Source organism: Microbacterium lacus (genome assembly GCF_002812805.1).
Taxonomy (GTDB): domain Bacteria; phylum Actinomycetota; class Actinomycetes; order Actinomycetales; family Microbacteriaceae; genus Microbacterium; species Microbacterium lacus_A.
In genome coordinates, this window is the sequence record NZ_NMUM01000023.1 from 56,479 (window position 1) to 111,872 (window position 55,394).

General features: G+C 68.0%; 57 protein-coding genes and 2 tRNA genes (2 of these 59 only partly in view). 41 read left to right on the plus strand and 18 right to left on the minus strand.

All coding sequences use genetic code 11. From position 1 onward, the window contains the following. The 12 genes from CGU34_RS08030 to CGU34_RS08085 form a co-directional block, all read left to right on the plus strand. Nucleotides 1-264: the 3' portion of an SDR family NAD(P)-dependent oxidoreductase gene (locus tag CGU34_RS08030; RefSeq protein WP_036297015.1), read on the plus strand. The gene continues 501 nt to the left of window position 1, outside the view; the window shows 264 of its 765 coding nt (coding positions 502-765); its start codon lies off the left edge, out of view; it ends in the stop codon at nt 262-264. Between the two features lie 82 nt (nt 265-346). Continuing rightward, entirely contained in the window at nt 347-1,324 is a 978-nt protein-coding gene (dapA, locus tag CGU34_RS08035) for a 4-hydroxy-tetrahydrodipicolinate synthase (protein WP_036297018.1), read from the plus strand. 164 nt (nt 1,325-1,488) lie between these two features. After that, complete coding sequence (locus tag CGU34_RS08040) at nt 1,489-3,165, plus strand: ribonuclease J (protein WP_100813814.1); 1,677 nt, start codon at nt 1,489-1,491, stop codon at nt 3,163-3,165. A gap of 30 nt (nt 3,166-3,195) precedes the next feature. Next, nucleotides 3,196-3,690 (plus strand): GNAT family N-acetyltransferase, encoded by a 495-nt coding sequence (locus CGU34_RS08045; RefSeq protein WP_100813815.1) that lies wholly within the window; start codon nt 3,196-3,198, stop codon nt 3,688-3,690. Nucleotides 3,691-3,767: 77 nt separating this feature from the next. After that, on the plus strand, nt 3,768-6,548 hold the full coding sequence (locus CGU34_RS08050) for an FtsK/SpoIIIE family DNA translocase (protein WP_100813816.1): 2,781 nt from the start codon (nt 3,768-3,770) through the stop codon (nt 6,546-6,548). Next, the gene (gene pgsA, locus CGU34_RS08055; RefSeq protein ID WP_036297030.1) at nt 6,548-7,123 is read left to right on the plus strand and encodes a CDP-diacylglycerol--glycerol-3-phosphate 3-phosphatidyltransferase; all 576 of its coding nucleotides are present in this window, start codon (nt 6,548-6,550) and stop codon (nt 7,121-7,123) included. The genes CGU34_RS08050 and pgsA overlap by 1 nt, the downstream gene beginning before the upstream one ends. After that, nucleotides 7,120-7,656: a CinA family protein gene (locus tag CGU34_RS08060; RefSeq protein WP_051513183.1), complete on the plus strand. Its 537-nt coding sequence runs from the start codon at nt 7,120-7,122 to the stop codon at nt 7,654-7,656. Before pgsA ends, CGU34_RS08060 begins: the two co-directional genes overlap by 4 nt. 140 nt (nt 7,657-7,796) lie before the next feature. Next, a complete protein-coding gene (locus CGU34_RS08065; protein WP_036297033.1) occupies nt 7,797-8,105 on the plus strand; it encodes a helix-turn-helix domain-containing protein in 309 nt (102 codons plus the stop codon). A 6-nt stretch (nt 8,106-8,111) separates the two neighbouring features. Further along, on the plus strand, nt 8,112-8,336 hold the full coding sequence (locus CGU34_RS08070; RefSeq protein ID WP_036297035.1) for a DUF3046 domain-containing protein: 225 nt from the start codon (nt 8,112-8,114) through the stop codon (nt 8,334-8,336). Between the two features lie 65 nt (nt 8,337-8,401). Next, nucleotides 8,402-8,475 (plus strand) — tRNA-Met (locus CGU34_RS08075). Nucleotides 8,476-8,568: 93 nt separating this feature from the next. Next, nucleotides 8,569-9,114, plus strand: a complete 546-nt coding sequence (locus tag CGU34_RS08080; protein WP_051513185.1) for a DUF6328 family protein — start codon at nt 8,569-8,571, stop codon at nt 9,112-9,114. Continuing rightward, nucleotides 9,114-9,917 carry a carbon-nitrogen hydrolase family protein gene (locus tag CGU34_RS08085; protein ID WP_036297037.1) on the plus strand — a complete coding sequence of 268 codons (804 nt, stop codon included), beginning with the start codon at nt 9,114-9,116 and terminating at the stop codon, nt 9,915-9,917. Before CGU34_RS08080 ends, CGU34_RS08085 begins: the two co-directional genes overlap by 1 nt. Before the next feature lies 1 nt (nt 9,918). Here CGU34_RS08085 and CGU34_RS08090 read toward each other — a convergent pair whose 3' ends face one another. The 4 genes from CGU34_RS08090 to CGU34_RS08105 form a co-directional block, all read right to left on the minus strand. Beyond that, nucleotides 9,919-10,377 (minus strand): PIN domain-containing protein, encoded by a 459-nt coding sequence (locus CGU34_RS08090; protein WP_081766200.1) that lies wholly within the window; start codon nt 10,375-10,377, stop codon nt 9,919-9,921. A 23-nt stretch (nt 10,378-10,400) separates the two neighbouring features. Next, entirely contained in the window at nt 10,401-10,607 is a 207-nt protein-coding gene (locus CGU34_RS08095) for a type II toxin-antitoxin system VapB family antitoxin (RefSeq protein WP_036297041.1), read from the minus strand. Between the two features lie 46 nt (nt 10,608-10,653). Then, nucleotides 10,654-11,175 (minus strand): DUF1877 family protein, encoded by a 522-nt coding sequence (locus CGU34_RS08100; RefSeq protein WP_036297043.1) that lies wholly within the window; start codon nt 11,173-11,175, stop codon nt 10,654-10,656. Nucleotides 11,176-11,306: 131 nt separating this feature from the next. Continuing rightward, nucleotides 11,307-12,509 (minus strand): aminotransferase class I/II-fold pyridoxal phosphate-dependent enzyme, encoded by a 1,203-nt coding sequence (locus CGU34_RS08105; protein WP_036297045.1) that lies wholly within the window; start codon nt 12,507-12,509, stop codon nt 11,307-11,309. 144 nt (nt 12,510-12,653) lie between these two features. Here CGU34_RS08105 and CGU34_RS08110 point away from each other — a divergent pair, with 144 nt between their 5' ends. From CGU34_RS08110 to CGU34_RS08120, 3 genes are all read left to right on the plus strand, one after another. Continuing rightward, nucleotides 12,654-14,276 (plus strand): S1C family serine protease, encoded by a 1,623-nt coding sequence (locus tag CGU34_RS08110; RefSeq protein ID WP_036297047.1) that lies wholly within the window; start codon nt 12,654-12,656, stop codon nt 14,274-14,276. 123 nt (nt 14,277-14,399) lie between these two features. Further along, nucleotides 14,400-15,674: a CDP-glycerol glycerophosphotransferase family protein gene (locus tag CGU34_RS08115; RefSeq protein WP_036297049.1), complete on the plus strand. Its 1,275-nt coding sequence runs from the start codon at nt 14,400-14,402 to the stop codon at nt 15,672-15,674. Continuing rightward, nucleotides 15,671-17,137, plus strand: coding sequence for a CDP-glycerol glycerophosphotransferase family protein (locus CGU34_RS08120; RefSeq protein ID WP_036297051.1), 1,467 nt, complete (start codon nt 15,671-15,673; stop codon nt 17,135-17,137). Before CGU34_RS08115 ends, CGU34_RS08120 begins: the two co-directional genes overlap by 4 nt. A gap of 29 nt (nt 17,138-17,166) precedes the next feature. Here CGU34_RS08120 and CGU34_RS08125 read toward each other — a convergent pair whose 3' ends face one another. After that, the gene (locus CGU34_RS08125; RefSeq protein ID WP_051513191.1) at nt 17,167-18,192 is read right to left on the minus strand and encodes a glycosyltransferase; all 1,026 of its coding nucleotides are present in this window, start codon (nt 18,190-18,192) and stop codon (nt 17,167-17,169) included. A gap of 144 nt (nt 18,193-18,336) precedes the next feature. Between CGU34_RS08125 and CGU34_RS08130 the strand changes: the two genes are divergently transcribed. After that, complete coding sequence (locus CGU34_RS08130; protein ID WP_036297053.1) at nt 18,337-19,608, plus strand: CDP-glycerol glycerophosphotransferase family protein; 1,272 nt, start codon at nt 18,337-18,339, stop codon at nt 19,606-19,608. 38 nt (nt 19,609-19,646) lie between these two features. Here the strand turns inward: CGU34_RS08130 and CGU34_RS08135 are convergent, their stop codons facing one another. The 3 genes from CGU34_RS08135 to CGU34_RS08145 form a co-directional block, all read right to left on the minus strand. Further along, nucleotides 19,647-20,015 (minus strand): hypothetical protein, encoded by a 369-nt coding sequence (locus CGU34_RS08135; protein WP_036297095.1) that lies wholly within the window; start codon nt 20,013-20,015, stop codon nt 19,647-19,649. Nucleotides 20,016-20,125: 110 nt separating this feature from the next. Beyond that, complete coding sequence (locus CGU34_RS08140; protein ID WP_036297055.1) at nt 20,126-21,148, minus strand: hypothetical protein; 1,023 nt, start codon at nt 21,146-21,148, stop codon at nt 20,126-20,128. A gap of 49 nt (nt 21,149-21,197) precedes the next feature. Next, entirely contained in the window at nt 21,198-21,890 is a 693-nt protein-coding gene (locus CGU34_RS08145) for an NTP transferase domain-containing protein (protein ID WP_036297058.1), read from the minus strand. Nucleotides 21,891-22,505: 615 nt separating this feature from the next. On the opposite strand from CGU34_RS08145, the gene CGU34_RS08150 reads away from it, so the two are divergent. The 3 genes from CGU34_RS08150 to CGU34_RS08160 are packed head-to-tail and all read left to right on the plus strand — an operon-like array spanning nt 22,506 to nt 25,575. Beyond that, entirely contained in the window at nt 22,506-23,741 is a 1,236-nt protein-coding gene (locus CGU34_RS08150) for an ABC transporter ATP-binding protein (protein WP_232711602.1), read from the plus strand. Further along, nucleotides 23,717-25,267, plus strand: a complete 1,551-nt coding sequence (locus CGU34_RS08155; protein ID WP_036297060.1) for a hypothetical protein — start codon at nt 23,717-23,719, stop codon at nt 25,265-25,267. The genes CGU34_RS08150 and CGU34_RS08155 overlap by 25 nt, the downstream gene beginning before the upstream one ends. 41 nt (nt 25,268-25,308) lie before the next feature. Next, nucleotides 25,309-25,575 carry a DUF3039 domain-containing protein gene (locus CGU34_RS08160; RefSeq protein WP_036297062.1) on the plus strand — a complete coding sequence of 89 codons (267 nt, stop codon included), beginning with the start codon at nt 25,309-25,311 and terminating at the stop codon, nt 25,573-25,575. Between the two features lie 37 nt (nt 25,576-25,612). On the opposite strand, the gene CGU34_RS08165 is transcribed toward CGU34_RS08160, so the two are convergent. After that, nucleotides 25,613-26,953, minus strand: coding sequence for a nicotinate phosphoribosyltransferase (locus CGU34_RS08165; RefSeq protein ID WP_036297064.1), 1,341 nt, complete (start codon nt 26,951-26,953; stop codon nt 25,613-25,615). Nucleotides 26,954-27,007: 54 nt separating this feature from the next. Here CGU34_RS08165 and murI point away from each other — a divergent pair, with 54 nt between their 5' ends. From murI to CGU34_RS08185, 4 genes are all read left to right on the plus strand, one after another. Continuing rightward, nucleotides 27,008-27,829, plus strand: coding sequence for a glutamate racemase (gene murI / locus CGU34_RS08170; RefSeq protein WP_100813817.1), 822 nt, complete (start codon nt 27,008-27,010; stop codon nt 27,827-27,829). A gap of 81 nt (nt 27,830-27,910) precedes the next feature. After that, nucleotides 27,911-28,666 carry a ribonuclease PH gene (gene rph, locus CGU34_RS08175; protein WP_100813942.1) on the plus strand — a complete coding sequence of 252 codons (756 nt, stop codon included), beginning with the start codon at nt 27,911-27,913 and terminating at the stop codon, nt 28,664-28,666. A gap of 3 nt (nt 28,667-28,669) precedes the next feature. After that, nucleotides 28,670-29,290 carry an RdgB/HAM1 family non-canonical purine NTP pyrophosphatase gene (gene rdgB, locus CGU34_RS08180; protein ID WP_100813818.1) on the plus strand — a complete coding sequence of 207 codons (621 nt, stop codon included), beginning with the start codon at nt 28,670-28,672 and terminating at the stop codon, nt 29,288-29,290. Between the two features lie 98 nt (nt 29,291-29,388). Next, nucleotides 29,389-30,312 (plus strand): cation diffusion facilitator family transporter, encoded by a 924-nt coding sequence (locus tag CGU34_RS08185; protein ID WP_100813819.1) that lies wholly within the window; start codon nt 29,389-29,391, stop codon nt 30,310-30,312. 82 nt (nt 30,313-30,394) lie between these two features. Here the strand turns inward: CGU34_RS08185 and CGU34_RS08190 are convergent, their stop codons facing one another. After that, on the minus strand, nt 30,395-32,962 hold the full coding sequence (locus CGU34_RS08190) for an ATP-dependent DNA ligase (protein ID WP_036297072.1): 2,568 nt from the start codon (nt 32,960-32,962) through the stop codon (nt 30,395-30,397). A 106-nt stretch (nt 32,963-33,068) separates the two neighbouring features. Between CGU34_RS08190 and ku the strand changes: the two genes are divergently transcribed. Then, the gene (gene ku / locus CGU34_RS08195) at nt 33,069-33,956 is read left to right on the plus strand and encodes a non-homologous end joining protein Ku (RefSeq protein WP_036297074.1); all 888 of its coding nucleotides are present in this window, start codon (nt 33,069-33,071) and stop codon (nt 33,954-33,956) included. A gap of 111 nt (nt 33,957-34,067) precedes the next feature. Here the strand turns inward: ku and CGU34_RS08200 are convergent, their stop codons facing one another. Beyond that, nucleotides 34,068-34,862 carry a DedA family protein gene (locus tag CGU34_RS08200; protein WP_036297076.1) on the minus strand — a complete coding sequence of 265 codons (795 nt, stop codon included), beginning with the start codon at nt 34,860-34,862 and terminating at the stop codon, nt 34,068-34,070. Between the two features lie 64 nt (nt 34,863-34,926). After that, nucleotides 34,927-35,008: transfer RNA gene (locus CGU34_RS08205), tRNA-Leu, on the minus strand. A 106-nt stretch (nt 35,009-35,114) separates the two neighbouring features. Here CGU34_RS08205 and CGU34_RS08210 point away from each other — a divergent pair. The 10 genes from CGU34_RS08210 (at nt 35,115) to CGU34_RS08255 (ending at nt 41,960) form a co-directional block, all read left to right on the plus strand. Next, nucleotides 35,115-35,486, plus strand: a complete 372-nt coding sequence (locus tag CGU34_RS08210) for a PadR family transcriptional regulator (RefSeq protein WP_036297078.1) — start codon at nt 35,115-35,117, stop codon at nt 35,484-35,486. Between the two features lies 1 nt (nt 35,487). Next, nucleotides 35,488-36,837 carry a permease prefix domain 1-containing protein gene (locus CGU34_RS08215; RefSeq protein ID WP_036297080.1) on the plus strand — a complete coding sequence of 450 codons (1,350 nt, stop codon included), beginning with the start codon at nt 35,488-35,490 and terminating at the stop codon, nt 36,835-36,837. Nucleotides 36,838-36,893: 56 nt separating this feature from the next. After that, a complete protein-coding gene (locus CGU34_RS08220) occupies nt 36,894-37,331 on the plus strand; it encodes a hypothetical protein (RefSeq protein WP_051513190.1) in 438 nt (145 codons plus the stop codon). A 113-nt stretch (nt 37,332-37,444) separates the two neighbouring features. Further along, the gene (locus CGU34_RS08225) at nt 37,445-38,593 is read left to right on the plus strand and encodes a CpaF family protein (RefSeq protein ID WP_036297102.1); all 1,149 of its coding nucleotides are present in this window, start codon (nt 37,445-37,447) and stop codon (nt 38,591-38,593) included. Continuing rightward, nucleotides 38,590-39,447 (plus strand): type II secretion system F family protein, encoded by an 858-nt coding sequence (locus CGU34_RS08230; RefSeq protein ID WP_100813820.1) that lies wholly within the window; start codon nt 38,590-38,592, stop codon nt 39,445-39,447. The genes CGU34_RS08225 and CGU34_RS08230 overlap by 4 nt, the downstream gene beginning before the upstream one ends. Next, a complete protein-coding gene (locus CGU34_RS08235; RefSeq protein WP_100813943.1) occupies nt 39,444-40,400 on the plus strand; it encodes a type II secretion system F family protein in 957 nt (318 codons plus the stop codon). The genes CGU34_RS08230 and CGU34_RS08235 overlap by 4 nt, the downstream gene beginning before the upstream one ends. Nucleotides 40,401-40,421: 21 nt before the next feature. After that, nucleotides 40,422-40,631 (plus strand): hypothetical protein, encoded by a 210-nt coding sequence (locus CGU34_RS08240; protein WP_036300177.1) that lies wholly within the window; start codon nt 40,422-40,424, stop codon nt 40,629-40,631. Between the two features lie 6 nt (nt 40,632-40,637). After that, nucleotides 40,638-41,048 carry a TadE/TadG family type IV pilus assembly protein gene (locus CGU34_RS08245; RefSeq protein WP_051513764.1) on the plus strand — a complete coding sequence of 137 codons (411 nt, stop codon included), beginning with the start codon at nt 40,638-40,640 and terminating at the stop codon, nt 41,046-41,048. Between the two features lie 4 nt (nt 41,049-41,052). Continuing rightward, nucleotides 41,053-41,514: a hypothetical protein gene (locus CGU34_RS08250; protein ID WP_036300179.1), complete on the plus strand. Its 462-nt coding sequence runs from the start codon at nt 41,053-41,055 to the stop codon at nt 41,512-41,514. Beyond that, the gene (locus CGU34_RS08255; protein ID WP_051513766.1) at nt 41,511-41,960 is read left to right on the plus strand and encodes a pilus assembly protein TadG-related protein; all 450 of its coding nucleotides are present in this window, start codon (nt 41,511-41,513) and stop codon (nt 41,958-41,960) included. Before CGU34_RS08250 ends, CGU34_RS08255 begins: the two co-directional genes overlap by 4 nt. Nucleotides 41,961-42,126: 166 nt before the next feature. Here the strand turns inward: CGU34_RS08255 and CGU34_RS08260 are convergent, their stop codons facing one another. After that, nucleotides 42,127-43,503: an MFS transporter gene (locus CGU34_RS08260; protein ID WP_440344736.1), complete on the minus strand. Its 1,377-nt coding sequence runs from the start codon at nt 43,501-43,503 to the stop codon at nt 42,127-42,129. Between the two features lie 20 nt (nt 43,504-43,523). Between CGU34_RS08260 and prfB the strand changes: the two genes are divergently transcribed. The 4 genes from prfB to smpB all read left to right on the plus strand — a co-directional run bounded on the left by prfB (nt 43,524) and on the right by smpB (nt 47,466). Beyond that, the gene (gene prfB / locus CGU34_RS08265) at nt 43,524-44,633 is read left to right on the plus strand and encodes a peptide chain release factor 2 (RefSeq protein WP_036295128.1); all 1,110 of its coding nucleotides are present in this window, start codon (nt 43,524-43,526) and stop codon (nt 44,631-44,633) included. An 82-nt stretch (nt 44,634-44,715) separates the two neighbouring features. Then, complete coding sequence (gene ftsE, locus CGU34_RS08270; protein ID WP_100813821.1) at nt 44,716-45,990, plus strand: cell division ATP-binding protein FtsE; 1,275 nt, start codon at nt 44,716-44,718, stop codon at nt 45,988-45,990. Further along, nucleotides 45,987-46,901 carry a permease-like cell division protein FtsX gene (gene ftsX, locus CGU34_RS08275; protein ID WP_036294516.1) on the plus strand — a complete coding sequence of 305 codons (915 nt, stop codon included), beginning with the start codon at nt 45,987-45,989 and terminating at the stop codon, nt 46,899-46,901. Before ftsE ends, ftsX begins: the two co-directional genes overlap by 4 nt. Before the next feature lie 88 nt (nt 46,902-46,989). Then, on the plus strand, nt 46,990-47,466 hold the full coding sequence (gene smpB, locus CGU34_RS08280) for an SsrA-binding protein SmpB (RefSeq protein WP_036294512.1): 477 nt from the start codon (nt 46,990-46,992) through the stop codon (nt 47,464-47,466). Between the two features lie 9 nt (nt 47,467-47,475). Here the strand turns inward: smpB and CGU34_RS08285 are convergent, their stop codons facing one another. From CGU34_RS08285 to CGU34_RS08305, 5 genes are all read right to left on the minus strand, one after another. Continuing rightward, nucleotides 47,476-48,936 (minus strand): MFS transporter, encoded by a 1,461-nt coding sequence (locus CGU34_RS08285; protein ID WP_036294509.1) that lies wholly within the window; start codon nt 48,934-48,936, stop codon nt 47,476-47,478. Between the two features lie 25 nt (nt 48,937-48,961). Next, a complete protein-coding gene (locus CGU34_RS08290) occupies nt 48,962-50,317 on the minus strand; it encodes a M20/M25/M40 family metallo-hydrolase (RefSeq protein WP_036294505.1) in 1,356 nt (451 codons plus the stop codon). Between the two features lie 176 nt (nt 50,318-50,493). Continuing rightward, nucleotides 50,494-51,144 carry an SIMPL domain-containing protein gene (locus CGU34_RS08295; RefSeq protein ID WP_036294502.1) on the minus strand — a complete coding sequence of 217 codons (651 nt, stop codon included), beginning with the start codon at nt 51,142-51,144 and terminating at the stop codon, nt 50,494-50,496. Nucleotides 51,145-51,456: 312 nt separating this feature from the next. Beyond that, nucleotides 51,457-52,812 carry an HNH endonuclease signature motif containing protein gene (locus CGU34_RS08300; RefSeq protein ID WP_157811259.1) on the minus strand — a complete coding sequence of 452 codons (1,356 nt, stop codon included), beginning with the start codon at nt 52,810-52,812 and terminating at the stop codon, nt 51,457-51,459. Nucleotides 52,813-52,964: 152 nt separating this feature from the next. Further along, nucleotides 52,965-53,591, minus strand: coding sequence for a hypothetical protein (locus CGU34_RS08305; RefSeq protein ID WP_051514267.1), 627 nt, complete (start codon nt 53,589-53,591; stop codon nt 52,965-52,967). A 230-nt stretch (nt 53,592-53,821) separates the two neighbouring features. Between CGU34_RS08305 and CGU34_RS08310 the strand changes: the two genes are divergently transcribed. The 3 genes in view from CGU34_RS08310 to CGU34_RS08320 are tightly spaced (at most 34 nt apart) and all read left to right on the plus strand, a layout consistent with a single transcriptional unit that may run on beyond the window. After that, the gene (locus CGU34_RS08310; RefSeq protein ID WP_100813946.1) at nt 53,822-54,643 is read left to right on the plus strand and encodes a DUF4397 domain-containing protein; all 822 of its coding nucleotides are present in this window, start codon (nt 53,822-53,824) and stop codon (nt 54,641-54,643) included. A 34-nt stretch (nt 54,644-54,677) separates the two neighbouring features. Continuing rightward, nucleotides 54,678-55,310, plus strand: coding sequence for a class F sortase (locus CGU34_RS08315; RefSeq protein WP_100813823.1), 633 nt, complete (start codon nt 54,678-54,680; stop codon nt 55,308-55,310). Beyond that, a protein-coding gene (locus CGU34_RS08320; RefSeq protein ID WP_332870611.1) for an RNA polymerase sigma factor crosses the window boundary here: on the plus strand, nt 55,307-55,394 show its 5' end (the start). The gene runs 521 nt beyond the window's last position; only the first 88 of its 609 coding nucleotides appear in the window; it begins with the start codon at nt 55,307-55,309; the stop codon falls past the right edge of the window. The genes CGU34_RS08315 and CGU34_RS08320 overlap by 4 nt, the downstream gene beginning before the upstream one ends.

Consider the following 55,394-nt stretch of genomic DNA (forward strand, 5'->3'; position numbering starts at 1 on the left):
GCACCCCGCGGGGTGACCGTCACGGCAGTCTGCCCGGGCTTCACGCATACGGGCTTCCACGAGCGCATGGGTCTCGCGCCCGGCAATGAGGGCGTGCCCGCCGCGCTCTGGCTCGACGCATCCGACGTCGTCTCGGAATCCCTCCGGGATATCGCCCGCGGCAAGGCCGTGTCGGTTCCGTCTCTGCGGTACAAGGCGCTCGTGGCGCTGACCCGTCTGGTGCCGCCGTCGTTCGCTGCACGGGTGGGGGAGAGTGGCCGCTGAGCGATCGCTGTGACCCCGGGAGTCTCCGCGGTCGTCACACGAGTGAGGTTGCACGACACCGCGGCCCGATAGCCTAGGAACCATGACTCACACCGCCAATCCCTTCGGTCAGGTGCTGGTCGCGCTCGTCACCCCCATGACGGCCGACGGCGAGGTCGATTGGCCCGCTGTCGAGAAGCACATCGACGACGTCATCACGGCGGGTGCGGATGGAATCGTCGTGACGGGTACGACCGGTGAGACGAGCACGTTGACGGATGCTGAGAAGCTCCGTCTGGTCGAGGTCGGCAAGGACGTCTCGGCCGGACGCGCCAAGATCATCACGGGCGGCGGCTCGAACGAGACGGCCCACGCGATCGGGCTGTACAAGGCGAGCGAAAAGGCCGGCGCCGACGGCATCATGATCGTCACGCCGTACTACAACAAGCCGACTCAAGCAGGCATCCTCACGCACTTCCGCCTCGTTGCGGACGCCACGGACCTGCCGGTCATTCTCTACGACATCCCGGGGCGCACCGGGGTCGAGATCAAGTACGAGACGATTCTGCGTCTCGCCAAACACCCGAACATCCTCGCCGTCAAGGATGCCAAGGGCGACTTCAGCGAGGTCAGCCGCGTGCTCAACCAGACCGATCTGATGTACTTCTCGGGCGACGACGCCAACGTGCTGCCGCACCTGGCGATCGGGGCTTCTGGCCTGATCGGTGTCACGGCGAACATCACCGCGACGCCGTACCGCACGATCGTGGATGCCGTGAACCGCGGCGACCTCGCAGCGGCCACCGCGGCGCACAAGCAGCTCGAGCCCCTGGTTCGCGCGGTGATGACGCACGTGCCGGGCACCGTCGCCGCGAAGTACATCCTGCACGGCCTCGGTCGGATCGGCAGCCCACGGGTGCGCCTGCCGCTCGTTGGCCCGGAAGAGTGGGAAGCCGCCGCGATCGAGGACGAGCTCGCCCTCGTTCGCGAGGTCGCGGGTGCCGACTTCTCGAACTTCCGTCCTGACCGCAACGCGGCCGCAGGCGGCGCTCTCCCGAAGATCCACGGCACGACCCGCTGATCCCGCCCCCGCGCCCAGCGCACGGGAAACGGACCATCGCCCGAACGGGCGCCAAAAGACCACAGCCCGAACCCGGGCCAAAAACCACAGCCGCGGACCCCTCACCGGGCCGCGCACACCACAACAACACACGAGCGGGAGCCGCGAGGCTCCCTGGAGGCAGCATGCCCACGAACGTCTACGATCCGCCCGCCCTCGAACAGGGCACCCTGCGCGTCTTCCCCCTCGGCGGACTCGGCGAGATCGGTCGCAACATGACCGTCTTCGAGTACGAGGGCAAGCTCCTCATCGTCGACTGCGGTGTGTTGTTCCCCGAAGAGCACCAGCCGGGTGTCGACCTGATCCTGCCGGACTTCGAGCCGATCAAGTCCCGTCTCGACGACATCGTCGGCCTCGTTCTGACCCACGGTCACGAAGACCACATCGGCGCGGTTCCGTACCTGTTGAAGCTCAAGGGCGACATCCCCATCATCGGCTCCGGGCTGACGCTTGCGCTGATCGAAGCGAAGCTCAAAGAGCACCGCATCCGCCCGTACAGCCTCACCGTGCGCGAGGGCCAGCACGAGAAGGTCGGCACGTTCGACCTCGAGTTCATCGCAGTCAACCACTCGATCCCGGACGCGCTCGCCGTCGCGATTCGCACGCCCGCGGGCCTCGTGCTCGCCACGGGTGACTTCAAGATGGACCAGCTGCCGCTCGACGGCCGCCTGACCGACCTGCGCGCCTTCGCGCGTCTGGGCGAAGAGGGCGTCGATCTGTTCCTCGTCGATTCGACGAACGCGGATGTCCCGGGCTTCACGCCGCTCGAAAGCTCGATCGGTCCGGTGCTCGATCAGGTGATCGGCAAGGCCCAGCGTCGCGTCGTCGTCGCAAGCTTCTCCAGTCACGTCCACCGTGTGCAGCAGGTGCTGGATGCAGCGGCCGCACATGGCCGTCGCGTCGCGTTCCTCGGACGCAGCATGGTGCGCAACATGACGATCGCGTCCGACCTCGGCTACCTGCGGGTGCCCGAGGGTGTGCTGATCGACTACAAGAAGGCGCGCGACCTGCCCGACGACAAGATCGTCTACATGTCGACGGGCTCACAGGGCGAGCCGATGGCCGTGCTCAGCCGCATGGCGAACCTCGACCACGAGATCGAGCCCGGCCCGGGCGACACCGTGATTCTTGCGTCGAGCCTGATCCCGGGCAACGAGAACGCCGTGTACCGCGTGATCGACGGGCTCACCAAGCTCGGCGCCAATGTCGTCCACAAGGGCAATGCGAAGGTGCACGTCTCGGGCCACGCAGCCGCGGGTGAGCTGCTCTACTGCTACAACATCCTGCAGCCGAAGAACGTGCTGCCGATCCACGGCGAGTACCGGCACCTGACCGCCAACGCCCGCATCGCGCATGACAGCGGCGTGCCGGTCGAGCGGACGTTCCTCGCCGAGAACGGCACCGTCATCGATCTGCGTGACGGGGTCGCATCCGTGGTCGGACAGCTCGACATCGGGTTCGTCTACGTCGACGGATCGACGGTGGGCGAGATCACGGATGCCGACCTCAAGGATCGCCGCATCCTCGGCGAAGAGGGCTTCATCTCGGTCATCGTCGTCGTTGACGCCGCGACCGGCAAGATCATCACGGGCCCCGAGATCCACGCGCGGGGCTTCGCGGAAGACGACAAGGTGTTCGACAGCGTCAAGCCGAAGATCGCCGCGGCGCTCGCGGATGCCGCGCAGTCGGGTGTCCGCGACACTCACGCCCTGTCGCAGATCGTGCGCCGCACGATCGGGCGCTGGGTCAGCCAGTCGCTCCGCCGCCGGCCGATGATCGTGCCGCTCGTCATCGAGGCGTAACAGGGGGCGCTGCGCCGCTACACTCGCCGCATGCCCGCCTCGTTCACCACGCGTCCCGCCGCCCAGGCAGATGGCGGGTTCTTGGCGGACATGGTCGTCGAAGCCGTCAATTGGCGTGCGGGCGGTGCGCGTCCACGGCATCAGATTCTGTCCACGCCCGAGCACGGCCGGTTCGTCGCGGGGTGGATGCGTCCGAGCGACGCCGGATTCGTCGCACTAGACCCGCAGGGATCACCCATCGGCGCCGCCTGGTACCGGATGCTTCCGCGCACCGACCCCGCTTTCGCCCATGTCGGTACGGGGGTTCCCGAGATGATCATCGGCGTGCGGCCGATCTGGCGCGCGCACGGGGTGGGGCGGGCGCTGCTGAAGCAGCTGACGGCGCACGCGGCGCAGACCGGGTTCGCTCGACTCAGCCTGAACGTCGAGCGCGGCAACTTCGCCGCGGTGTTCTACCGCTCTGAGGGCTTCGCCGTGACACAACCCGGAGTCGGTCGAGACACCATGGTCAAGCGCCTGCGGTGACCCCGGGGCTGAGACCGGGGTGAGGTCGAGCCGCGTCGCTGCGGCCGAACGTCGCACGTCAGTCGTACCGTGGGGGAATGGCCAGGAGCACCAGCCCGACCAAGAGCGGCCGCACGCCCGCTAAGGGCACCACGACGCGCGCGCGAAAGCCCGCGCCCGCACCCAAACGGTACGACGACGAGCCCGAACGGCCGCCCATCATCGCGCGCGCCTGGATGGGCGTCGCTCACGGTGTCGGCGGGCTGTTCCGCGCGTTCGGACCCGAGACACTCGAGAAGGATCAGCGCCGCGACGGCTTCCCGTTCCTGCTTGTGCTGCTGGCCATTGCCGGCGGCGTCATCGAATGGTTCTTCATCGGCAACGACGTCGCGCGCTCGATCTCCGATTACAGCTTCGGCGGCATGCTCGGGCGACTCGCCTTCGTTCTGCCGGTACTCGTGCTGATCCTGGCGGGCTGGCTCTTCCGCCACCCCTCGAGCGTGCACGACAACGGACGCATCGGCATCGGCTTCGGGATGCTGGTGCTGACAGGCGCGGGCTTCTGCCATCTCGCCGGCGATCGCCCCGTCCCGAGTGAGGGTCTGCCCGTGCTCAGCCGCTCGGGCGGATTGTTCGGCTGGATGGTCGCCGAACCCCTCGCCCTCGCACTGACCCCGATCGGCGCCTGGATCGTGTTGGTGCTCGTTGCGCTTTTGAGCGTCCTCATCATTACCAAGACCCCGCCGAACCGCATCGGTGCACGGCTGGGGGATCTGTACGCGTGGATGTTCGGAGAGCACGCCCGACCCGAGGCCGACACCGCGACCACGGGCAAGCCCGAGGTCGCCGCCGAGGCCGAAGATCCGAGCACCCCGTGGTGGCGTCGCAACAAGACCGGCCGCGAGGAAGACCCCGAGGGGGGCCTGAGTTCGCAGGACCTCACGGAGTTGCTGACGCCGGGCTCGACGCACGGCGGTTTCGAACAGGCCATCGCCACGGCTCCGCCCGTCCCACCCGCCCCGGTGTTCTCGCCGGACGCGCTGACGGAAGTCATCGACCCGAATCTGCTCGCCGATGCGGAACGCGCCGCTGCGGCCGCGCGGCAGCAGGGTACATCGATCCACCGCACATCCATTCACGACGACGCGACCGAGTCCGTCGATGACGGCGTGCTGCCCGGATTGTCCGGCCTGGGAACGGACGGCGCCCTCGCCGGCAACCGCCCCGCAAACCCGTATCGTCTGCCGTCGGTCAGCGCGCTCGCCGCGGGCACGCCCGCCAAGGCGCGCTCGGCCGCGAACGACGAGGTCGTGCGCTCACTGACCGAGGTGTTGCGCCAGTTCGGCGTGGATGCTCGGGTCACGGGCTTCTCGCGCGGTCCGACAGTGACTCAGTACGAGATCGAACTCGGCCCGGGTGTCAAGGTCGAGCGCATCACGGCACTGACGAACAACATCGCGTACGCCGTCGCATCCAACGAGGTCCGCATCCTCGCCCCGATTCCTGGCAAGAGCGCGATCGGTGTCGAGATCCCGAACGCCGACCGCGAGATCGTGACGCTCGGCGATGTGCTTCGCTCGGGAAATGCGCAGCAGTCCACGCATCCCATGACCATCGGTGTGGGCAAGGACGTCGGCGGCGGGTTCGTTGTCGCCAACCTGGCGAAGATGCCCCACCTGCTCGTGGCCGGTTCGACCGGTTCGGGTAAGTCGAGCTTCGTGAACTCCATGATCACGAGCTTGCTGATGCGCGCGAAGCCCTCCGAGGTTCGCATGGTGCTGATCGACCCGAAGCGCGTCGAGCTGACGTCGTACGCGGGCGTGCCCCACCTGATCACGCCCATCATCACGAACCCCAAGAAGGCCGCCGAGGCGCTGCAGTGGGTCGTGAAAGAGATGGACATGCGGTACGACGACCTCGCGTCGTTCGGGTTCCGCCACATCGACGACTTCAACAAGGCCGTCGTCGCGAACGAGATCCAGCTGCCCGCGGGCAGCGAACGTGTGCTGAAGCCCTACCCGTACCTGCTCGTGGTGGTCGATGAGCTCGCCGACCTGATGATGGTCGCCCCGCGCGACGTCGAGGACTCGATCGTCCGCATCACCCAGCTCGCGCGAGCATCCGGTATCCACCTGGTGCTCGCGACCCAGCGCCCGAGCGTTGACGTCGTCACGGGTCTGATCAAAGCCAACGTTCCGTCGCGTCTCGCCTTCGCCGTGACGAGCGTGACCGACTCCCGCGTCATCCTCGACCAGCCCGGCGCCGATCGCCTGATCGGCCAGGGAGACGGATTGTTCCTGCCGATGGGCGCCTCGAAGGCGATCCGTGTGCAGGGCGCGTGGGTGAGCGAGCGTGAGATCGAGACGGTCGTGGCGTACGTGACCGGACAGGCGCGTCCGGAGTACCGCTCGGATGTCGCGGCCGTGGCCGAGAAGAAAGAGATCGACGCCGACATTGGTGACGACCTCGAGTTGCTGCTTGCGGCGGCCGAACTGATCGTCTCGACCCAGTTCGGATCGACGTCGATGCTGCAGCGCAAGCTCCGCGTCGGGTTCGCCAAGGCCGGACGCCTGATGGACCTGCTCGAAGCGCGTGAGATCGTCGGTCCCTCTGAAGGCTCGAAGGCTCGTGACGTTCTGGTGACCGCCGAACAACTCCCCGAGGTCCTGGGCATGCTCCGCGGCGACGTGGCCCCGGCCGCGCCTGTTGCGCCTGCTGCCCCCGCCGCGGCTCCGGCCCCGGCCGTCGGGTACGAGGCGGACTCGCGCTACGGCACCGACGCGGTCGCCGACTCTCTCGCTGCCCAGTACGACGGCCTGCCGGTCGTCGACGCTGAAGACAGCGACGAGGATGCCTGGGGCCTGACGGGGCGCGACTGATGGCCGTTCCTCGGCAGCTCCCCAACGCGATCACGATCGCGCGGATTCTTTGCGCCCCCGTCTTCCTGTGGATGCTGCTCGCCGACGGCGGCGCCGATGGCGCACTGCGTTGGTGGGCGGCGGTGCTGTTCATCGTCGCGATCGCGACCGACGGGATCGACGGCTACATCGCTCGGCGCTACAAGATCGTCACCGACCTCGGCAAGCTCCTCGACCCGATCGCCGACAAGGTGCTGACGGGATTCGCCTTCATCGGTCTGTCGATCCTGCTCGAGTTGCCGTGGTGGATCACGATCATCGTGCTGATCCGCGAGGTCGGCATCACGGTGCACCGCCTCCTCGTCGCGAGTGACCATGTCGTCGCGGCCGCGTGGATGGGCAAGCTCAAGACCGTCGCCCAGGCCGTCGCCCTGTCGCTCGCGTTGCTCCCGCTGTCATCGGTGGTGGGGGAATGGATCATCTGGGTCAATATCGTGACGATGTGGATCGCTGTCATCCTGACCATCGCGAGCGGGATCGACTACGTCGTGACCGAGATCCGCGGCGCACGCCGTTCCCGCACCGACCGAACATGACCGAAGAGGGGCGGTCCGCGGGGGAGTGGCGGCCTTACGCATCCACCGGCGACGCCGCACAGGATGCCGCCGTCGCCTTGGAGCGACTGCGTGCGCGCGGCTGGACGCTCGGCATCGCCGAGTCGCTCACCGGAGGCATGCTCGCGGCAGCGCTGATCTCCGTTCCCGGGGCCTCCGCCACGGTGCGGGGCGCGATCGTGGCCTACGCCACCCCGCTCAAGCATTCGCTGCTCGGCGTGGATGCGGCGCTCCTCGCCGAGCATGGCGCAGTGCACCCCGAGGTGGCGCGCCAGATGGCCGACGGTGTGCGCCGCGCGGTGGCGATCGACGGCCGGCCGGCCGAAGTCGGCATCGCGACGACGGGCATCGCGGGTCCCGACTCTCCCGACGGACAACCCGTGGGTACGGTTCATATCGGGATGAGCACACCCGACGATTCCCGCGTCCTCACGCTGCAACTGAATGGCGATCGGGCAACCATCCGGTCGGAAAGCGTCGGCTTTGCCCTCGGCGCCCTGTTGAGCATCGTCTGAGGGAATACCACGTGTTTCGTCTCCGTTACATTCGGTGATTCCCAGCCTCTGCAAAGCGGGGGGCATTAGATTGGCACCATTCGGTGCTGTAATGTGGCCCACCCGGTGGGGCACAGCGAGGACAGTGAGGAGGGGGCATCATGATCCTGGTTCGTCAAGAGATCGGGGACGTCCTTCGGGACTTCCGTCTGCAGAAGGGTCAAACCCTCCGTCAGGTCGCCGGCAAGGCAAGCGTCGCGCTCGGCTACCTCAGCGAGGTTGAGCGTGGTCAGAAAGAAGCCTCGAGCGAGATCCTCGCTTCTGTGGCCGAGGCACTCGACGTGCCCATTTCGACGATCATGCGCGAAGTCGGCGATCGCATTTCTGTGATGGAAGGCCTCCAGACCTTCCCGGATGTCGTTCCCGACGACCTCGTCGCGTCGGTCGACGCCGAGCTGTCGCTGCGCTGACCCCGGATGCGTCGAAGCGAATTCGAGCGCGCCGTCGAGGATGAGTTCGGCGCCGCCTATGGTGCCGTCGTGACCGCCGACCTCGGACTCGACGCACTCGGCGGCCGCACCGCCGCTGTCGCGATTGCGGCGGGCGTCGACCCGCGCGAGGTGTGGGTCGCTTTGTGCGCTGCGACGGATGTCCCGCCCGAGCGCCGCTACGGTGTCGGTCGGCTCGAGCCGCGGTCCTGAAGTTGTGACCGAGGTCGTCTCGATTCGACCGCCCCCTGATCGCATGCTAAGCTCGATTCTTGTGCCGCGGGGTGGAGCAGCTCGGTAGCTCGCTGGGCTCATAACCCAGAGGTCGTAGGTTCAAATCCTGCCCCCGCAACAAAAAGAGAGTCCCGAAAGCCGTCAAGGCTTCCGGGACTCTCTGCTTTTCGGCCGGCTTGCCGCCTGTCACCATGCACGTCAGGATGGGGACATGGTCGACGCTGAGGGAATCGCACATGCCGCGCGTCGCGACATCTCCACCGAGCCCGATCTCGCCGAAAGCGCGCGCGACGGTCGGCACGAGACCCCCTCGGAACGGTATGACCGCAACTGGATCGAGGTGCTGCAAGAGCTCCGCGTTCTACAAACCGGCACCCAGATCCTGACCGGCTTCTTGCTCGCTCTGGCATTTCAGCCCGCTTTCGCGGATCTCGATGAGGGACAGCGGGCGTTCTACCTGTTTCTGGTCGTCGCCTCGGCGCTGAGCGCGATCATCGCGCTCGCGCCGGTCGCGCTGCATCGCTTCCTCTTCCGGCGGCGGGAAAAGGGGTTGATCGTGGCATACGGACACACGGCCCTGATGATCGCGCTCGGCACGGTCTCGGTCTTGCTGGTGGGCGTGGTCGCGTTCGTGTTCGATGTCGTGCTGGGTCGGGATGCGGCGTACATCGCGGCCGCGTCCCTCGGGGCGCTCATCATCGTGCTGTGGGTGGTCGTGCCCGTGATCTGGCGCGTCCGCGGAGAGGACCATTCCTGATGGGCGAGTCCGTGGGGGTCGGGGTGGCCCAGTTCGCGCCGACCGCGTCTCGCGAGGCCAATCTCGAATCGATCGGCGAACTCGTCGAGCGCGCTGTCGCGCGTGGCGCACGGCTCGTGGTCTTCCCCGAGTATTCGAGCTACTTCGTCGACCCGTTCGACGAGTCCCTCGCCGCCAACGCCGAGACGATCGAGGGGCCCTTCGTTGCCGGGCTCGTGGCGCTCGCCGCCCAGCATGACGTCCACATCGTCGCAGGCATGGTCGAGCGAGCGGACGACGAGCAGCGGGTTCGAAATACCGCGGTCGCGGTGAACGGTGCGGGAGTGCAGGCGCTGTATCGCAAGCTCCACCTGTACGACGCGTTCGGTCAACGCGAGTCCGACTGGGTCGAGGCGGGCGAGATCACGCAACCCCAGACGTTCGAATGCGAGGGACTGCGGTTCGCCCTCCAGACCTGCTACGACCTGCGGTTCCCCGAGGTGACACGGCTGCTGGCGGACGCCGGAGCCGACGTCGTCCTGGTGCCGGCGGAGTGGGTGCGCGGTCCGCTCAAGGAGTACCACTGGCAGACGCTGCTCAGGGCCCGAGCCATCGAGAACACGCTCTACGTGGCGGCAGCAGATCATCCACCGCCCCTCGGCGTCGGACATAGCGCCGTCATCGACCCGCAGGGCGTCGAGATAGCGGCCATGGGCACCGGGACGGACGTCGTGGTGGGTTTCGTCGATCGTGCGGCTGTCGAGCGTGTGCGGCGGACGAACCCGGCGCTGGCGCTCCGTCGTTTCCGCGTCGAGCCCCGGTGATCTAGCCGGGCGGATCGCTCTGCTCCGCCACGTACTCCTGCCGCAGGATTCCGTGCCCGAGAGCCCGCTGAATGTGCTCGAAGTCATGATCAGCCGTGAGCAGGGTGAGGTCGTTTGCCAGGGCATACGCCGCGATGAGAACATCCGCGTTTCCGGCTCCGCGCATGAGTCCCTTGTCCCACAAGGCTTGATGAATATCGAGAATCGCGCTCTGTTCAGGTGCGATTCCCGCGGGCGTGTAGAGGTCCATATCCCGCCGCAGCTCGGCGTATTCTGCGGGGTTTCTTGCCGACCAGCAGTATTCGAGAACCTGCGGAGGGCATGTGTAGATCGGGTATGTATTGGTGATCTCCGCGAACCGGCGCTGTATATTCGCGCTGCGTGACAGCTTCTGCAGCACGCTGTTATCTACCAAGTACCCGCGGCGCTCGACCGGAGTGGGGGACTTTGACTCGTTCACGTGCCTCTGACCGACGTGGGGGACTACGGCGTGTAGTCGATCTTCGGTGCATCGATCTGCTCGTCAGTGAACTCTCGCTGCGAGATCCGCTCGAACGCCAGTCGCTGTCGTTGCATCGTGATCGTGTACTGCAGAGCGCGCTGCACGGCTTCTTTGTTGGTGGATGCGTCCAGCAGTTCTTTCGCGTCGTGCAGAAGATCGCGGTCGATATCAATGGATGTGACGGCCATGACGCCCCCCTCGATATATATAAGCTGTCTATATATTACGCCCGGTTCACCCGATGAGGTAGACCATCCCTCGGCCTTCGTCGGCCAGTGATTCAAGGAATTCCTGAGCGCGGCGGAGGTAATCGAGAACGTATTGAAGCTCGGCATCGTCGTCCGCGCCGTGCGGACTGCGCCACGTCCGCGCCCATGCGTGTACCCGGGTCTCGTCTATCGCGCAGAGGTCGTCGCGGATGGCCGGAACCTCTTCCGGCACGATCGTTCTCACCCACGGGTCCCACCCCATCCCGTGCATCGTCACGTCGCCCTCGAACATTCGATACGAGGACCCGGTTGCGGCCTCGATAGGGCTCGGTCGCGTCAGCGACTGAAGGGCCCGCCAAGCCTTGTCCAGGTAGAGCATGTCGCGCTTGGGTGTGGTTTGCTCGAACGTCGTAACGCCGACGCTCGCATGCGGTTCCAGACCCCAAGCGTCAGCGAGCGGGTCACTGGACAGGATGCTGTGCGGGTCGTCGACCGCCTGTCGTGCGAGGTCGGCGTCGAAGGCGTATGCGTAGTAACGGATTCCCATGCGCAGATCATCGCGCCGTATCTGCGGCACGGATCTCTGGATTCGCCTGGCGTGGGTAGGGCACGAGATTTCTCGTCCTGGGGAGGACTGGCCATCGCGGTGTCCCGTCGACAGGCTCAGAGCGTGCGGGCTCAACGCATAAGCGCGGCGAGACGCCCGGCGGCATCCTCGAGCACCTCGACGCGCTTGCACGCCGCGAACCGCACGAGCGTCGCGTACTGTGCGCGGTGCTCCGTGGTGACGAAGGCCGACACGGGCACGCCGACGACCCCGGCACGCTGCGGCAAATCGCGGCAGAACGCCGCAGCATCCGTGACTCCGAGTGGCGACGCATCCGCGACGGTGAAGTACGAGCCGCGCGGCTCTGACACCGTGAAGCCCGCCGCGCGCAGACCCGCGCCGAGGATGTCGCGCTTGAGTGCCAGCTCCGAGGCGATGCCCTCGAAGAAGGAATCGTGCAGCCGCAAACCGGTCGCGATGGCCGGTTGGAACGGCGTGCCGTTCGAATACGTCAGGTACTGCTTGACCGTGTTGACGGCCGTGATGAGCGGAGCGGGACCGGTCGCCCACCCGATTTTCCACCCGGTCGTCGAGAACGTCTTGCCTGCGGACGAGATCGTGAGGGTCCGCTCCCAGCCGCCGGGCAGCGTCGCCAACGGCACGTGCGGCACATCGAACGTCAGGTGCTCGTAGACCTCGTCGGCCACGATGATCGCATCGTGCCGCTCGGCGAGCTCGACTATTCGCTGCAGCACCGGCGTCTCGAAGACAGCTCCGGTCGGATTGTGGGGGTTGTTCACCAGGATGACCCGGGTGCGATCGGTGACCGCGCGCTCAAGGGCATCGAGATCAGGCTGAAAATCGGGCCAGCGGAGAGGAACCGTCACGAGCCGAGCACCCGCGAGGGCAACGCATGCGGCGTACGAGTCGTAGTACGGCTCGAACACCACGATCTCATCGTCGGCGGAGTCGACGAGAGCGAGAAGGGCTGCAGCGATAGCCTCGGTCGCCCCCGCGCTGACGAGTACGTGCCGATCGGGGTCCAGGTGGAGTCCGTAGAACCGCTGCTGGTGCTCGGAGATCGCCAGACGCAGGTCGGGGATGCCTCGGCCCGGCGCATACTGGTTCGCTCCTTGCGCGATCGCCTCGCGGGCGGCGTCGAGCACCTCGAGGGGGCCATCCTCGTCCGGAAAGCCTTGGCCGAGGTTGATTGCACCGGTACTCGTGGCCAGCGCGGTCATCTCGGCGAAGATCGTCGGTGAGACCGACCCGTCCGGGCCGAGCAAACCGGCGCCCGCAGCGGTGCGCTTCCACGCGCCCGTGGGCTCAGACATCCACGCCTCCTGACGGGGCGCCCGAGGCGGTCGCCGCGCTCCAGGCTAAGGCAGCCCGTTCGCATAGTCGACACGCGGTCGCGTCATATGTAACGCACAGGATCCAAGAGCACAGTGAAGGAGATTTGAACGAAGGAGCACCCGATGACCGACACCCAGGGCACCAGCCCCACCGATGACGCGGCCCGGCCGAACGGCGACGCAACGCCGGCGAGCGAGAACGCGGCAACCGCGCCCGATGCACCCACCGTGCCGGCCGCCGCGTCGACGGCTGGCGCAGCACCCGCGAACGCAGCACCCGCACATGGCGCGGTGCCCCCGCACACCCCGCCCGCGGCCTCGGCGCACAACGGCTACCCGCCTGCGCCGCCGCTGCCCGGCGCCCAGCAGCCCTACAGCCCCGTTGCGCCCACGGCGGCTCCCGCCTTCGCCGGTGCACCCTCCGGTGGACAGGCCTTCGGTCCCGCGGCGACCGCCGCCTACGGTACGCACGCGACGGGCACGCAGCCGACGCTTCCGTTCGCCCCCGGCTCCGTGGGTGCCGCCCCGCGCCCCGCGCAGAAGAAGTCCGCTGCGGGCCGCGTGGCCGGTCTGATCGTCGCCGCTGCGCTGGTCGGCGGTGCCGCCGGCCTCGGGGGTGCCTACGCGGGCACACAGCTCTGGGCCGCGCCCTCGACGACGGTCGTACAGAGCGGGTCGACGGTCACCGTCAACAACCCGGACAAGGTCAACGCCACGACGGCGATCGCCGCCAAGGTGACTCCGAGCGTCGTCACGATTGAAGTTTCGGGAGGCGGGTCGGGAGGCAGCGGTTCCGGTGTCATCTTGAGCGAGGACGGATACGTCGCAACGAACACTCACGTCGTGACGCTCGATGGTGCAACGGGTACCCCGACGATCCGCGTGACCACGTCGGACGGCAAGATCTACGACGCCGAGATCGTCGGAACGGATCCCACCTATGACCTCGCCGTGATCAAGCTCGAGGACGCCTCGGGCCTGACCCCGATCGAGTTCGCAGACTCGTCCGAGCTGAACGTCGGCGACCAGACGGTCGCGATCGGTGCCCCGCTCGGTCTGTCCAACACCGTTACAACGGGAATCGTCAGCGCGCTGAACCGCAGCATCTCGATCGCGTCGTCGGCGGCTCCCGAATCCGGCACCGACGAAGACCAGGGCGAAGAAGACCAGGAGCAGGGCCAGCAGGGTCCGTTCCAGTTCGACATCCCCGGTCAGCAGGGCCAGGGGAGCAGCTCGGCCGGCACCATCAGCATCGCGGTCATCCAGACCGACGCGGCGATCAACCCGGGTAACTCGGGCGGAGCGCTCGTTGACGCCGAAGGCAAGCTGATCGGCATCAACGTCGCGATCGCGACGGCCGGGTCGTCCTCGTCCGATTCCTCGGGATCGATCGGCGTCGGCTTCTCGATCCCGTCGAACATCGTCGAGCGCGTCACCGATGAGATCATCGCGGACGGCGCAGCCACGCACGGTCTGCTGGGTGCCTCGGTGGTCGCGGCGAGCTCGGTCGAAGACGCCACCATCTCGGGCGCGTACATCCAGGAGATCTCGAGCGGCGGTGCCGCGGAAGCGGCGGGCATCCGCGAGGGCGACATCGTCACCGCGTTCAACGGGGTGCCGATCACCGACTCGATCGACCTGACCGCCCAGGTCCGGGCGGCGGCGGCGGGAAGCGATGCGACCGTCACATTCGTCCGGGACGGAGAGACGCAGAGCGTGGACGTCACCCTGGGCTCACTCGGCTGACTCCCTCGAGCTCCACACGCGACGCCCCTGGCGCCCTCTTTCCTGAAGAGGTGCCGGGGCGTCGCGCTGTGCTCCGCCCGTCGTGTGACCCCACCGGGTAGGCTCGCGTGCGGAAAGGGGATCGTGGCGTCCTTCTCATTCGGCGCGGGCAATGCGGCCAAGCTCGCTCGCATCCCGCTGTATGCGGCCGGTCGTCTCGCCACCCTCGTCATTCCCCGCTCGCGCGATGAATGGGTCTTCGGCTGTGGTGCCGGCATCGGTGATGGCGCTCTTGCGCTCTGGCAGCGGGTTGCCGCCGACGCTCGCCCGGCCGTCTGGCTCACCGGGTCCGACAGCGAAGCTGCGGATGCCTCGGCCCTCGGCATCCCGCACGTCCGGCGGATGTCGTGGCGCGGCTTCTGGTGCACGTCGCGTGCGCGGGTGATCGTCGTGACCCACGGATTCGGCGACGTCAACAGGTACGCCGTCTCGGGTGCGTTCGTCGCACAGCTCTGGCACGGCATTCCGCTCAAGCGGATCGGGCTCGACTCTCCCGAGACGCTCCGGAGCAGCATCCTGCCGCGGTCGCGCCTGCTGCGCCGCGCCCTGGGCGCGATGTACCGCGGCGCTGCTCGCCAGATCGACCTGCTGCCCGCGGCCTCGCCGCTGGTGCGCGGGCGGCTCGAATCCGCGTTCGGACTGCCCGATGCCCGCGTTCCGGTCACGGGAGAGCCGCGTGTCGATGTGCTGTCGATGGGAACGCCGGGTGAGCGGCGTGAACGCGCTCGCGCCGTGCTTGCCCGCGCGGGACTGCCCCCACTCGGAGATTCGCGTCTCGTTCTGTACGCGCCGACGTGGCGAGATGGCGAGCCCGACCCCGCGATCCCGACGCCTGCGCAGTGGCGCCAGCTCATCGAGATGCTGGAGGCGCGCGACGCCGTCTTGCTGGTGCGCTCGCACCCGCTCGGCGCAGGCGACTACGAGCCACCGTTCGCGACCGACCGTGTACTGGCGCTCGGCAGCTCACGGCTCCGGGATGCAACCCCCGCCCTGCCTGCCCTGAGCGCATTGATCACGGACTACTCGTCCATGGCGTTCGACGCGTCGCTCGTACCGCTTCCGGTGCTCTTTCTCGCGCCCGATGTCGAAGAGTACGCCCGCCGGCGGGGCTTCTACGGGCGTTTTTCGGATGTCGCGGGCACCGATCCGGGGACGACCTGGGATGACACCGTCGCGCAGCTGGATGCGCTGCTGGCCGATCCCGTCGTCCGCGCGGAGCGGATCGCTCGTGCCGCGGATCTCAGCGCGAGCGTGCACACCTACCGGGACGGCGAGAACACGGCGCGGGTGTACCGTGCGATCCTGAACGGGGCTCAGCTGCACAGCCGGGTCCCCGAACACCGAAAGAGCACCGCATGACCTCCGCACGTTTCGTCAGCGACGGCACAGAAGAACTCGTGCTGCAGGGGAGCGGGCCGCGTCCCGAGGTGGTCTGGCTCGACGGACCTCGGACGCGTGTGGACGCGGTCGTGACGGGCGGCGGGAACACCTGGAAGGCACGCCTTCCGCTCGCAGCTTCGCGGTGGGGTGGTCCGGAGTTGCCCCTGCCGAGCGGCTCCTACACGATCCGTCTGCGGACGACGCCGGATGATGCGGACGAGGTGCTCTTCACCGATTCGCTGCCGCTCACCATTCTCGAAGGACTCCGCGCGACGCTCGAGGGCGAGCAGGGAACGCTGGTCATCGGCCCTCCCGTCGACCCGGCGTACGACTCCGGGGCGGGTCAGGACGCTCTCGCGCGACGCTACGTCGGCCGCACGGCTCCTCTCGAGAACGCCGTCTTTTTCGAGAGCTTCTATGGCCGCTCGGCGAGCTGCAATCCGCTCGCGATCGATCGCGAACTCGCGCGCGTGGCACCCGCGGTCACTCGGTATTGGAGCGTCGTCGACCTCTCGATCGCGGTTCCCGAGGGCGCGATTGCCGTCGTCGAGGGAAGTCCCGAGTGGTGGCGCGCTCGCGGCACGGCTCGTCTGCTCGTCGTGAACGACTGGCTGCGTCGGGCCTACTCACGACGGCCGGGTCAGCATGTCCTGCAGACCTGGCACGGCACACCGCTGAAGCGTCTGGCCCTGCACCGTCCGGGCTTTGACCCCCGTCGTGCCGTCGCCGTCGTCCGGGAATCGCGCCGGTGGAACGTCCTCCTCGCGGCGAACCCCTACAGCGAGAGCATCCTGCGCAAGGCGTATGCCTTCCTGACTCGTCCGGTGTGGGTCGAGGGTTATCCCCGCAACGATGTCCTCACCACGGGGGACGGGGCGGCGGTCCGGGCGCAGCTCGGAATCGCGGAGGGCGAGCGTGTGCTGCTGTACGCGCCCACCTGGCGAGATGACCGCGACCTCATCGTCGACTTCTTTGACCCGGCCGAATTGGCGCGCCGGTCGGGCGCCGTGGTTCTGGTGCGCGGCCATTCGCGGACACTACCGGCGGGACGGGATGCCGCGGGCGCGCGGGTCATCGACGTGACGCGATACCCGGACGTCTCGCGGTTGTTGCTTGCCGCAGATGCGCTGATCACCGACTACTCGTCGATGATGTTCGACTTCGCCGTCACGGCCAAGCCGATGTATTTTTTCGTCCCGGATTTCGAGCACTACCGTGGCGAGCTGCGCGGGTTCTACTTCGATCTCGAGGCGCACGCGCCTGGGCCGGTCGTCCGCACATTCGACGATCTTGTCGAGGCGATCGAGGACCCGGCGACGCAGGCGACCTACGCCCCCCGGTATGACGCCTGGCGACGGAAATTCTCCGCTCGCGAGGATGGTCGGGCGGCGGAGCGTGTTGTGGCCCGCATCCTCGATCAGGGCTTCGTCGACCGCGACTAGCCCCGCCGGTGCTCCGTGTGGGCCACGTCCTACGGCAGGGGGGTGTTGCGGTCGCCGAGGCGCGACGTGTCGACCGTCTCGTGTGCGCCGCGAACCAACCCGACGATGAAGCCCGTGCCCCATGCCAGGTGCATGGTGGGAAGTACCGCGAGGGTCCACAGTTTGTCGCGCCATCCGATTCCCCCGCCGCGCCCCGTGGCGACCGCGACGATGAGGACCGCGTAGGCGGCGACCGGGAGATAGACGACGGATGCGAGGAGTGCCGGCCATCCGCTGATCACGCCCGTGACTTGCAAAATAGCGAGGACGATGCTGAGGGTGACGTCCACGACCAGCGCGGGAGGTGCGAAGAATCTCAGCGAGTTGCGGCGACCGTAGCGACGGACCAACTCTCCGCGCCAGGCTCCGGTGGCGCGGAATTGCCGAGCCAATCGCACCCAGCTCTCGCGGGGCCAGTACGTCACGGAGAGTGTCGGGTCGAACCAGACGCGGTATCCGGCCGCACGGATGCGCAGGTTGAGTTCCCAATCCTCGCCCCGTCGGATGCTTTCATCGAACAGTCCGACCTCGTCGAGCACCGAGCGTCGAAGCACCCCGAGGTAGGCGGATTCAGCCTCACCCTCGCGGGTGCCACCGTGGTAGGCCCCACCGCCCAGGCCGATGGGGGAGTTGTAGGCGCGCGCGACCGCCCGCTGAAACGGGGTCCGACCGGAGGCGTGCATGACGCCGCCGACGTTGGCGGCGCGCGTGCGTTCGAGGGTCTGCAGGGCGAGGCGCGTGTAGTCCGGCGCGAGTTCGGAGTGCGCATCGACGCGCACGATCGTGGGCAGCGTGCTCGCGCGGATGGCGGCGTTCAGCCCGATGGGGATATCTGCGGCGGGATTGTCGACGAGGGTGATGCGCGGCTCTCGGCCCGCCAGCTCACGGGCGAACTCGGTCGTGCCGTCGGTCGAGGGACCGAGCGCCAACACGAGCTCCGTCGGGCCGCTCACGTCCTGCTCCAGGACCGTCTGCACCGCCCGCTCGAGGTAGCGACGTTCGTTCAGCACCGGCATCACGAACGACACCCCGGAACCGGGCGGCACGATCGGTGCGTCCCTATCTGTCTTCGCGACCGTCCCGCGTTCCTCCTGATGCACCCGTCGATCATGTCACGAGGCTCGCCGTGGTCCCGAGTGGATGCTGGGTAGGCTGATCGGATGAGTCTCGTGTCGGATGGTCGCAAACTCGCCGCCCTGGCGCGGCGAGCCCTCGCGAACCGCACCGCTCACCGGGGCGTGCTGCGCCAGTTCGAGAACAACCCCCCGCACCCTCCGCGACACTTCCGAATCGCCGTTTACTTTGCCGACGGTGACGTGAACATGTACCAGATCCGGCAGTGGTACCGACCGCTCGCTGAACTCGCGCCGACCTGGCCCGTCGTGGTGCTCTCGCGCTCGGCCACGGGGGCTCGGACGATACTGGCCGACGGCGCACTGCCGGTGGCCTACGTGCCCTCGGTGCGGAGCCTCGAGGAATTCGTTGCGACGCAGGACATCCGCATCGTTTTGTACGTAAACCAGAACACCCGCAACTTTCAGATGTTCCGGTACGGGCATCGCTGGCACGTCTTCATCAACCACGGTGAGTCCGACAAGATGTACATGACCACCAACCAGTTCAAGGCGTACGACTTCGCCTTCATCGCCGGGGCGGCGGCGCGTGAGCGGCTGTCGCGGGTGTTGTGGGACTACGACTTCGATCGCCGGGCCATTCCGATCGGTCGGCCCCAGGCGGATTACTACTCCGGTGAGCTGCCGTACACGCCCGATGACCGAACCGTGGTTTTGTACGCCCCCACCTGGGAGGGCGACCGGCCGTCGGCGCACTACGGGTCCGTCCGTACGCACGGCGAAAAGCTCGTTGCCGAGTTGCTCGCGACCGGTCGGCATCGCCTCATTTATCGGCCCCATCCGCGCAGCGGCGTCATCGATCCTGGATATGGTGCGGCCAACGCGCGCATCATTGCGGCGATCGCCGCCGCCAATGCGCGGGATGCGTCGGCGCACCATGTCTATGACAACCGACCCGAGCTCGGTTGGCAGTTGTCCGCGGCCGACATCGCCGTGGTCGACATCTCGGCTATGGTCTACGACCGGTTGGCTGCGGGTCGTCCACTGCTGATCACGAAACCGGTCGACCCCGAGGCATCCGTCGACACGGGTGGCTACCTGGCCGCGTGCGAGTGGCTCGACGCCGACGCTCCGACGGGCTTCGTCGCAGAACTCGAGCGTGTCACGGCCGATCCCGAGGTCGCGGCGCGCCTCGGTTACTGGGTGGAACACTACTTCGGCGACGTGCGCCCGGGTGTTCCGACCGCGACGTTCCGGGCCGCGATCGAGCGCCTCATGAGCCACTGGGACACGTGGCACGCGCGCTCCGTCGCCGCGGGCAACCCCGAAGAACTCGACGAGGCCGAGCTCGACGCCTGACGGTTCGCGGGACTGCGTGGTCTTGCGGGACTGCGCAGTCACGGCGCGAACCGCCAGACGTACTCGCGGCCGTCGTCCGGACGAAACCAGGCAAGGGTCACGAGGCAGTCGTCCGGGTCGAGGGCGCACAGGCAGAGTTCGACGCTCTCTCCGGGGGTCATGAGCCCCCACAGGTGCGTTTCGACGCGCGGCGTACGGGGCAGACGGGGTCCAACCTGATCGATCGAGTGGTGGACGGCGCCGGGCCGCGCGGGGCTCACATGGACGAAGACGCGGACGATGTCGACCACGGTGGCGCTCACATTCGAGACCAGGCTATGGCTTTCGTGCAGCCGTTCGACGTGCCAGGGCACACGGTAGGCGAGTCCGCGGGATCGATCGCCGCGAGGGATCAGAGGGGTCAGCATGCGAGGCACGCTAGGGCCGGCCGCAGACAGCGGAGCGAAGAATTCGAATCTGACGCGGTGGACCGTGGAGAACTTCTCGCGACGTGCGCGGGGGAGGACGGATCCGCGATCTAAGCCCGAGTGTCGCCGTTCGTGGCGTCGTCCCCATCGCCGGCGTCGCCGCCACCATCGTCTGTGTCGGGGGCCGCCGTGTTGGCGTCGATTGCCTTGCGGGAACCGGGGATGATCCGGCCGACAGAACCCGCTACCTTGCGCCCCGCCGACCCGGCACCACGCGCCGCGCTACCGACAGCCCCACCGACGACTCCGGCGACCGTCCCGCCGAGGCGGGCTACGCCGGAAAGCGTCGAGTGTTCCACTCGTCGGGCGCCCGGACGCGGCTCGAGGTCGGCGGGCAGTTCGAGGGGTGGGGCGCCGAACGCACGACGGGAGCCGACGAGAACGCGACGGCCCAAGATGTTGTTGCCGGCGCCACCCACGGCGGCGCCGATGCCGAAGGGCAGAGCCTTGCCGACCCACGAGGCACCGGCCTTGGCCGCGAACTGGTGGACGAAGACCGTCTTGAGGCGATCGACCAGTGGGCCGACGGCGGCGCGGGGGAGCGTCTTCGTGACCATCTCACCCCAATAGGCCGGGCGAGCCGTGCCCTTGCCCGCGGCTTGACCCGCGAGCTGGGCGACCAGGTCGACGCCCTCCTTACCGAGCATGAGCGTCAGAACCAGTGCACGGGCACGGTCGGGGTCCTCGATGGCGATGCCGTGGACCTCGGCGACGGACTGCGCGAAGAGCGTGGTCGACTCGAGGAATCCGATCGTCTCGACACCCGACAGCGCTAGTGTCACACCGGTCCCGATACCTGGGACGACGGCGGTGGCACCGACGGCAGCGCCGCCCGTGGTGACGGCCGCGAGATAGCGACGCTCGAGCATGCGGACGATGTCTGCGGTCACGGCGTCCGGGTGTCGGAGTCGGATGCTGCGGATGTGGGCGACGACGAGCGGACGCTGGATCGCGAGCACGCGGTCGAGCGCACGGACGATGCGCGGATGCTCCTCCGAGCCCACGGGCGGAAGGCCTCCCTGCCAGGGGGCATCTTCGGACAGGGAGTGAATCCTGTGTACCTTGTCGACCATCCTCGCGAGCCTACCCGCGAGGGCTGGGGACGCGCTGGAAGAGTCCGGCTTAAACGAACAGGTTGGCGCGCTCGAGGTCTTCGGCGAAGTCGACCTCGACGGCGTACAGATCCGAGATGTCGAGGGGCTCGACGAGGAGCGCGTTCTCGATGATCGCGAGTTCGAGGCCACGCTCGAAGTAGTCCTGGTCATCGACCCGGCCGAGCTGGTGGATGAACGCCTTCTTGTCGGCGGCCGAGATGTAGTTGATTCCGACGGCCTCGCCGATTCCGCCCCGAACGGTCTTCGACAGTTCGTTGATGTAGCCCTCGGCGGTGACGGTGTACTTGACCTCTTCGTCGCTGACCTTGGCGGTGTTCACGGAGACGAAGGATTGGCCGCGCTCGATGAACTCGATCGCGCGTCCCAGGACGCGCGGGTCGAAGACGACATCGCCGTTCATCCACAGGACGCCATCGCGCCCGGTCTTCTCGAGGGCGCGCAGCAGCGACTTGGACGTGTTCGTCTGGTCGTAGCGGTCGTTGTAGACGTAGTCGACGTCCGGGAACGCTTCGACGATGGTCTCGGCACGGTAGCCGACGACCGTCGTAATGCGGGCGTCGTCGCCGAAGGCACTACGAACGTTGTCATGCTGCTGTTGCATGATGGAGCGGCCGTCGTTCAGCTCCGTGAGCGGTTTGGGCAAGGCGCGACCCAGTCGCGAGCCCATACCGGCTGCGAGGATGACTATTTGTAGACTCATGATGCTCCAGAAGTTCGTGTGCGTTCACCGTCAATTCAGATACGCGACACGTCTTTGTGCTTCCGTCATGCTACAGATCGACCCTGGGAACCAGCAGAGGCGGATCGCCGTCGTTGTCTTTTCGTGACACGAGAGACCCTTGGCTGTGAATGCCCGGCACGTCCCCCGGGTCTGGGTGCGGATGGTTGATACGTTGGGTCGGTGACCGCTCCCACGCCTGACCCGCGGGAACCTTCCGACAAGGCCGCGACTTCCCCCGCCGAGCCTCAGCGAGCCCCCCAGGTTCCGCCGCGTCCGCGTGCCCCGCGTCCCCCGGCACCGCCCGCCGATTGGACCCCGACAGGCGCAAGACGGACGGACGCCGAGCGGGAGACGAGGGATGACTCGACCGCGGCCGTACCGCCGAAGCCTCCCCGGCCGGCCGCCAAGACGTCTACTTCGCGGGCTCCGCGCAAGCCCGCCGCACCCCGGTCGGGTGGATCGACGTCTCGCAAACCCGCTGCTCCGCGCAAGCCTGCAGCGCCCCGGGCCACGAAGAGTGCGCCGAGTGCACCCACGAAGACCCCTCCCGTTCTCATACCGGGACCGCCTCCGCCCCTGCCGACGTCCCATCCGGTGGATATCCCCCCCGTTCCTCCCCTCCCGCCGCTGTTTCTTCCCGAGCCGGTCGCGCCCGCCGATGACGTGATTGCGGACCCCGTGGACGATTTCGCTGAACCCGTTGTTGCCGAGCCGGTGTCCGATGTCGCGGAGCCTGATGTCGCGGAAGCCGATGTCGCGGAGCCTGACGTCGTGGAGCCTGACGTCGCGGAAGGCGATGTCACGGAGCTCGATGCGGCTGTGTCGGAAGAGCCTGTCGTCGTAGAGCCTGTCGAAGAGCCTGTCGCGGAAGAACAGGTTGTCGACGAGCTCGACATCGATGAGTCCGAGCCCGACGACGCGATCGACGAGCAGCCCATCGCCGATGATCCGATCGTCGATGAGCCCATCGTCGACGGGCCAGCCCCGGACGAGCTCGCGGCCGTGATCGATCCCGACGTGCTTGCGGCGCCCGCCGAGAACGCGACCGAGTCGGCCACGCCCGAGTCGGCAACGCCGGCGCTTGCCCTGCGCGGCGTCGTCAAGGAGTTCGGCAATACGCGTGCCGTCGATGCCATTGATCTGACGATCCCCGCGGGGTCGTTCTTCGGACTTGTCGGACCGAACGGTGCCGGCAAGACGACCACACTCTCGATGATCGCCGGGCTTCTCCGTCCCGATAGCGGAACGATCGAGGTCTGCGGGATCGACACGGCGACAGACGCTTCGCGGGCGAAGAAGCTCATCGGTGTGCTGCCGGACCGTCTGCGGACATTCGATCGCCTGACCGGGCGCCAACTGCTCTATTACTACGGTGTGCTGCGCGGGCTTTCGGCCTCGGTCGTGCAATCGCGTATCGCCGACCTCGCGCGGGCGTTCGACCTGGTGGACGCCCTGGGGCGCGTTGTTTCCGACTACTCCGCGGGTATGACGAAGAAGGTCATGCTGGCGGGCGCGATGATTCACTCACCTCGTGTTCTCGTGCTCGACGAGCCGTTCGAGTCGCTGGATCCGGCGTCGTCACAGGTCATCCTCGACATCCTCGAGACCTACGTCGAGCACGGCGGCACGGTCGTGCTCTCGAGTCACGGAATGGCGCTCGTCGAACGCGTCTGCACGCGGATAGCGGTCCTCGTCGAAGGCGAGGTTCTGGCTGCGGGAACCGTCGAGGAAGTGCGCGGCGAGATGACGCTCGAGCAGCGCTTCGTCCAGCTGTCGGGCGGCGTCGACGATGCGGAAGGTCTCGAGTGGTTGCACACGTTCTCCGACTGAGGGCGGCGCTTCTCGTCGGTGCGCTCCGCGGCGATTCGTCACATGTGGTTCGCGCTGTCCTCGGTCTCGTCGCCGTGATCGCGCTCGCGATCATCGGATGCCTCGGCATCCTGTCGCTCACCGATGCGTCGTCCGATCGGACCGGCACGGTCCTGGTCTGGACCGGCTCCGCCCTGGTTCTGGCCTTCGCCCTCGCCCCGGGCCTGACGGGAACCCCCGACCCGCTTGATCCTCGCCGCTTCGCGGTGTTCGGTCTGGCCCCGCGGGGGCTCGTCGCGACGTTGGCACTTGCATCGCTCATCAGCGTCCCTTTCGCGCTCGTCGTCGTGCTCGCTGTCAGCGGGGTGGTGGTCCGTGTGGACCACGGCACGAGCCCTGCGCTCGCGACTGTGGGTGCGATCCTCGCGGTCTTCACGTGTGCGCTTGCGGGCCGGGTCGGCTTCGCTCTGGCCGCGATCGCCGTTCGGGAAGGGCGTGGCGGATCGCTCATCGGGCTGCTCGCGCTCGGGGCTCTCGCCGGCGCTGTGCCGATCGGCGTGTACCTCGCGACATCCGTTGATCCGCCTGTCGTCCCCGTCGGTTCGGTGGCCGAGGTACTCGCCCTCACCCCCTTCGGCGCCGCCTGGGCGATCGGTGACCCGAACGCGAACACCGCCGTCGCGATCGTCGTGGCCGTCCTCACCCTCGTCGTGCTCTGGGCGTCGTGGGCGTGGCTGGCGCACCGCCTGGTGTCGGGAGCGATCCGCTCAACGCCCGGTCAGGACCACGCCGGACTCGGGTGGTTCGCCGTCATGCCCGGTACTCCAGGCGGTGCAATCGCTGCACGCAGCATGATCTATTGGCTGCACGATCGCCGCTACCTGATGAACGTCGTCATCGTGCCCGTCGCCGCGGCCATCTCTATCGTTCCCCTGCTGGTGGCGGGCGTTCCCCTCGAGATCGCCATCCTCGTTCCCGTGGCGCTGGTAGCCCTGTTTCTCGGGTGGCTGCCGCACGACGACGTCGCCTACGACTCGACCGCGGTATGGATGCACGTGGCATCCGATGTTCACGGCGTCTCGGATCGCGTCGGACGACTCGTGCCCATTTTGCTTCTCGCGACCCCCGTGCTGGCGGTGGGTGTGCTGTTTTCGGTCGCGGTGCACGGCAGTTGGGACGTGCTTCCCGCGATGATCGGTCTCTGTGCGTCGCTCTATCTTTCGGGGCTCGGCCTGTCGAGCATCGCGTCGGTCGTCGCCCCCTACGCCGTCACCCGCCCGGGCGACAACCCCTTCCGCCAGCCGCAGCGCACGGGCTCATCGGGTGTCATCGCGCAAGGCGTCGTGCTGTTCGGGTCCGTCGTCGTCAGCGCACCGGCCCTGCTGTGGACGTGGCGAACCGTTGCGGGTGACGCGGACGCCAGCATGCCGGCGCTCGGTCTGGGACTCGGGATCGGGCTCGCTGTGTTCGTCATCGGTGTGGCCATCGGTGGGGCCGTCTTCCGCCGCCGCGGTGGCCGGCTGCTCGAACTGGCCGAGACCGCCTGAGACGGACCCGACCGCCTCTTCCGCCGATAGACTGACCAGCCATGAGCACGCCTCTCGATACCCCAGACCAAGGCGGCCTTGCCACCCTCGAACGCGAACTCGAGGAGCTGATTCGGGAAGAGAACGTCGAACCCGGCGATCACGAACGCTTCTCGCATTACGTCAAGAAAGAGAAGATCCTCGAGTCGGCTCTGACGGGCAAACCGGTGCGGGCGCTGTGCGGCAAGAAGTGGACTCCGGGTCGCGACCCCGAGAAGTTCCCCGTCTGCCCGTCGTGCAAAGAGATCTACGAGTCGCTGCAGACCTGACTCGAGTCAGCGAACGAACGGCTCGACCGGACGGGAATTACTCGACCATGACGGTCGGTATCGCCGGATCGGACTTGCTGAGTGCGAGCGCCTGCAGCGGCAGCTCGGCCCGCGCAACGGCGTGATGGGCTCGGGCGGCGCGGGTGCCCTCCGGGCCCTCGGCCGCCGTGTCGATCTCGCCGTCGATGACGAGTCGGACCTGGAGGGCGCGGGCGTCGGAGGGGACGGATGCCGGAGCATCCGCTTGGTAACTGTCCACGTGATCAGAGGTCACGAGTTCGCTCCTGGCGACCCCGTGCTCGAACGTTCGGTAGGCGGACTTGCGGCCGCCGACCGACGCCTTGGACGCGGATGCTTTGGCCACCGAGATCCAGTCGCCCGAGGCATCCTGGCGCGCCACGAGCTTGTAGACCATGCCGGCGGTCGGGACACCCGACCCCGTGACGACCGAGGTGCCGACCCCGTAGGCGTCGACCGGTGAGGCGGCGAGAGCTGCGATCGCGTACTCGTCGAGGTCGCTCGTGACGGTGATGCGGGTCTCGGTCGCGCCGAGCGCATCGAGCTGGGCGCGCACGTCGGTCGCAACGATCGGCAGGTCGCCGGAGTCGATCCGCACGCCCCCGAGCTGAGTGCCGGCGACGCGGATCGCGGTCTCGACGCCGCGGCGGATGTCGTAGGTGTCGACGAGCAGAGTGGTGCTCGGCCCGAGCGCGTCGACCTGGGCGCGGAAGGCCTCTTCTTCGGTGTCGTGCAGCAGGGTCCAGGCGTGCGCGGCCGTGCCCATGGTCGGCACCTCCCAGCGGCGCCCGGCCTCGAGGTTGCTCGTGGCGGCGAATCCCGCAATGTAGGCGGCGCGCGCGGCGGCGACGGCCGATTCTTCGCCCGCGCGACGTGACCCCATCTCCGAGAGGGGACGGGTGCCCGCGGCCGTGGACATGCGGGCGGCTGCGGTTGCGATGGCGGAGTCGTGATTGAGGACGCTGAGGGCGAGTGTCTCGAGCACCACCGCGTCGGCGAAGGAGCCCTCGACGGTCAGTACGGGCGACCCGGGGAAGTAGAGCTCGCCCTCGCGGTAGCCCGAGATCGAGCCGCGGAAACGGTACGCCTCGAGATACGCGAGAGTTTCGGCATCCACGATCCGCTCATCCCGCAGGAAGGCGAGTTCGTCGTCGCCGAACCGGAAGTCGCGCAGCAACCCGAGCAGGCGCCCCGTGCCCGCAACGACGCCGTAGCGCCTGCCGCCGGGGAGTCGCCGCGCGAACATCTCGAAAACGCAGGGGATGCGGGCGGTTCCGTCGCGGAGAGCGGCGCCCACCATGGTGAGCTCGTAGCGATCGGTGTGCAGAGCGCTGCTGCGGCTGCCGGCCGGGTCGGTCATCCGGTCACTCTACCGACGCGGGCCCGCGCATCCGCGCCGGTAGGCTGGGGAACCATGAATGACGCGCCGATCGGAATCTTCGACTCCGGCGTCGGCGGACTCACGGTGGCCCGAGCGATCGGCGACCAGCTACCCCGCGAATCCCTCGTCTACATCGGCGACACGCTGCACTCGCCCTACGGTCCGAAGCCGATTGCCGACGTGCGCAGATACTCGCTCGAGGTACTCGACTCGCTCGTCGATCAGGGCGTGAAGATGCTCGTGATCGCCTGCAACACGGCCTCGGCCGCCGTCCTCGGCGATGCCCGGGAGCGCTACGACGTGCCGGTGGTGGAAGTCATCCGTCCCGCGGTCCGCACGGCGATCGCGACGACACGCAACGGACGCATCGGTGTGATCGGCACCGAGGGCACGATCGGTTCGGGCGCCTACCAGGACATGCTCGAACTCAACGATGCGCTGACGGTTTTCGCGCAGGCCTGCCCCGCGTTCGTCGACTTCGTCGAGCGGGGTGTTACCGGCTCACCCGAGCTGCTCGAAATCGCCGAGGGGTACCTCGCGCCCCTCCGCCACGCGGGCATCGACACCCTCGTGCTCGGCTGCACGCACTATCCGTTCCTCAAGGGCGCGATCAGCTACGTGATGGGTCCGGATGTCTCGCTCGTCGCGAGCGACGACGAGACCGCGAACGACGTCTACCGCCAGCTCGTGACCCGCGATCTGCTGACCTCGTCGGAGCAGCCCGGGACCCACGTTTACGAGGCGACGGGCGGATCACCGGATGCCTTCATCGACCTCGCGAACCGGCTGATGGGCCGCGAGGTGCGCTCCGTCCAGCTCGTGCACACCGGCGCGATCGAGCTGCCGCCCACCTAACCCTGCATGTCCCAACACTTCACCCCATACGCGCCCTTGGGGTGAATAAGTGGGACACCGATGACGAACGAGGAGTTCACCATGACCGAAACATCCGAGACCACGCGCGCCGATGGGCGCACCCCCGACCAGCTGCGTCCCATCACGATCGAACGTGGCTGGAGCGCGCACGCCGAGGGTTCGGCGCTCATCTCGTTCGGTGGCACGAAGGTGCTCTGCACCGCCTCGTTCACGAACGGTGTGCCGCGCTGGCTCGTCGGCAAGGGCAAGGGCTGGGTCACGGCCGAGTACGCGATGCTGCCGCGCGCGACGAACAGCCGCAACGACCGCGAGAGCGTCAAGGGCAAGATCGGCGGCAGGACCCACGAAATCTCGCGCCTGATCGGCCGCGCGCTGCGCTCGGTCGTCGACACGAAGGCGCTCGGCGAGAACACGATCGTGATCGACTGCGACGTGCTGCAGGCCGACGGGGGCACACGGACGGCCGCGATCACGGGCGCCTACGTGGCCCTCGCCGACGCGATCGAGTGGGGCAAGCGCAAGAACTTCATCGCCCAGCGCTCGCAGCCCCTGCACGACTCGGTCGCCGCGGTCTCGGTCGGCATCATCGACGGTGAGCCGATGCTCGACCTCGCGTACGTCGAGGATGTTCGCGCCGACACCGACATGAATGTCGTCGTGACAGGCCGGGGCCTGTTCGTCGAAGTGCAGGGCACCGCCGAGGGCGCTCCGTTCGACAAGCGCGAGCTCGACGCACTGCTGGACCTGGGTGTTGCGGGGTGCGCATCGCTTCGTGAGCAGCAGCTTGCGGCCCTGGTCGCATCGACGACGGAGTAGCGGATGCCCCGCCGTGTCGTGCTCGCCACGCACAACCCGCACAAGGTCGAGGAGTTCGCCGCGATCGTCCGCGCGACGCGTCCGGACCTCGAGGTCGTCGGCTACGACGGCCCCGAACCCGTCGAGGACGGTGTGACCTTCGCGCAGAACGCGCTGATCAAGGCCCGCGCGGCGGCGCTGCATACCGGACTGCCCGCGCTGGCCGATGACTCGGGCATCTGCATCGACGTGCTCGGGGGTTCGCCGGGGGTGTTCTCGGCCTACTGGGCCGGGCACGCGAAGGATGCCTCGGCCAACCTCAGCCTGCTGCTCGACCAGCTCTCGGATGTTGCGGACCCGCATCGCACCGCACAGTTCGTGTCGACGATCGCGCTCGTCGTTCCGGCGGTGGACGGGGGAGCGGCAGCCGAGCATGTTGTCGAGGGGCGATGGCCCGGGCGTCTCGCCCTGGCGCCGTCGGGAGAGAACGGCTTCGGTTACGACCCGATCTTCATCCCGGACGGCCAACCCGGCGGAGCCGAGCGCTCGGCCGCGGAGTTCTCGCCGGCTGAGAAGAACGCTTCGTCGCACCGCGCTCGCGCCTTTGTCGCGCTCGTGCCGCTCCTCTCCACCCTCTCGGTCTGAGTCCGCGCCCGCCGCTGCGGGTGCGGATGAGAATCGGAGTCATTCCCGGCTAGGAGAAATCGCGCAGAACCGGGCATTCTCGGCCCTAGCCTGGGTACATGCACGATCACGCACCGGCCGGGGGAGGCATCCGTACAGCCTCTCATCGTCGGCTGTTGGCGATGTCGCTTGCGATCACCGCGACCGTCATGGTGGTGCAGATCGTTGGTGGCCTGCTCAGCGGATCCCTCGCCCTCCTCGCCGATGCGGCGCACATGTTCACCGATACCGCCGCGCTCGTCATCGCGCTTGTTGCGAACGCCGTCGCGTCTCGACCGGCGGATGACCGGCGCACCTACGGCTATCAGCGCGCCGAGGTGTTCGGTGCGCTGATCAACGCGGCCGTGTTGATCGTGCTCTCGGTCTGGATCGCGATCGAGAGCGTCGGTCGCCTGATGGCACCGGGCGACGCCGAGGTCGAGGGGGGCGTCATGCTCGTCATCGCGATCATCGGTCTCGTCGCGAACGCCGCCGCCCTGTGGCTCTTGAGCTCGGCGCAGCGAAACAGCATCAACGTGCGCGGGGCGTACCTCGAGGTCATGGGTGATCTGTTGGGGTCCGCGGCCGTGATCGTCGCCGCCATCGTGATCGTCGTCTCGGGATGGGTGCAGGCGGACGCGATCGCATCGCTGCTGATCGCCGCCATGATCGTCCCGCGGGCGATCGGGCTGCTGCGTGAGGTGTTCTCGGTGCTGTCCGAGTCCGCGCCGCAGGGCACGCAGATCGCCGAGATCCGCAACCACATCCTGGGCGCGCCGGGCGTCGCCGATGTCCACGACGTGCACGTCTGGCAACTGACCCGCGGTGCGCCGGTGTTCACGGCGCACGTCGTTGTGGATGCGGACGTACTCGAACGCGGGGGTGCGGCCGAGTTGCTCGCGAGTCTGCAGTCCTGCCTGGCCGATCATTTTGACGTCTCGCACTCGACATTCCAGATCGAACCCGCGGGTCACGCCGATCGCGACACTGCTGCCCACGCCTGACAGGTGCCGCGGTCGGGCTGGTCGCTTCGACAGGCTCAGCGACCGGACGCTCCCTGAGCTTGTCGAAGGGAGCAGCCAGGCATCAGCTTTCGCGGACCACGTCGGCGGGGTCCTTATCAGGACGTAGTCCCCGCCAACGGGCGTGACGCAGCGAACCATCTCGGGTCCACTCGGCGAACTCCACCTCGCCGACGAGCTCGGGCCGCACCCACAGGGCATCCGATGCATCCGCCGCCGGGATGCCGACGAAGGGATTCTTGTCTGTACGTAGCGGCGTCAGTGCCTCCGTGAGCCGCGCGAGCGTGGCATCGCTGAACCCGGTTCCGACCCGCCCCGCGTAGTGCAGCCCATCCGGACCCGGCACACCGAGCAGCAGCGAACCGATCGATCCGCTCCGGCCGCCGCGACCCGGGCGGATGGCCCCGATCACGACCTCCTGCGTGTGTGTGAGCTTGACCTTCAGCCAGGACTCGGTGCGGATGCCGCGGCGATACGCCGATGTAGGGTCTTTCACCATCGCGCCCTCCAGCCCGAACTCGCGCGCGGTAGCGAGGGCGGCGTCCAGGTCGTCGAAGACCGGCGGGGCAGAGAGCGGAGGACGGGCTTCTGCGACGACGCGCTCGAGCAGGGCCCGACGCTCGCGCAGGGGGAGGGCTGCGACATCCTCTCCGTCGTGCTCGATGAGGTCGAACACGTAGTAGGTCACGGGAGTGCGCCGGGCCTCGACGGCGATGTCCTGCGCCTTCACCAGATTCATGCGGTGCTGCAGCAGCGAGAAGCTGGGTCGGCCGGTCTCGTCGAGCGCGACGAGTTCGCCGTCGAGCACCGCGGGCTCGGGTGGCAGCCCGAGCTGCTCGGCCGTGAGCTCGGGGTAGCGTGCGGTGATGTCGGTGCCACGACGACCGATGAGGCGGAGAGTCTCACCGTCCCAAACGCCGAGGGCGCGGATGCCGTCCCACTTGAACTCGACCCACGGATCCGCGCCGGCGCGTGCCGACCAGCGCCGGATCGCCCCGGCCGCGAGCCCGGGCGCGGAGCCTGTTGCGAGCATGGGGGTGAAGCGCTCGCCGGAGGGGACGTCGGAGCTCGGCCTCGTCTTGGATGGCGCTTGTGCCTCGTGGCGGAAGGACGCCTCCGGTTTCGCCTCGACGTCTGCGCCCCCGTGCTCGTTCGAGGAAGGCGGGGCTTCGTCATCGATGTCGCCGATCTCGTCCAGGGCGACGACGGGCGCCCCGTCAGTCTGCGTCGCACCCGAGGCATCCGTCTTCATCCGATGCAGCAGCCAGGTCGACTTTTCGCCGTCGCCGTCTGTGCGGATGAGCGCGAGGCGCACCGCACCGAGCGGGCCTCCTGGGCGCCCGAACAGCGTGAAGATGATCTCGTCGTCGCGCCACTTCTCGAGGTCGTAGCGGCCGTCGTCCCAGATCGTCATCGAGCCCGCGCCGTACTCGCCCGCGGGGATCGTGCCCTCGAACTCCGCGTACTCCATGGGGTGGTCTTCGGTCTGCACGGCCAGGTTGTTGCGGGCGGCGGTCGGGGGGATGCCGCGAGGCACCGCCCAGCTGGCGAGCACTCCGTCTCGCTCGAGGCGCAAGTCCCAGTGCAGGCGGCTCGCGTGGTGTTCCTGGATGACGAACCGCGGGCGTTCGCCGGATGCTTCGGAGGCACCCAGCGCATTGGACGGCACGGGTTCGGGGGTCTTGCCCGCCTCGCGTTTGGCGATGTACACGGCGAGGGGTCCATCGTCAGCGGCGCGACCGCCCGCGTGGAAGCCCAGTGCGCTGAGGGGGTCGCCATCGTTCTCGACGCGATCGAGCACCTCGGCGAAGTCAAGGTGCGCCAGGTTGGGATCGTCGAGTTCTGCCCAGGTTCGGGGCGCCGCGACCATCGGGCGCAGGCGTCCGCGCAACGAGTAGGGCGCGATCGTCGTCTTGGCGCCGTTGTTCTGGCTCCAGTCGATGAACACCTTGCCGGGGCGCGCGGCTTTGCTCATCGCGCTGACGACGAGGTCGGGATGATCCGCCTCGACCGCCCGCGCGAGCTCCTTCGCGAACGCCGAGATCTGGTCGCTGGTCTGTTTCGCGTCGAGCGCGGCGTAGAGGTGGATCCCCTTGCTGCCGCTCGTGACGGGATAGGCGTCCCAGCCCATCCCGGCGAGGATGTCGCGGCACCAGCGGGCGACCTCGGCGCACTCTGCGAGCCCCACGCCCGGACCGGGGTCGAGGTCAAGCACGAGACGGTCGGGGTTGCCGCGGCCGCCCTCCGGCGTGAACCGCCATTGGGGCACGTGCAGTTCGAGGCTGGCGACCTGCGCGAGGTACACGAGCGTCGCGACGTCCCCGACGAGCGGATAGTCCTTGGGGCCGCCGGAGTGCTCGATCGGGGTGCGCCGAACCCAGTCGGGCGCGCCGGCCTCGAGGTCTTTCGCGAAGAACGAGGACTCCGGATGCTCCGCCGTGCCCACACCATCCGGCCAGCGTTTGCGGGTCACGGGTCGCCCCGTCACGTGGGGGATCAGGAACGGCGCGATGCGCGTGTAGTACGCGATGACCTCGCCCTTGGTGGTGCCCGTTTCGGGATACATCACCTTGTCGAGGTTCGAGAGGCGCAGGCGACGCCCCGCGACGCGCACCACCTGCTCCCCGGCCATCCGCCCAGGGTACCCGCGCACTCTCGGACTGCTCCGCTGTCGCACATCGATGCTGAGCCCGAGTCAAGGGGTCGATTTGCGACAGCGGAAGCGATTGACTTGCCCTATGAGAGCGATCTGGAAGGGTGCCGTCGCGTTCGGCCTCGTCAACGTGCCGGTCAAGGTCTATGCGGCTACCGAGGATCACGACGTGTCGCTGCACCAGGTGCATGCGGCCGATGGTGGACGCATCCGGTACCAGCGCATCTGCGAGATCGACGGCGAGGTCGTGCCCTACGCCGACATCGATCGGGCGTACGACGACGGCGAGCAGACCGTCGTGCTGACGAAGGATGACATCGCGTCGCTGCCCTCCGAGCGCAGTCGCGAGATCGAGGTCGTGGAGTTCGTGCCGTCGGAGCAGGTCGACCCGATCATGCTCGACCGCTCGTACTTCCTCGAGCCCGATTCGTCATCGCCCAAAGCGTATGTGCTGTTGCGGCGCACTCTGGAAGAGACCGACCGCACCGCGATCGTGCGGTTCACGTTGCGCCAGAAGACGCGTCTCGCGGCGCTGCGGGTGCGGGGCGATGTGCTCGTGCTGCAGACGCTGCTGTGGTCGGACGAGGTGCGCGAGGCATCCTTCCCCTCACTCGATGAGCCCGTGAAGATCTCGGCCAAGGAGCTCGAACTCTCGGCGAGTCTCGTCGACAGCTTTGCCGAGGACTTCCGCCCCGACGAGTTCGTCGACGACTACCAACGCGAGCTCAAGACCTTGATCGAGGCGAAGCTCGAGCAGGGCGACACGCTCGACACGTCGGCGACCTTCGGCGAGAGCGCGGACGACGACAAGGGTGGCGAGGTCATCGACCTGATGGACGCCCTCCGCGCGAGCGTCGAGCGGTCCCGCGCCGCGCGCGAGGGCGGAGGGGCGAAGAAAGATGCCCCGGCCAAGAAGTCGGCTAAGCCCGCCGAGAAGGCGGCGCCGAAAAAGAAGGCCGCGAAGGCCTCCTGACGAGCTTCCCGACCCGACTCATGTACCGTCCGCACGGCCCTTCGTTCGACGCGCCGCTGCGGAGCCGGGTGCACGGGGTGTCGCGCGGACGGCCGTGCGGACGGCACGCGGTCAAGCGCCGGGGCGGGGCTCGCCGTCTGAGTCGTGGTGGCCGATCTCGGGTGCCTTCTCGAACACCTCGGGCTCGAGCACGAGCTCCTGGGCCTCGACGGCATCCGTGACGACATCTTCGCCCGCCGCGGCGGCCTTCTTGGCCTTGCGGCGCTCGCTGAAGTAGTGCCAGGCGGTGACCAGGGCGGTACCGCCCACGGCGATGAGCAGGATGACGTCGATGTACTCGGTGACGAGGTCGCGCACGAACGGGATGAACCCGATGACGTAGCCGAACATCGTCAGGCCGAAGCCCCAGAGGACCGCGCCGATCAGGTTGTAGAGCGTGTACTTGCCCTTGTGCATGTGGCCCACACCGGCGGCGACCGGAGCGAAGGTGCGGACGATCGGCACGAAGCGGGCCAGGATGATCGTGATTCCGCCGAACCGCTCGAAGAACGCGTTGGTGCGCTCGACGTTCTTGACGCTGAAGAGGCCGGATTCTTTGCGTTCGAACACGGCGGGACCTGCCTTATGCCCGATGAGGTATCCGACCTCACCGCCGACGAATGCCGAGAGCCCGATCAGCAACGCCACCAACCACACGTTCAACCCGAAGACACCGTTCGGGGCGACCGCGGTCGAGTGTGAGAGCAGCCCCGCGATGACGAGCAGGGTATCGCCCGGCAGCAGGAATCCGACCAGCAGGCCCGTCTCCGCAAACACGATGAAGCACACCACGACGAGCGACCAGGGGCCTGCCCATTCGATGATCGCCGCGGGATCGAGCCAGGGGATGAGGGCTACAGGCTGCACGAGTTACTTTCCCGTCGTTCTGGGGCGGGTCGCCGACGCCACGGATGGATGAAGAATCGGCCCGTGCGGAAGGTGGGACTTGAACCCACACGCCCGAAAGCACAGGAACCTAAATCCTGCGTGTCTGCCAATTCCACCACTCCCGCGGGTGCGAACAGTCTACCGGCGAGATCGCCCGTTCCCGAGTGTTCGATGGCTACCCGCTCTATGCATAGCAGTGCAATGTATAGTGCTTCGAGGGTAGGAGGTCTCATGAACATCGACAAAGACCTGGTCGCCGCGATGGCTGCGCCACTTGTTCTCGCGATCCTGAACGACGGTGAGAGCTACGGTTACGCCATTCTGAAGCGCGTTCGCGAGCTGTCGGCGGGTGAACTCGAGTGGACGGATGGGATGCTCTATCCGCTGCTGCATCGACTGGATCGGCTGGGGCATGTCGAAGCCGAATGGGGCGTTTCGCCCGAGGGGCGCCGCCGTCGTAACTACCGGATCACGGATGCCGGACGCGCGCAGCTCGTCGAGCAGCGCCGGCAGTGGGCCACCGCAACCCGCACGCTCAGCGGCATCTGGGGATTGACTGCCCCGGGTGGCCTTCCGGGCGGCATCGTCGTGGCGGGGGCCTGACATGGGTGCGCTGGACGAGGGCGTGCAGCAGTGGCGGGCATCGCTGGCACGCGGCCGGGTGATCGACGCGGCGGACCTCGACGAGCTCGAGGAGCACTTGCGCGATCAGGCGGAAGACCTCGCCGAGTCGGGGTTGAGTGAAGATGAGGCGTTCTTGATCGCGCTGAAGCGGCTCGGGGCGGCGGATCGCCTGACCGCGGAGTACGCCCGCGAGCACGGCGATCGCCTGTGGAAGCATCTGGTGCTCGCGCCCGAGGTGGACGCGAGTGATGCGCGGTCGAAGCATCCGATGTTCGTGATGATCGTCTTCGCCGTGCTCGCGGCCGTCTCGATTCAGGTCGCACGCGTTGGCGCCGAGAGCGACGGCGGCCTGGCGTCGTGGTTCCCCCGGAACATCAGCCTGATCGTGCTGCCCGTGTTGGCGGGGTACCTCGCCTGGACGCGGGGGATGACGCGTGGCCGGGTCCTGGTGCTCGGGGCGATCGTGGCGGTGCTTGCGATCGCCGTGAACGTGTTCCCGTTCGACGATTCGTCGTCGACCGCGACCCTCGTGGCGATACATCTGCCGGTCGTGCTGTGGTTCGTCGTGGGCGCTGCGTATGTCGGCGCGGAGTGGCGGTCGAGTGCTCGGCGTATGGACTTCATTCGGTTCACGGGGGAGTGGGCGATCTACGTCGTGTTGATCGCGCTCGGTGGCGGCGTGCTGATCGGGTTGACCGTTCTGGTGATTTCGCCGATCGCGCCGGAGTCGATCAGCAGCCTGGACAAATGGACGCTGCCTTCCGGGGGCGCGGCTGCGGTGATCGTCGCGGCGTGGCTCGTCGAGGCCAAGAAAAGCGTGATCGAGAACATCGCGCCCGTCCTGACGGCGATCTTCACGCCCCTGTTCGCGGTGATGCTGGTGGTCGCCGCGGTACTGTATGCCGTTGTCGGCATCGGTCGTGAGTTCGACCGCGACCTGTTGACGGGCTTCGACGTGCTACTCCTCGTCGTGCTCGGCCTGGTGCTTTACGGTCTCTCGGCCCGCCCCGAAACGGCGCGGGCCGGCGCGATGGACGTCATCCGTCTCGTGGCGGTGGTGGCGGCACTGGTGCTGGATGCCTTGGTGCTCGGCTCGCTCATCGGACGAATCGGTGAGCTCGGTCTTACTCCCAACCGTGTCGCCGCGATCGGCCTGAACGTGCTGCTGATCGTCAACCTGGCGGTAACCGCGTGGCTGTCGATCCGGCTTCTGATCGGGCGCTCAACGGTGTCGCGTCTGGTGCGCTGGCAGACGTCGTATCTGCCCGTGTTCGGCGTGTGGGCGGTTTGCGTGGTGCTGATCGTGCCGGTCCTGTTCGCGTTCGTCTGATCCGTCCGGGACTTTCGGCACTGTGGGCTGTTGCGCCCGGTTCGTAGCGTCGAGTCATGAACACATCTCGGTTGTGGCGCACCCTGTTGCTCGTGGTCGCCGGGTTCAACGCGCTCTCGGCGGTGGGAGGAGGCATCGGGCTCATGGCGCCGGGTTCGCTCGGCATGCCGACCTGGTGGATCGAAGAATCCGGGTTCACCTTCTTCGGCGCTGGTCTGATACTCCTGATCGTGGTCGGGGGGACGCAGGTGCTGGCGTTCGTTCTGCTGCTGACGCGACGCCCGTGGGCGTTGTTCGCGAACGCCGTTGCGGGGTTCGGCATGGTGTTGTGGATCTACATCGAAGTCGTGCTGCTGCCGGTGTACTCGATCCTGCACACCATTTACATCGCTGCCGGGATCGCGCAACTCGCGCTGACCTTCGCATGTCTCGGCGTGCTGCGGCGCGACGTGGGTATCGAGCAGAAACAGCGCTACGGCGTCCGGCGCGGCTGAACGGTCGGCGGTCCGGCGCGCGCGCCGCTTGTGGATAAGTCCGGCCGCCGCAGCGGGCATCTTGCGAGGATGCCCCTGTGTCGACCGCCCCGAGCCCCGCCGCCCTGAACGCAATGGGCCTCCCACCCGAGGCGTCCCCTCAATCGGCGGTGGCGGCTCGGGTGCGCGACCGGCTCCGGGCCGAACGGATAGACCCTGCCCGCGACCCCGACGCAGCACATCGTTTCGCCCTCGCCGAGGTGCGGCGGCACAACGACGTTGCCCTGGCCCGCGGCATGGCGCTGGTCGAAGACGAGGCGGCATGTGTGCGTGGTGCGCTCGCCGAGGTCACGGGCTTCGGTTCGCTGCAGCCGTATCTAGACGATCCGTCGGTCGAGGAGATCTGGATAAACGCTCCCGACAAGGTGTTCGCCGCGAGATTCGGTGTTGCGGAGCGTCTGCCGGTCCGCTTGACCGATGAGCAGGTGCGCGACCTGGTCGAGCGGATGCTGCATCCGACCGGTCGGCGGGTCGACCTCAGCCAGCCGTTCGTCGACGCGTCGCTGCCGGACGGGTCCCGCGTACATGTCGTGATCCCGGATATCACCCGCCGCCATTGGTCGGTCAACATTCGCAAATTCACGCCCGCCTATCGCGACCTCGATGCTCTCATCGCGCTGGGGTCGCTGCGTCGAGAGGACGCGGACCTGCTGCGCGATGCGATCGCGGGAGGCCGCAGCATCCTGGTATCTGGTCCCACCCACGCGGGCAAGACGACCCTGCTCGCGGCCTTGATCGCGGCATGCCCGCCCGATCATCGAGTCGTGACTGTGGAGGAGACGTTCGAGCTGGGGGTCGATGCCCCGGACATCGTGGCGCTGCAGGGACGGCAGCCGAGTCTCGAAGGCACCGGCGAGGTCTCGCTCCGTCGCTTGGTGAAAGAGGCGCTGCGGATGCGCCCGGACCGGTTGGTCGTGGGTGAGGTGCGTGATGCTGAGGCACTCGACCTTGTGCTTGCGCTCAACACGGGTGTTCCCGGCATGGCGTCAATCCACGCGAACACCGCGAAGGACGCTCTGGCCAAACTGGCCGCGCTACCGCTCCTGGCGGGTCGCAACATCGATTCATCCTTCGTCCTGCCCGCGATCGCGGCCGGCGTCGACCTGGTCGTGCACTGCTCGCGCTCCGCCGACGGGCGGCGCCGGGTGAGCGAGATCGCGGCGACGACGGGCCGCATCGTCGGGGGAGCGATCGAGGTCGAGCGGGTCGGGGGCGACGCATGACGTTCTTGTGGGGTGGCGTGCTCGGCGCCGGGTCGCTCTTGATGCTGTCGCCGTGGCTCTGGCCGAGCCGCCCGTCACGACCCGCGCGCGCGGGGGCGAGTGCTGTCTCGCGGCTGCTCGAGGAAGCCGGGATGTCGCACGTGCGCCCTCGTGTTCTGATGGCCGTGTCGCTGATGCTTGCCGCAATCGGCGCGGCACTCGTCTGGCTCGTGCTCGGGGTGCCGATCCTCGCCGTCTGCGCGGCGCTGTTCGGTGCAGTGGCGCCGGTGCTGTGGTTGCGCGGTCGGCGCACCCAACTCATCCGGTCGCGGCGGGGGCTGTGGTCGGATGTCTGCGATCACCTCGTCTCGGCGGTGCGGGCGGGGATGTCCCTGCCCGATGCGGTCGCGAACCTCGCGGTTTCGGCGCCCCCGCTTCTGCGGCCCGCGTTCTCGTCTTTCGCGCGTGACATGGCGGCATCGGGTCACTTCGACTCCAGTGCTCTTCGGTTGAAGGCGCTGCTCGCCGACCCGATCGCCGACCGCATCGTCGAGACGCTCCGGATGGCGCGGCACGTCGGTGGCACCGAGCTGCCCGGCGTGCTCCGGGCACTGTCGACGGCCGTACGCGCCGATGCCGCGCTGAGGGCGGAGGTCGAGGCGCGTCAGTCGTGGATCCGAGGCGCTGCGCTGCTCGGGGTCGTCGCGCCGTGGGTCATCCTGGCGCTTCTGTCGCTGCGGCCCGAGGGCGCCCGTGCCTACACCAGCCCGGAGGGCATCGCTCTCGTGATCGCGGGTGGGCTCGCTTCCGTCCTGGCCTATCGGCTCATGCTCGGGCTCGGGCGTCTGCCGGAACCACGGCGGTGGCTCGCATGAGCGGGGTCTCGGTGGGCGCGGCTCCCGTGAGTTCGATGGCGCTCGCCGTCGTGCTCGGCACGGCGTTCGGACTCGGCGTGTGGCTGTTGGTCGGCCTGTTGCCGCGGTGGCGCGCGCTTTCTCTCGAGCGCCGAATCGCCCCCTACGTGCGGGAGGTCACGGATCCCCGAGGTGTCACGCCCTGGTTGGTGACGGATGCCTGGGCGCCGCCCACTCTCGGACGCGCGTTCGCGGCAGCGGGCATCCGGTTCGCGGGGCTGTTCGGGAGCTCGGCAACGATCGCGCGGCGGTTGGCGCAGGCGGGACGTGCGGGCGGCGTCGAGGAGTTTCGCGCGCGGCAGCTGGCGTGGGGGATCGGCGGTTTGCTTGCGGGATCCGTCTTGCTGATCGGGGTGACGCTCACGGGCAGGTTCACGCCGCTGGCAGCGGCCGTTCCCGGGATCGCGGCGTGCGCGGGAGTCGTGTTGTGCGATGCCATGCTGCAACGCGCCGCGAAGGCGCGGCGTGCGCGGCTACAGGAGGAACTCCCGCCCGTGTTGGAGTTCTTGGGATTGTGTCTGGCGGCGGGCGAGAGCCTGCTCGATGCGCTGCGTCGCGTCGGGTCGATCGGTAGTGGTGAGTTGTCGCGCGAGCTCGCCGCTGTCGTACTCGAGACGGGCACCGGATCGTCGTTGGGCGAGTCGCTCGGGGCGCTTTCGCACCGGCTCGAGTTGCCTGCTTTCTCGCGTGCTGTTGATCAGCTCGTCGCCGCGATCGAGAGGGGCGCGCCACTCGTTCAGGTACTGCAGGCCCAGGCGGGTGATGCGCGCGAGGCGGCGCGGCACGAGCTGATCGAGCGGGCCGGGCGGTCCGAAATTCTGATGCTCATTCCTCTTGTTTTCTTGATCCTTCCCCTGTCCGTCATTTACGCCGTCTATCCGGGTGTTTTCATGCTGCGCCTCGGGCTCGGCTGACGCCTCAACGAAAGGACCGATATGTACACAACAATCGACTCAACGCTCCGCAGGCGAGCACGCGCGACCCGTCGCCTTGCTCGGTTCGCCGAGGATGAGCGGGGTGACGTTCCGGGGTGGGTCCTAATCACTCTCATGACGGCCGGACTCGTTGTGCTGATCTGGGCGCTCGCGGGACCAGCGCTCGGCCAGCTCTTCGAGCAGGCGATCGCGCGCGTTTCCGGTCTCTGACCTGTCATGGGCCCGCGTCGGCGCCGCTTTCGCGGCCTCGTGCTCGACTCGCGCGGCTCGGCGCCCGTCGAGTTCGTGCTCGTCGGCGTGGTGCTGACGGTGCTGACCCTAGCCATCATCCAGTTCGGCGTCGCCGTGTACGTGCGGAATGTGGTGCACGACGCCGCGGTCGAAGGAGCGCACCGTGCCGCACTCGCGGACACGACGCTTGCCGAGGGTGAGGCGCGTACGCGGGAGGTCATCGCGCGAACGGTGGGCGAGGCATTCGCCGAGGATGTGTCGGCACGCGACACGGAGCATCTCGGGTATCCGGCGGTCGAGGTCACGGTGCGTACGACGCTTCCACTGATCGGCCTGATCGGTGTGCCCTGGGCTCTGGAGGTGACCGCGCATGCACCCGCCGAAACCCTCGACTAGCCGCGTGCGTCACCCGACGGTCCGGGACCTGCCGGGCGATGAGCGCGGCTCGGCCCCGCTCGAGTTCATCGTCGTCGGGCTTCTCCTGCTCGTGCCCCTGGTGTATCTGATCGCCTCACTCGGACTGATCCAGTCGCACGCGCTGGGCGTCGAGTCGGGGGCGAGACACCTGGCCCGAGCGATCGCGATGGCGCCGGATGCAGCGACCGCCGATTCTCGCGCAGACGCGATGCTGCAGACCACCGCTTCCGAATACGGCATCTCAGCCGGCAGCATCGACGTCGGCTTCGCTTGTGTTCCCGCGGGCGGAGCATGTCCGCGCGCCGGGGCGACGATGATGGTGTCGGTGGCGGCGCGGGTGCCGCTGCCGCTCGTGCCTCCCGTGCTCGGCCTCGACGACATCGCGAGCGTGCCGGTCTCGGCCACCGCGGTCCACAAGGTCTCGCGGTTCTGGGGAGCCGAATGAAACGCGCGCTGCGTTGGCAGAACCGGTCTGCAGCCACGAAGGGCCCGGATGACGAGGGCTCCGTGCTGCTGCTCACCCTCGGGTACGCGGTACTCGCGATCGCGCTGATCGTCGTGGGTGCGAACGCCGCGAGTCTGTATCTCGCGCAGAAGCGCGTCGACTCGGTTGCTGATGCCGCGGCGCTCGCCGGTGCGGATGGATTCGCACTCGTGTTGCAGAGCGGAGAGCCCCGAGCAATCCTCACAAACGAGGGTGTCCGGTCGCAGGCGAGCGCCCTGGTAGACATCGCCGGGTCCGAGGTCTCGCTCGTATCCGCGACGACGCCGGACGGAGTCTCTGCACGGGTGACCGTGGCGGCAACGTGGCATCCGATTCTGTTCTCGGTCTTCGTCCCTTCCGGGGTCGCGCTTAACGCCACCGCGACGAGCCGCACCGCCGTCGACTGAGCTCCGGTCACACGTGCGCCCGTGCCGGAGGCGATTCGCGAGCATCACAGAGGAGCGCGGGGGCAAATGGCTCGAAAGTGGGCCGAAACGGGCGGATCAGTCCGTGCGAACCTCTCGGATGTTCGCACGGACGGGGCTCCCCGGCTCGTGCTACTGGTGCTCGGGCTCAGCGCACGCGCGGCACGAACCGGGGAACGTAGCGCGAGAACGCGGCTGCTCCCACGAGCCCCACCACACCGATCAGGGCAACCGCGCCGCCGATCGACCAGACCGCGGTGATGCCCGACACGAGCAGAGGGGTCGCCGCGCCGCCCGCGTCGGTGAGGGTGCGCCACGAACCGAGGAACGGCGCGGGGTTCGATTTGGGCGCGACATCCGCTCCGAGCGTCAGCAGGATGCCGCTCGACAGGCCGTTGCCGACGGCGAGGACCATCGCGAACGCCGCGAACCACATGGCCGCATCGGTGAGGTCGTGCGTCACCGACAGGGCGAGGAATCCGCCGCCCATCAGCACCATCGACGGCAGCACCGCCCACAGCCGCCCGAAGCGATCCATGATCTGCCCGCTCACGTAGAACAGGGCGAAGTCGATCGCGCCCGAGATGCCGACGACGAGCGCGATCGTCGAGGCGTCGAGTCCGATCGACAGGCCCCACAGCGGCATGACGAGCTGGCGCGCAGACCGGACGGACGACAGGGATGCCGCGGCCAGGCCGAGCCGCGCGAGCACGCCGCGGTTCTGCCACATCGTGCGGAGCACCCCGATGCGCTCGGACACCGGGATCGAGCCCGTGACGGCCTCGCCGGTGTCTTCAGGATCGACAGTCGCGCGGTCGACACCCTCGGGGTCCGCGGCTCGGTCATCGGCCGTGCGCGGTGTCGACGCATCCGTCCGTGTGTTCCGTGCGTCCTCTGCAGCGATCCGCGTCTCGGGGTCGGGCCCGAGCAGCACGAGCAGGGCGGTGGCGACGAGGCAGATGCCGAAGAACCACAGCGCCGCGTCCTCGGTACCGAAGATCGCGAGCAGCGCGGCGGCGATGAACGGGCCGACGAACATGCCGAGTCGGAAGGTGCCGCCGAGGAGAGACAGGGCGCGGGCGCGATAGGCGAGAGGCACGCGCGTGGTCATGAACGAGTGGCGCGCGAGCCCGAATACTGCGGCGCACAGCCCGATGAGCAGAACGGATGCCATGAGCACGCCGATATTCGGGGCGAGCAGCGCCCCCGCCACACCCAGCAGCGCGATACCCAGCGCGATCGCCATCGACAGGCGCTCGCCGATGCGAGAAACGGCCCATCCGGCGGGCAGGTTGCCGACCAGCTGGCCGACGACGAGGGCGGATGCCACGAGTCCGGCGACCGCGATGTCGGCGCCGAGTCGCGCGGCCAGGACGGGCAAGAGCGGGAGCACGGCACCCTCGCCGACGGCGAAGAGAACGGTCGGTCCGTAGATCATCGGCGCGAAGCGCCCCAGCACCGCCGCGGTCTCTCGACGAGAGCCGTCGCCCGGGGGAGGCGCGGGCGGGCGATGGGTCACGTGCATCCACGTTAGTCTGGACTGTCATGCTTGACTTCGATCTCTCCGCCGAAATCCAGGCGCTCCGTGCCACCTTCGCCGACATTCAGGCGGTGGTGGATGTCGACGCACTCCGCAAAGAGATCGAGCGGCTGAGTGATGCCGCCGGTGCACCGGATCTCTGGGACGACCCGGATGCCGCGCAGAAGGTCACCAGTGCGCTGAGCCACCGTCAGTCCGAGCTCGCGCGGATCGACTCCGTCGAGAGCCGCCTGGACGACCTCGAGGTTCTCGTCGGGCTCGCCCTCGAGATGGATGACGAGGAGTCGGCCGAAGAGGCCCGCAAGGAACTCGCCGAGCTGACCGAGACGATCGGCCAGCTCGAGGTGCAGACGCTCCTCGACGGCGAATACGACCAGCGCGGGGCCGTTGTCACGATCCGCTCCGGCGCGGGCGGCGACGACGCAACCGACTTCGCCGAGATGCTCATGCGCATGTATCTGCGGTGGGCCGAGCGCCACAAGTACCCCGTCAAGGTCATGGACACGTCCTACGCCGAGGGCGCGGGCATCAAGTCGGCGACATTCGAGATCGATGCCCCTTATGCGTACGGGACCCTGTCGGTCGAGGCCGGCACGCACCGTCTCGCCCGCATCAGCCCGTTCGGCTCGGCCGACAAGCGCCAGACGTCGTTCGCCGCGGTCGAGGTCATCCCCGTGATGGAAGAGGCCGTCGAAGTCGACGTTCCGGAAGGCGACATCCGCGTCGATGTCTTCCGCTCGTCGGGTCCCGGTGGTCAGTCCGTCAACACGACGGACTCGGCCGTGCGCATCACGCACCTTCCGACCGGACTCGTCGTGTCGATGCAGAACGAGAAGTCGCAGATCCAGAACCGTGCTGCTGCCATGCGGGTGCTCCAGACGCGCCTCATGCTGTTGCAGCGCGAGGAGGAAGCGGCGAAGAAGAAGGAACTCGCGGGCGTCATCACCGCGAGTTGGGGCGATCAGATGCGCTCGTACTTCCTCTACGGTCAGCAGCTCGTCAAGGACCTGCGAACGGGCTACGAGGTCGGAAACCCCGCGGCAGTCTTCGACGGCGACCTTGATGGGCTGATCGCGGCGGGCATCCGCTGGCGCAAGCGTCCCATCGACGACTGAGTCGAGACATCCGGCACGCCATCCGACACGACTGGGTGTCGCTCGGAGGTCACGGCGTGACCGCGCTTAGGCTCGGATCGCCATGATCAGGTTCGAAAGCGTCACCAAGACCTACCGCGGTTCATCGAAACCCGGCCTCGCCGGAGTCGATTTCGAGGTGAAGCGCGGCGAGTTCGTCTTCCTCGTCGGCGCATCCGGATCCGGAAAGTCCACGTGCCTGCGGCTCGTGCTGCGCGAGGATGTCCCCTCCGAAGGTCGCGTCGTCGTGCTCGGCCGTGACATCGCGACCCTGTCGAACCGCAAGGTTCCGTACTTCCGTCGCCATGTCGGCGCCGTCTTCCAGGACTTCCGGTTGCTGACATCGAAGACGGTTTTTCAGAACGTCGCGTTCACGCTGCAGGTCACCGGTTCGTCGCGCGGATTCATCCAGCAGGCCGTCCCCGAGGCGCTCCAGCTCGTCGGCCTGGCGGGCAAGGAGAAGCGCCTGCCCCACGAACTCTCTGGCGGTGAGCAGCAGCGTGTCGCGATCGCTCGCGCCATCGTCAACCGTCCGCAGGTGCTGCTCGCCGACGAGCCGACGGGAAACCTCGACCCCGCGACATCCATCGGCATCATGCAGCTCCTCGCACGTATCAATGCGGGTGGCACCACGGTCGTGATGGCGACGCACGAGGCCGGATTCGTCGACCAGATGCAGCGCCGCGTGATCGAACTGTCCGCGGGTGAGATCGTCCGCGACGAGACGCACGGTGGCTACGGCGATACGTCCCAGCTGCCCCGCCTCGCTCCCCAAACCACGCGCGGCGCCGAGTCGATCGCCGCGCTCACCGCCGTGCTCGAGCTGCAGCAGCGCGTTGCGGCGGGGGATGCCGGTCCCGCCACGGGCCCGCTCGAGGTCGCCGCGACAGCCGTCGATCTGGTCGCCGAGGCGGTGGGAGCGGATGCCGTGGGTCGGCCGGTTGCGCACGCGCCGGAGAGTGAGGCCGAGCGGGTCACTTCGGCAGGCTCAGTGACCGGTGCGAGCTCAGTGACCGAGACAGGCTCGGTCACTCCGACAGGCTCAGCGGCCTCGGCGGACCCCCTGACCGGGGCAGGCTCCCCGACCGAGACGGGCCCACACGGCGATTCCGTACCGACAGGTTCGATGGCCGAATACGACCTCGAGCCCTCCGCAGAGCCGATCGCTCCCGTCGATCCGCCCATCGCCGAACCTCAGGTTGACGACGCCGAGCCGTCGCGTACCTCGCTGACGGGGCCGATCGTGATCGATCTGCCGGAACTGCCCGAGGTTGGCATCGCCGATCGCCTGGGTCTCGGCGAACGCGACGAAGACGACACCGTGGGATCGACCTCGTGAGGGTTCAGCTGATCCTGGCCGAAGCGTTCTCGGGCCTGCGCCGGAACGCCTCGATGGTCATCTCGGTCGTTCTCGTCACATTCGTGTCGCTGACGTTTGTCGGCGCCGCCATCCTGATGCAGATGCAGATCGGCACGATGAAGGACTTCTGGGCCGAACGCGCCCAGGTCGCGGTCTACATGTGCACGTCGATCTCGACCGGCGCGACCTGTGCTGACGGCGAGGCGACGCAGGAGCAGGTCGACGCGGTCAGCGAAGCCCTGGTATCACCCGCGCTGCAGCCCCTGATTCGCGAGACGCGCTTCGAGAACCGGGATGAGGCATATCAGGCGACGATCGAGCAGCTGGGTCAGGAATACGCCGACGTCATCACCCCCGATCAGGTCAACCAGACGTTCTACGTGAACCTCGTTGATCAGTCCCAGTCCGACGTCATCGTCGAGGCGTTCAGCGGGATGCAGGGGGTCGAGCAGGTACAAGACCAGCTGCAGTACCTCGAGCCGCTTTTCCAGGCGCTGACCGTCGCGACCTATATCGCCGTCGGGATCGCCGGCCTCATGCTCGTTGCGGCGGTGCTGTTGATCGCGACGACGATTCGCCTGTCGGCCTACGCTCGACGGCGAGAGCTCGGCATCATGCGTCTGGTGGGAGCATCCAACCGCTTCATCCAAACCCCCTTCATTCTGGAGGGTGTGCTCGCGGCACTTCTCGGTTCGGGGCTGGCGAGCGTCGCGATCTGGGCGGGCATCACGTTCGGTGTGGACGGATACTTGCGCGAGCGTGTGACGTTCATCACCACGTGGGTCGGGGCCGGCGAACTGTGGGTTGTGATTCCCGTGATCATCGCCCTGGGCGTGGTGCTTGCGGCGCTGTCGGCGGGCTTCGCCATCCGTCGCTGGCTGCGCGCGTAGGCGCTCGGAGTTTCGTCCCTGATAGACTGATCGGCTGCCGCCCGGGCGGCACAGCAACGTCGGTTCAGCAACGTCAGCGGGGAACATCATGGTCAAGGAACGCGGGGAGAAGGTCGTCGCGACCAATCGTCGCGCGCGCCATGAGTACTCGATCGAGAAGACGTACGAGGCCGGGCTCGTGCTCACGGGCACCGAGGTCAAGTCGCTGCGGATGGGTCGCGCCAACCTCTCGGACGGTTACGCCTACATCGACGGCAACGAGGCCTGGCTGGATGCCGTGCACATCCCCGAGTATTCGCAGGGGCACTGGACGAACCACGCCACCAAACGCGTTCGCAAGCTGCTGTTGCACCGCGACGAGATCGTCAAGCTCTCGCACGCCGTCTCGGCCGGCGGTTACACGCTGGTTCCGCTGAAGCTGTACTTCTCGGACGGGCGTGCCAAGGTCGAGATCGCCGTCGCGAAGGGTAAGCGCGAGTTCGACAAGCGCCAGACCCTGCGCGAGCGTCAGGACAAGCGCGAGGCCGAGCGCGCCATGCGCACGAAGAACCGCCTCGGCGACTGAGGGTTTCTCTCACCGGATGACGGGCTGCGCCTCGGCGTCGACGTCGGTGCGGTCGGTGAAGGCCTGCTTGGGCACGAAGGCCAGCAGGATCGCCGCAGCGAGGGCCGTCGCGCCGCAGACCACCCAGACGGTGATGTAGCCCGCGAATGACCCGGCCGTGCTGTCGACCGCCGCGCCCGTGGCGCCCTGAATGAGCGCGATTCCGAAGACGCAGGATGCGATCGCCCCACCGACGGTCTTGACCGAGTTGGTCAGGCCGGTCGCGACGCCCGTCTGGGTGCGAGGGGCAGCGGATGCGGCGGCCGCGGGGAGAGCTGCGACCAACGCGCCCGACCCGAAGCCAACGATGACCATGTTGGTCAGCACCTGCACGTAGGTGTCGTGGAATGGCAGGAACATGAGGAATCCGATGCCCACCAGGACGGACGCCCCCATCAGCGTGATGCGGGGCGTGATCCTGCGCGCCACGGGTGCGAAGAGCAGGGCGCCCACGATCATGCCGATCAGGTACACCCCGATCAGCAGAGATGTCGCGAATCCGGCCGTCCCGAGCCCGTAACCGTAGACGTCGGGATCGGTGCGCGCGAAGGTCGACAGTGGCGCCTGAGCTCCGAGCACGCTCACGCCGAACAGTCCGGCGGTCAGGAACACGGGACCGAGCGCGGGTGAACGGAACATGCGCACGTCGATCAGCGGGTCGTCGTGGCGCAGCTCCCACATCGCGAAGGGGATGACGAGCAGGATGCCGAGGACCACGAGCGTCCACGACAGCACATCCGCCACGCCGTTCAGCCGTAGGAAGCTGAGCCCGCCGGTGAAGGCGATGAGCGCGAACGAGATCAGCACGAGGCCGACCGTGTCGAACCGTCCGCCGACGGGCTCGGGCGACTCCTTGACGCCGAACAGGATGACGAAGAAGCAGAGTACGACGGCCACCGCGGGGATGAGCAGCACCACGGTGAGAGGAAGCGTGTCGATCAGCGCGCCACCGACGAGTGCCCCCGAGATCGCGCCCGCTTGGAGCGCCGCCACGAGCAGGCCCGCGGCCCGCGCGGTCAGCGAGGCTCGCCCCGGCATCGACCGCGAGCGCGACCAGATCAGGGCGATCTGCAGCGGAAGCCACACGACGTAGAAACCCTGCAGCGCCCAGGCCGCGAGGAAGATCGCGAACGAGTCGGTGAAGGGTAGGACGAGGGATGCCGCGGCCGTCACGGCGGTCGACACCAGAAGCATCCGCTTGTGTCCGACCATGTCGCCGAGCTTTGCCATCGCCGGCACGACCAGCGCCGAGAGCATGAGCTGCGACCCCTCGAGCCAGTTGACGTCGGCGTCGTTGATGTCGAGGTTGCGTGCGATGTCGGTGAGCATCGGGGTGTAGTACCCCTGCAGGATGCCGCTCGTGAACTCCACGAACGCGAGAAATCCGACCACGCTGGCGAGGGCGCCCAGGGCTCCGGCACGAGGGTTCATCGGTGCTCTCTCTGTTCGGGTGCGATCACTGTAGCCGCTGCAGAAGCGTGCGGTGGAACAGTTCACCGCGCTCCAGCTCGGCGATCTCGACCCGCTCATCGACGCCATGGATCGATGCGCGTTGAGTGGATGACATCGCCAGCGGCGCGAAGCGGTAGACGGCGGGGGCGAAGCGATGGAAGTGGCGCGAGTCGGTGGCGGCCATCATCACGTAGGGCACGGTGCGAGCCGCGGGGTGCGAAGCGGCGACCGCCTCGGTGATGAGGGCGAACTGCGCATTGTCGGTGGGGGACTCGGGCGAGGGTTCGCTGCCCTCGACGACTTCGACCGTGACGAGCGGGTCGTGGATGCGGCGGCGAACGCGGCGCACGGTCGCGGCGACGGTGGAGCCGAGCGCGATGCGCAGGTTGAGGGTGACGGATGCCTGTGAGGGCAGCACGTTCGCGGCGGTTCCGCCCTCTTGCATCGTCGCGGCGACGGTTGTGCGGACAAGCGCCGCCGGCTCGCCGCCGAGCGCGGCGAAGACCTGCGCCGTGAGGGGTTTCGCCGTGGCGAGAACCCGCAGCAGGGTCCGCGCGGGTTGGGGTGTGCCGTCGGCGAAGAGTCCCAGCATCCGGGCGATTGCGCGTGGGGTGCGGGCCGGGAACGTGCGGGGTGTGAGCCGGTCGACGGCGCGGGCGACCCGGCCGACGGCTGTCAGGGTTGGGGGAGCGGATGCATGGCCCCCGTCGCCGCGTGCCGTCAGGCGGAGGGTTGCGATGCCTTTCTCGCCGACGCCGACCATCGCGGCCGTGCCCGCGACGAAGGGCAGGGGTGCGTCGACGACGGCGCCGCCCTCGTCGAGGACCAGCCATGGCACGATGCCGCGATCGCGAAGGGCTTTTGCGATCGTTTTTGCCGCATCGCCGAAGGTCTCTTCGTTGCCGCCGAGCGAGAGGTAGACGTCGCGGGCCGGGGTGAACCCCGTCGCGAGCAGGTTCTCGACGGCTTCGAGGGTGACGATCAGCGGCCCTTTGTCGTCGAGCGTGCCGCGGCCGTAGACCGAGCCATCCGATATTCGCCCTTCGAACGGTGGGTAGGTCCAGGCGTCGGTGGGGTCGACGGGGACGACGTCGTAGTGCGCCATGAGCACGACGGGGTGCTTCGGGTCGCTCGTAGGTATGCCGGGCCAGCGGAAGAGCAGGCCGAAGTCGGTGATGCGCTCGAGCTCGAGGTGGTCGTGGATGAGGGGGTAGAGCTCGGCGAGCAGGACGACGAATTCTTCGAAGGCTTGGGGACCGTGCTGGTCGAGCTCCGCGCTGACGGTCTCGAGCTGGATCATGCGGCTGAGGCGTTCGGCGATGCCGGGCCGGGCGGTGACGGGCTCGGACGTGTCGCTCATGCTTGACACCCTAGCCACGGGTCGGGGAATTGGTGGGGCTCAGCCGCGGGCCGTCCGCACGACGGATGCCCGACACGCCGTGCCGGGGTGCGTGGGACGGCGTGTCACGGTTCTGGTCGTGCGGATCGTACGGCCGCGTGGAGACGGTTCGCGGGTGGATGGATCGGGTGAGCGGGTCAGCGCGCGGCGAACCGTGCCTCGACGCCGGCGGTGACCGTGATGTCCTGGGGTTGGAAGTCGAGTCCGGGCGACGCATCCGTTGCCATGGCGCGCATCATGCGGGGGCCGGGGTCGGCCTCGGGGCGTCCGAGCAGGCCGATGTCGGCGATTTCGAGCGGGGTGACGGAGGCGTGGCCGATGGCGTTGGCGTAGGCGCCGGCGCGAGAGACAGCGGTCTGAACGGCGTGGGCGGCGACCTCGGCCTCGACGGCGCGGCGGGTTGCGGATGTCAGTTGCCACGTGACTCCGCCGACCTGGACGCCCTCACGTTCGGCGACGGCGGATACCCACCACGACAGGGCGGCGAAGTCGGTGAAGGTGGCGACGACCTCGACGCTCGCGTGGTGGATGAGGGGGAGTTGCTTTCCCTCGTTGTTCCAGGGGCGTTCGGCCCAGACGCTCGCGCGCTGGCTCGACCATTCACTCACCTCGCCGGATGCTTGGCGTGCGGCGAGCTCTTCACGTAGCGGTGCGGCGATCGCGGCGATGCGTTCGACGACGGGGCCGCGCTCGGGTCCGTCGCAGCGGACGCTGAGGTGGACGACCCCCTCTTCGGGGGCGATTCGGGTTTCGTGTTCGCCGCGGACGGTGATGATGACGTCGCTCATGCCTGCGACTCTAGGCGTTCGCGCTGGGTGGATGGCGTGCGGATGTGTGCGGATCGCGCGTCGGCGGAGGGCGCGCCTTCAGCATGCGATCGAGCTGTCACAGAACGTTCGATCTGGGACTCGGATGCAGCAGTTCGTGACAGTTCGGCGGGTTTGGCTCGGTCGTTGAGCGAGGAGCGCAGCGACGAGTCGAAACGTGTGTGCGGGCGCGGGGTTGTCGTTTCGTATCACGGAGACCCGCACTGAGCGAGCGAGGCGAGTCGAAGTGTCGCTCAACGACCGGGGCGTCCCGTGCGCCAGGCATGGTGGTGCCTAGAAGGGTGGCGGGGGGCCTGTGGGGGTGAAGCGGACGCGGGAGGGTGGGTGGTCGATGTAGATCTGGCCGGTGGGGCTGGTCCATTCGAGGACCCCGCCGCCGAGGTTTCGGACCTGCCAGGGGGTGGCGTGTTTGAGGGTGTGGTGGCGGCGGCAGAGGTGGTGGAGGTTGTGGGCGCAGGTGGTTCCGCCGTGGGCCCAATCCTTGCCGTGGTCGATGTCGCAGCGGTGGACGGGTTGGCGGCATCCGGGGAATCGGCAGTGTTCGTCGCGGGCGCGGAGGAAGCGTTTGAGGTCGGCGTTGGGGGTGTAGCGGTCGACGGCGAGGATGCCGCCCGTGATGGGGTCGCTGAGGACTCGGTCCCAGCCCGAGGTCATGCCGGCGAGGTGGCGGGCGGTGTCGATGTCGATGGGGGCGCGGCCGACGAGTTCGGCCGGGTCGTCGCTCAGCCCGGCGAGGGAGAGGGCGGGGACGGTGACGTGCACGATCGCGCGGATGGCGCCGAGTCCGCCGAACCCGAGCGAGGGGTCGGCCGCGGTGGTGGGGTCGTCTTGTGGGGCGCTGGTGAGCAGCATGTCGGCGACGATGTCGGCGCGGAGCTGGTCGATCGTGCGCGGGTCAGGGACTGACTGCGGCTCGTCCGCGGTCTCGTTTGCAGCCACGGCGGCGGGCCCGAAGGACGCACCGGGCTGGGCGGCGGCGTTGCGGACGGCTCGGGCTTGTTGCGTCAGCCTGTCGTAGATGCCGTGGACGAGGGTGGCGGGGCCGACGTAGGTGAGTTCGCCCATTCCGTCCGCGCGGTCGGTGACGGTGACGGCGCGGTCGGCGCGGGCATCGCGGTGTCGTTCGGTGACGGTGCGGGGCTGGAACCGCTCCGCGAGAGCCTCGACCGCGGGGCGCAAGCGAGACGGCGAGAGGTTCTCGGCGCGAGCGACCGCTTCGGTAGCGAAAGTGATGCGGGCTTCGGCGTCCTGGATCGGGGTTCCGGCGTCGACGATGACGCGGGCGTGGCCGACGAAGATCCGCCCGGCTTCGAGGGCTTCGAGTACCGGCGTGAAATCCTCGGCGAGCACGACGGCGTCGTTGATCTGCCGTTGCACCGTGCGGTCGGATGCGCGGACCGCAAGCGCGAGCTCGGCCGCGATGGAGCGGAGGTGCATCTCCCGCTCCCGCGAATCTGAACGCAACACCGCCGAACGAGATGCCGCAAGCTCACCCGCCCCCGCGAGCAGTCGAACCTCCGCCGCGTGCACCTGTGCGGCCTGCTTGCGCAACGCCACGATTCCCTCGACTAGACCGAGGACGGGGGCGTCGTCGAGCGCCTCCCCAACCACGGTCTGATTCGAACTCATGTTCGATACTCTACGGACGGTCTCCGACATCCAAAGCCCGAAAAACCCCGCCATTTCGGCCCAAAACGGGACTTCAGGATGAGAATTCTCTCACGTTCTCCCGGCCGGAGAAGAGGCCAAGAAATATCCCCGCACCAGGGTCGAGACCGCCGCTACGGCGTGAAACCGGGAGGGGCAGTGATCGAACCGAGCTCCGATTTGGTGCTCGCGTACCGTACCTGTCCGTCCACGAAGAGGTAGGTCGTGCCGTAGCCCTCAGCGTCAACGATCGGCATCATCTGGGCATCGTCGGCGGTGATGTAGATACCTTCCGCGGCGTCCTCGCGGCGCCAGCCGCCTTCGAGGATCAGGTCTGAGATCGTCGCCTCGGCGTCGGCGACCGGCGCCCATCCGAGCCACGTGAAGTTGTCGGTCGCGACGCTGTGGTCTTCCATCCACTGACACAGGATGCCGTCGGTGACCGGCTCGCCGGCGATCAGCCAGGTCTGGTCTCGAACTTGACCGGTCCAGCCGGCCGCTTGGTATCGCGCCAGCGCGTCGGGCGACATCGTGTTGTCACAGGTCAGCTCGATCGACGGCGCGGCGGGCGCGGCGTCGGATCCGGCTGAGGTGGACGGCGAGGCGGATCCGGCACCAGGCTCGGTGCTCGAGTCAGACGCGCTCGGGTTCGCCCCAGACACACTCGGGTCCGACGATCCGGCGGCGGTACAGCCCGCCAGCAAGACGGCGGCGGCAATACCCGCGCCGACCAAGAAAGTCCGGACGGTACGTCGATACATGGCTCATCCCCATTCGCCTGGGCGCGTCAGCGCCTGGTCCCCCCGCGCCGCGGGCTCCCCGGCCCCCAGCGCGTCGCTTCCGACAATAGGACAGCCGCCCCACACCTCGCACGCACGCCCGCAACACGAGACGAAAAAGAAATCTCGACCACCTGCATCCGCGAACCGGTCCCAAACGGAACAACTCTTCAGACGGCGCGAAGAGCTCGCGCCCCGTGAAGGAGGACAACGTGCGCAAGACAATTGCTGCCGGCATTGCTGTCGGTGTCGTCGCCGCCGTGGGATTCATCACCCCCGCGAGCGCGATCTCGTCAACCACCGCCGACCTTTCGGTGCTGCATGCCGTACCCGACACTCCCGTCGACGTCTACGTCAACGGTGACCTGACGCTCGACGACTTCCAGCCCGGTGACCTCGCCGGCCCGCTCGATCTGCCCGCCGGTGACTACGAAGTCGCCATCACGGCACCGGATGCTGCGGATGCCAGCGCCCCCGTCATCGGTCCCATCACCCTGACCCTTGCCGCGAACACCAGCTACACCGCCGTGGCGCACCTGGACGAGGCCGGCGCACCTACGGCGACCCTGTTCACCAACGACATCAGCACCACCGCCGCGGGCGAGGGTCGTCTGACGGTTCGTCACGTCGCCGCGGCCCCGGCCGTCGACATCCTCGCCGGCGGCACGCCCGTCGTCGAAGACCTCACGAACCCGAACGAGGCGACGCTGAACCTGGCCGCCGGTGTGGTCCCCGCCTCTGTGGCGCTGGCCGGCACGACCGACCCCGTGATCGGACCCGCAGACGTCGACGTTCAGGAAGGCGTTCTGACGATCGTCTACGCCTGGGGCAGCGCGGCCGATGAGAACCTCGCCCTCGCGGTGCAGACCATCACCGGCCTGCACTCTTCGCCCGACAGCGTCAACTCGGGCTCGGCCGGACTTGTCGCAGAGAACGGCCCCGCGCCGATCGTCTGGGGCATCGGCATCATCCTGGCCCTCGGCGCGGCGGTCGCGGCCGCCCTGGGCTTCCGGTCAGTCCGCTCGCGCGGCTGACATCCGATAGGGCGAGCAACAGGAGAGCATCACGATGAACCGAGTCCCCCCGCTCATCGTCGCGGTGTTGTTGCTCGCCCTGACGGGATGTTCGCTCGCCCCCGCCCAACTCCCGGACGCGGGGGCGAGCGACGCCCCAACCCCCACTCCCACCCCGGCTCCCACCGCCGTGGTCGACGTACCCCGCACGTCGAGTGCGGTGCCGCCGGTCGTCGATCCCGTGGCGCCGGTGCGGGTGCAGGTGCCGTCGGCATCGATCGACATGTCGATCAGGCCCGTCGGAATCGAGGACGGCGGCTTCATGGAGCTGCCGCCCGAGCCGACCGTTGCCGGCTGGTACCGCTTCGGCGCCTACCCCGCCGAGGGCGCCGGCAACACCGTTCTCGCGGCTCATGTCGACTCGCGCGTCTATGGAATCGGTCCGCTGTCCAACCTCCGAAACCTCGCGGCAGGCACCGAAGTGCAGGTCGAAAGCGAAGACGGCGGGATGACGCGTTACGCCGTCGAAAGCGTCACCTACTATCCGCGGTCGCAGCTGCCGACCGAGCAGCTCTTCGTTCGCGACGGTGCCCCCGCCCTCGTGCTGATCACGTGCGGCGGCAGTTTTGATGCGGCCACGCGCTCGTACAGCGATAACGTGGTCGCCATCGCCCGGCCGATCGCATGACCGGGCGAACGACCCGCGGCGCCGCGCGTCACATCCGAAAGGTCAACGGCATGGATGCCGATCCTGAACAGTCACTCGACGCGA

Coding starts and splice junctions, on each gene's coding strand:
- dapA (WP_036297018.1), top strand. CDS start 347: ATGACTCACACCGCCAATCCCTTCGGTCAGGTGCTGGTCGCGCTCGTC.
- CGU34_RS08040 (WP_100813814.1), top strand. CDS start 1,489: ATGCCCACGAACGTCTACGATCCGCCCGCCCTCGAACAGGGCACCCTG.
- CGU34_RS08045 (WP_100813815.1), top strand. CDS start 3,196: ATGCCCGCCTCGTTCACCACGCGTCCCGCCGCCCAGGCAGATGGCGGG.
- CGU34_RS08050 (WP_100813816.1), top strand. CDS start 3,768: ATGGCCAGGAGCACCAGCCCGACCAAGAGCGGCCGCACGCCCGCTAAG.
- pgsA (WP_036297030.1), top strand. CDS start 6,548: ATGGCCGTTCCTCGGCAGCTCCCCAACGCGATCACGATCGCGCGGATT.
- CGU34_RS08060 (WP_051513183.1), top strand. CDS start 7,120: ATGACCGAAGAGGGGCGGTCCGCGGGGGAGTGGCGGCCTTACGCATCC.
- CGU34_RS08065 (WP_036297033.1), top strand. CDS start 7,797: ATGATCCTGGTTCGTCAAGAGATCGGGGACGTCCTTCGGGACTTCCGT.
- CGU34_RS08070 (WP_036297035.1), top strand. CDS start 8,112: ATGCGTCGAAGCGAATTCGAGCGCGCCGTCGAGGATGAGTTCGGCGCC.
- CGU34_RS08080 (WP_051513185.1), top strand. CDS start 8,569: ATGGTCGACGCTGAGGGAATCGCACATGCCGCGCGTCGCGACATCTCC.
- CGU34_RS08085 (WP_036297037.1), top strand. CDS start 9,114: ATGGGCGAGTCCGTGGGGGTCGGGGTGGCCCAGTTCGCGCCGACCGCG.
- CGU34_RS08095 (WP_036297041.1), bottom strand. CDS start 10,607: ATGGCCGTCACATCCATTGATATCGACCGCGATCTTCTGCACGACGCG.
- CGU34_RS08100 (WP_036297043.1), bottom strand. CDS start 11,175: ATGGGAATCCGTTACTACGCATACGCCTTCGACGCCGACCTCGCACGA.
- CGU34_RS08105 (WP_036297045.1), bottom strand. CDS start 12,509: ATGTCTGAGCCCACGGGCGCGTGGAAGCGCACCGCTGCGGGCGCCGGT.
- CGU34_RS08110 (WP_036297047.1), top strand. CDS start 12,654: ATGACCGACACCCAGGGCACCAGCCCCACCGATGACGCGGCCCGGCCG.
- CGU34_RS08120 (WP_036297051.1), top strand. CDS start 15,671: ATGACCTCCGCACGTTTCGTCAGCGACGGCACAGAAGAACTCGTGCTG.
- CGU34_RS08125 (WP_051513191.1), bottom strand. CDS start 18,192: ATGCCGGTGCTGAACGAACGTCGCTACCTCGAGCGGGCGGTGCAGACG.
- CGU34_RS08130 (WP_036297053.1), top strand. CDS start 18,337: ATGAGTCTCGTGTCGGATGGTCGCAAACTCGCCGCCCTGGCGCGGCGA.
- CGU34_RS08135 (WP_036297095.1), bottom strand. CDS start 20,015: ATGCTGACCCCTCTGATCCCTCGCGGCGATCGATCCCGCGGACTCGCC.
- CGU34_RS08140 (WP_036297055.1), bottom strand. CDS start 21,148: ATGGTCGACAAGGTACACAGGATTCACTCCCTGTCCGAAGATGCCCCC.
- CGU34_RS08145 (WP_036297058.1), bottom strand. CDS start 21,890: ATGAGTCTACAAATAGTCATCCTCGCAGCCGGTATGGGCTCGCGACTG.
- CGU34_RS08160 (WP_036297062.1), top strand. CDS start 25,309: ATGAGCACGCCTCTCGATACCCCAGACCAAGGCGGCCTTGCCACCCTC.
- CGU34_RS08165 (WP_036297064.1), bottom strand. CDS start 26,953: ATGACCGACCCGGCCGGCAGCCGCAGCAGCGCTCTGCACACCGATCGC.
- murI (WP_100813817.1), top strand. CDS start 27,008: ATGAATGACGCGCCGATCGGAATCTTCGACTCCGGCGTCGGCGGACTC.
- rph (WP_100813942.1), top strand. CDS start 27,911: ATGACCGAAACATCCGAGACCACGCGCGCCGATGGGCGCACCCCCGAC.
- rdgB (WP_100813818.1), top strand. CDS start 28,670: ATGCCCCGCCGTGTCGTGCTCGCCACGCACAACCCGCACAAGGTCGAG.
- CGU34_RS08185 (WP_100813819.1), top strand. CDS start 29,389: ATGCACGATCACGCACCGGCCGGGGGAGGCATCCGTACAGCCTCTCAT.
- CGU34_RS08190 (WP_036297072.1), bottom strand. CDS start 32,962: ATGGCCGGGGAGCAGGTGGTGCGCGTCGCGGGGCGTCGCCTGCGCCTC.
- ku (WP_036297074.1), top strand. CDS start 33,069: ATGAGAGCGATCTGGAAGGGTGCCGTCGCGTTCGGCCTCGTCAACGTG.
- CGU34_RS08210 (WP_036297078.1), top strand. CDS start 35,115: ATGAACATCGACAAAGACCTGGTCGCCGCGATGGCTGCGCCACTTGTT.
- CGU34_RS08215 (WP_036297080.1), top strand. CDS start 35,488: ATGGGTGCGCTGGACGAGGGCGTGCAGCAGTGGCGGGCATCGCTGGCA.
- CGU34_RS08220 (WP_051513190.1), top strand. CDS start 36,894: ATGAACACATCTCGGTTGTGGCGCACCCTGTTGCTCGTGGTCGCCGGG.
- CGU34_RS08225 (WP_036297102.1), top strand. CDS start 37,445: ATGGGCCTCCCACCCGAGGCGTCCCCTCAATCGGCGGTGGCGGCTCGG.
- CGU34_RS08230 (WP_100813820.1), top strand. CDS start 38,590: ATGACGTTCTTGTGGGGTGGCGTGCTCGGCGCCGGGTCGCTCTTGATG.
- CGU34_RS08235 (WP_100813943.1), top strand. CDS start 39,444: ATGAGCGGGGTCTCGGTGGGCGCGGCTCCCGTGAGTTCGATGGCGCTC.
- CGU34_RS08240 (WP_036300177.1), top strand. CDS start 40,422: ATGTACACAACAATCGACTCAACGCTCCGCAGGCGAGCACGCGCGACC.
- CGU34_RS08245 (WP_051513764.1), top strand. CDS start 40,638: ATGGGCCCGCGTCGGCGCCGCTTTCGCGGCCTCGTGCTCGACTCGCGC.
- CGU34_RS08255 (WP_051513766.1), top strand. CDS start 41,511: ATGAAACGCGCGCTGCGTTGGCAGAACCGGTCTGCAGCCACGAAGGGC.
- CGU34_RS08260 (WP_440344736.1), bottom strand. CDS start 43,503: ATGCACGTGACCCATCGCCCGCCCGCGCCTCCCCCGGGCGACGGCTCT.
- prfB (WP_036295128.1), top strand. CDS start 43,524: ATGCTTGACTTCGATCTCTCCGCCGAAATCCAGGCGCTCCGTGCCACC.
- ftsE (WP_100813821.1), top strand. CDS start 44,716: ATGATCAGGTTCGAAAGCGTCACCAAGACCTACCGCGGTTCATCGAAA.
- smpB (WP_036294512.1), top strand. CDS start 46,990: ATGGTCAAGGAACGCGGGGAGAAGGTCGTCGCGACCAATCGTCGCGCG.
- CGU34_RS08285 (WP_036294509.1), bottom strand. CDS start 48,936: ATGAACCCTCGTGCCGGAGCCCTGGGCGCCCTCGCCAGCGTGGTCGGA.
- CGU34_RS08290 (WP_036294505.1), bottom strand. CDS start 50,317: ATGAGCGACACGTCCGAGCCCGTCACCGCCCGGCCCGGCATCGCCGAA.
- CGU34_RS08295 (WP_036294502.1), bottom strand. CDS start 51,144: ATGAGCGACGTCATCATCACCGTCCGCGGCGAACACGAAACCCGAATC.
- CGU34_RS08300 (WP_157811259.1), bottom strand. CDS start 52,812: ATGAGTTCGAATCAGACCGTGGTTGGGGAGGCGCTCGACGACGCCCCC.
- CGU34_RS08305 (WP_051514267.1), bottom strand. CDS start 53,591: ATGTATCGACGTACCGTCCGGACTTTCTTGGTCGGCGCGGGTATTGCC.
- CGU34_RS08315 (WP_100813823.1), top strand. CDS start 54,678: ATGAACCGAGTCCCCCCGCTCATCGTCGCGGTGTTGTTGCTCGCCCTG.